Genomic DNA, 57671 nt, shown 5'->3' on the forward strand with positions numbered 1-57671 from the left:
GTTAATTGAATATTAACAGGCATCATATGGCTCGGTAGCTCAGTTGGTAGAGCAACGGATTGAAGCTCCGTGTGTCGGCGGTTCGATTCCGTCCCGCGCCATTATGGTTGGGTAGCGAAGTCTGGCTAAACGCGGCGGACTGTAAATCCGCTCCTTCGGGTTCGGTGGTTCGAATCCACTCCCAACCACCATAGGGATATAGTATAATGGTAGTACATCGGTCTCCAAAACCGCTAGTGCGGGTTCAACTCCTGCTATCCCTGTTTTAGTATGATGGCGGTATTGGTGAAGTTTGGTTAACACACCGGATTGTGGTTCCGGCACGCGTGGGTTCGAGTCCCACATACCGCCCTTGATGATTGGGTTATAGCCAAGTGGTAAGGCAACGGACTTTGACTTCGTCATGCGCTGGTTCGAATCCAGCTAACCCAGTTTGGGGAGCCCATTGCATCATGATTATGGCGGTATAGCCAAGTGGTAAGGCAGAGGTCTGCAAAACCTTCATCGTCGGTTCGAATCCGATTACCGCCTTTCCAGATACAGTGGAATGGTTTGGTTACTCATCATATAATATCATGCCGGAGTGGCGGAACTGGCAGACGCGCTGGACTCAAAATCCAGTGTCCGTTGAGGACGTGTGGGTTCGAACCCCACCTCCGGTATAACTTTGAACGAGCGGTAGCTTGTTCTTTTTTTTAGCCTTTTTTAATCATCTAGACCAATATCTATGCTACACTTTGTTTGCAATCTAATTGCAGGCGCGAGAAAGTGAAGCACGATTAGGAGGTTAAATTTTGCTGTTTAGAGAACCTACACTGACCGAATTAATTGCCACTTACACCAATTTATTACGGAATAGCCGATTATTTTTAAAGGACACGCACCAAATTGAAGTTGTTTTCCAACTGACTGATTTTGCCAATAACCACAAAATCGAAGTTCGTAATGGGCAACTTAAGCAGGCTAGCCAACTACGCATCCGAAAAGGCGTAGCCGCAATCAGCGTCACGTACCATGGCACACAACTGAAAACATATCATGGTTTTGATATCACCGACCAACGATTTAAGCCTAAGTACTTTGTGGGTTGGGTAGGTAATCAAAAAATGACTAAGGATCACTTTATTAATCACCTGGATGACGAATTAAAACACATTGTGCAACCAACTGCGAATTGTGTGATCTTTCCTGGATTATTCGTCTAAAAAAGACTTGGTACAAAGCTGAAAATGCTTTGATCAAGTCTTTTTAAGATTGTTCTTGTTGTGCAGCTTTGAAGTAATTGATGAGGGCCTGAAATAACTCAGCCGGATTGGCGTGTAACAGACTTTGATGTTTAATTGGCAGATAGTTGATTGGCTGTAAAGTGTGGTCACCCACATCAGCGATAATTTGACTATCAATAAGATAAAGCGTTGGGTTTGTGTCGGTGTGTTGCATACTGAAGTGATGATCAATATTGACCTCCACCTCTATTCGGTTGGTTGACAACCAGTCCATTAGGCGAGTTTTAAATTGATTTAAGAGAGCAGTATCAACAATTCGATTACCTGTTAACGTTGGTTGAAATTTGCCTGACCAAATATCGCCCACAATTCTAATCTGATCCAAAATGGTACCTCCCCAAAGATAAAAGTGCACTTTCATCATAGGTCATCTCAAATCAATTATTGGGATTCGGCGTGAGTCTTTAAAAACTTTTAAGAGTAGTTACCGACTGATTGAAAATAAGACGGTTTGAAGAATTGCTGCAAGTAGCAAACCGCGTGATAAAGAAGGGTGCCAAACGTGTTGAACAAGAAGCCACGCGCCCAGAATCACCACAGCGACGAGTGCCAATATGAGTGATCGTTGGGTGTAAAATAACCATATTACGGCAATGACTGCAAGGCTTGAAGGCAGAATCGTGTTTTGAAAATATCGAGTTGGTAAAAAGAAAAAGAAATAAGTTACCATTGGCAAAACCATCGTTGTTAAGTAGCCAGCTGAAAGATAGGCATGGGTCAACAAAAAGTTCCCACTAACTTGACTTGCCAATAATAGCGCCAACATGAACATTCCAAATTCATTTAAAAATAAATTGGGCAATACGTACAGTAGAATCAATACCAGAAGTAGTAGGAGATTGATGACGTTAACCAGAAGAGGTAATTTAATCGTCCCTAGGATTGCAGATAGAATTGTTGCACCAAAGATTAACCGGGTCGTCAAGTCAGTACGGTTGTTGGTTCGAATTAAGTAGAGTGTTGTAAACATAAGGGTCAAGATGAAACCGAGCAAACTCAATTGAAGTTGGTGTGGCTGTGAATACGCCTGAAACGAGTTAGCATTGGCGTACAGGAGTAAGCCGCTCATTTCAACAAAACCGAAGAATAGGGCTTGCAGAAGACGCCGGTGTTGGACAATTGTGGTTTCAATTTTTTCTAGCATAAGTTGTCGTCCTTTTTATGATATAAAACAATCCTACCATTTTTCACTCGTCGGTCAACACTTGAAAAGGTCAATGGATACTGGAAGAATCGCAGCTTAGCAATGGTGAAAGCTTTCTCCTTACTAAAAATTGTGTTAGAATGTTAAAGTTATGAGTCTTCATTCCCGATAGGATTCACTAGCTTGACTTAGTGAAGATGCCTTGTAACCGAAAAACGAATTGGGGGAATTTTTTATTATGCAAGAGAAACATTTGTTTACTTCAGAATCTGTTTCTGAAGGCCATCCGGATAAGATTGCTGATCAGATTAGTGATGCAATTTTAGACGCGATGTTAGCGCAAGATCCTGACGCCCGTGTCGCTTGTGAAACATCAGTGACGACTGGGTTGGTGTTAGTGTTTGGTGAGATTTCAACAACTGCTTACGTCGATATCCAACACGTCGTTCGTGAAACCATCAAAGAGATTGGTTACACAGACGGTAAGTACGGCTTCGATGGCGACAATTGTGCTGTCTTAGTTGCAATTGACGAACAATCACCTGACATTGCACAAGGGGTTGATGATGCGCTGGAGACACGCGAAGGCCAAACTGATCCGCTAGATCAGATTGGTGCTGGCGACCAAGGGCTGATGTTTGGCTATGCCATTGATGAGACGCCTGAACTAATGCCACTGGCAATTTCGCTTTCTCACCAGTTGATGAGACGCATCGCAAAGGTCCGTAAGGAAAACATTTTGGATTACCTTGGACCAGATGCCAAAGCTGAAGTGACGGTTGAATACGATGATGATGGTCAACCAGTTCGAGTTGATACCGTTGTTGTCAGCACACAACATGCCGAATCTGCAACACTTGATCAGATTCGTCATGATGTGATTGAACAAGTCATTAAGCCAGTTATTCCAGCTAAGTTCTTGGATGACAACACGCGTTATCTGATCAACCCAACTGGTCGGTTCGTTATCGGTGGACCTCAAGGTGATGCCGGTTTGACGGGTCGTAAGGTAATTGTCGACACTTACGGTGGTTATGCTCACCATGGTGGCGGTGCCTTTTCTGGTAAAGATGCTACCAAGGTTGACCGTTCAGCTAGCTACGCTGCCCGTTACATTGCCAAAAACATTGTGGCAGCGGGATTAGCTCACCAAGTTGAAGTTCAATTAGCGTATGCCATTGGTGTTGCACAACCAGTTTCTGTTTCAATTAACACCTTTGGAACGAGTGATGTGTCTGAAGCAGCCTTGACGCAAGCTGTTCGTCAAATCTTTGACTTACGGCCAGCTGGTATTATTCAGATGCTTGACTTGAAGCGACCAATTTATAAGCAAACAGCCGCTTATGGTCACTTTGGTCGGACTGATATTGACCTGCCTTGGGAACACACTGATAAGGTGGACGACTTGAAGCAAGCGTTAAACCATTAATTTAACCAATCATTGATTGAATTTTTAACGATAACGATCAACTTTCGGGCTGGTCGTTATTTTTGTGGCGAGAGTATTTGACTCTCAAATTGCGTATGGGGGTGCGGGCCAGCGCGAAATGAGGAATTTTTATGACAAAAGGACGTACAAATGTCCCATTAGTGACTGGTGCCATCTTTATTGCCACCTTTATGAGCGCAATTGAGGGGACAATCGTCTCAACTGCCATGCCGACCATTGTTGGTGACTTACGTGGTGTGGCGTTGATGAACTGGGTTTTTTCAATTTTTTTGTTGACTAACGCGATTGCCACGCCAATTTACGGCAAGCTTTCTGACATGTTTGGTCGCAAACGGCTATTTTTGTTTGGACTTGCGGTCTTCATCGTTGGTTCAACACTTTCTGGTATGTCGAACAGCATGGCCGAATTGATCCTGTGGCGGGCCGTTCAGGGAATCGGCGCAGGTTCAATTATGCCGATTTCATTTACCATCATTGCTGATATCTACCCGTTAGAAAAGCGAGCGAAGGTAATGGGGTTTAACGGTTCTGCGTGGGGGATTGCTTCGATTGTTGCGCCTCTATTAGGTGGTTTTATTGTCGATCAACTCACTTGGCATTGGATATTTTTCATCAACATCCCAGTTGGATTGCTTGCAATGGCTGGCATCTGGATTTTTTTGAAAGAAACACCGCGGCAAAGTAGTCAATCACTTGACTTATTAGGCAGTGTATTAATTTCAATAGCGCTATTAGCGCTGATGTATAGTTTCCAAATCTTGGGTGATACTCAAATTAATTGGCTGGCTTTTATTGTATGCCTGGTTTTGGCCGGTATTAGCTTTGCGGTATTTGTCCATCACGAAGGACAGGTCGAAAACCCGATTATTCCGTTAACGCTCTTTAAACAACGGACCTTTGTGACCCAAAACTTGGTGGCTGCGCTTATTAGCGGGTTTTTGATGGGGTTTGAAGTGTATCTGCCAACCTGGACACAAGGATTACTAGGGTTGCCCGCTTCTTTAGCAGGGTTTGCGATTACGCCCAGTTCACTGATGTGGATCGTTGGGTCGTTTATTGCCGGCAAATTATTGTTGAAACGAACACCAAAACAGATTATTACGTTTAGTTTGACGTTTATCCTGGTTGGTGGCCTAGCCATGGCTTTTGCACCACAAAGCACGCCGTTTGCGCTCTTCTTTTTGATTGCAGCGATTTGCGGGACGGGGTTTGGGATTACCATTACAACCACCACCGTGACGGTTCAAAACCAAGTTTCGGCTCAAGATGTTGGCGTGGCCACGTCACTCAATACCTTAGGACGAACATTAGGTCAAACACTGATGATTTCAGTGTTCGGGATTATCATGAACATCAGCATGGTGCATGGCGTTAAGACACATCCAGGCACTACCATGAACATGATGAATCAGTTGATCAATCCCGAGACAGCCAAGCACCTTGAACCAGCATTACTCAAGCCACTCCGTGAAATTTTATATAGTGGCTTGCACAGTATTTTCCTAGTGGCGTTAGGATTGATCATTTTGAGTTATCTGATTAACGGACTTGATCACCGTAAACGCAGACTCTGATATTTCCCGTCAAATGCAGTATACTGTTTAGTAAGATTAACAGGAAAGTGAGACGATCAATTTGTTTGAAAACAATCGTCCAAGATTTGCAAGTTATGGTGTTGTGAACTCACTACCAGGCGAGATTATCGATCAAGTTTGGTATATTATCGACAATAACTTACAGGGCATGTTCCAATTGAATGAAATGATTGGCTTTAATTTGACCAATCAAAAAAATCACCTGACGTTTGAGTTTTTGCAACAGGACAATGTCGTTGCCAGTTTTGACACGCCGTTTCCCTATGCAGAAAGTTTTCCAGAGGCGCTGTGGGTGTATGATGATGGCAGTAGCCAGATTATTTTGCTACCAAATGAACAGATGTAAACGTTAGTTCGATTAGATTTTAAGCGCTAGCTTCAATAAAAGAGTGGTTGCCAATTTGGCAACCACTCTTTTATAATTTTAATCACCACTTAACGCCGTTGAACAGCGATTAGAAACGGTGGTTGATGAACTTGGTTAATGAAACCATATTGGAGCACTTGAAATTCGTGTTGATCAAGTTGTTGTACTTCATTAAGGACGGCGGTTTTTTCTGCTTCGCCACCTTCATGACCATAATAAACGACCAAAGCCACAATGCCGCCACGGCGAAGGTGACTTAAACAACAGTCAAGAGCAGATAGGGTGGTCTGAGCGTGAGTGATAATGGTCTTATCACTACCTGGCAAGTAGCCAAGGTTAAAGATGGCGGCGCTAATTTGTTGGTCTGGCGCCAAATAATGATCCAAATTTTGATGGCCATCGTGAATGAGTTGGACTTGATGGGCTTGTCCAGTTAATTGTAATTGTAAGGCGGTTTCGTCAAGTGCCACCTGTTGAACGTCAAAACCGAGTACTTGTCCGGAGTGGCCGACTAACCCGGCTAAAAAAATGGTGTCATGGCCGTTGCCAACGGTTGCGTCGATCACGGTGTCGCCTGCTTGAATAATCGGTTTGAGGAGCGTGTGACTATACGATAAAGCAGATTCGAGGTTCACTTCAACACTTCCTTAAATAAGTTGTACCTTGAGTATAGTTGAAATGATTGGAAACCAAAAGTGTCACCTAGGATACCTTGCGTTTTACATGACTATCTGGTACGATGAAAGCACTTGAATCTATTAAAGACTGATGAGGACTATTAGGTTTAGTGAGCTGTTCAGAAAGCGGATGGTTGTTGTGAATTCGCCAGTTTATTAACCGAACTCGTCTCGGAGTTATTTCAACTGAACTGAAGTAAGTTGAAACGTGATTTTCACGTTACGAAATATTGAGCGCCCGTGCAATCGGGAATGTTAGGTGGTACCGCGGAAATTCCGTCCTACAAGAAACGTTGGTTTCTTGTAGGCTTTTTTAGTTTTCAAGACAGAAGCAATGGCTTTTTTAACTTTTGAGTGAATCATTCCACGACTAAAGGTCTGAAGAATCGATTAATTTTTAAGTTATCGGGCTAACGTTTCAGTGTGACCTAAATACCTGCTAGCTTACATAAGCGGGAACGTTGCGGTTTAATTGAATTTCAGCAGTTATCTAGGTAAAGCATGAATATCAGAAAGGGAGCGTGTTGGTTTGGCTTACAATCACAGCATAATTGAACGAAAATGGCAGCATTATTGGAAGGAACATAAGACTTTTAAGACATATGATGATACTTCAAAACCGAAGTATTATGCACTAGATATGTTCCCTTATCCGTCAGGTCAAGGGTTACACGTTGGTCACCCAGAAGGTTATACAGCAACTGACATTATTTCACGTATGAAGCGGATGCAAGGCTATAACGTGTTACACCCAATGGGTTGGGACGCCTTTGGTTTGCCTGCAGAACAATATGCTCTTAAAACAGGGCATAACCCAAAGGATTTTACTGCCCAAAACATTAAAACCTTCAAGCGCCAAATTCGGTCACTTGGTTTTTCATATGACTGGGATCGTGAGATTAACACTACCGATCCAAGCTATTACAAGTGGACCCAATGGATTTTTGAACAACTCTACAAAAAAGGTTTAGCCTATGAAGATAAAATTATGGTGAACTGGGCACCTGATTTCATGGGTGGTACCGTTGTGGCTAACGAAGAAGTGATCGATGGTAAAACTGAACGTGGCGGATACCCGGTTTACCGCGTGCCAATGCGCCAATGGGTTTTACGGATCACGAAGTATGCTGACCGGTTAATTGATGATTTGGATGATTTGGATTGGCCAGAAAGCATTAAGGAACAACAACGTAACTGGATTGGACGTTCTGAAGGGGCTAGTGTCTTCTTCAAAGTAGCTGGCCAAGATGACAAGCAAGTTGAAGTGTATACCACACGACCAGATACGCTGTTCGGCGCATCATACATGGTGCTGGCACCTGAGCATGAACTAGTCGACCAAATCACCACGCCCGACCATGCTGAAGAAGTTGCCGCTTACAAGAAGCAAATTGAAAGTCGCTCAGATCTTGAACGAACTGATTTAAATAAGAATAAGACTGGTGTCTTCACTGGTGCTTATGGCATCAACCCAATTAACGGTGAGCAACTGCCAATTTGGATCGGTGATTACGTCTTAGCATCCTATGGGACTGGTGCAATCATGGCCGTGCCTGCACACGATGATCGAGACTACGAATTTGCTAAGAAGTTCGATTTACCAATTAAACCAGTTATTGAAGGCGGCAACATCGAAGAAGCAGCCTTTACCGAAGATGGGCCCCACATCAACTCTGGTTTCTTGAATGGGATGGACAAGAAGACCGCCATCAAAGCTGCCATTGACTGGCTCGAAGAACATGATGCCGGTAAGAAGAAGGTTAATTACCGACTTCGCGACTGGATCTTCTCTCGTCAACGGTACTGGGGCGAACCAATTCCAGTTATTCATTGGGAAGATGGCGAAACCACACTTGTGCCAGAAGACGAATTACCACTGCGATTGCCAAAAGCCAAGCAGCTTGAACCTTCAGGCACTGGTGAAAGTCCATTAGCTAACTTGGATGACTGGGTAAACGTTGTCGATGAAAATGGCCGTAAAGGCAAGCGGGAAACCAACACCATGCCGCAATGGGCCGGCAGTTCTTGGTACTTCTTACGCTACGTTGATCCTACTAACGATAAGATGGTCGCTGATCCAGAAAAATTAAAGTACTGGATGCCAGTCGACTTGTATATTGGTGGTGCAGAACACGCGGTCCTTCATTTGCTTTATGCGCGGTTCTGGCACAAGTTCCTGTATGATTTAGGCGTTGTCCCAACTAAGGAACCATTCCAGAAACTGGTTAACCAAGGGATGATTTTGGGGACTAACCACGAAAAGATGTCTAAATCTAAAGGTAACGTGATTAACCCAGATGAGATCGTTGATGCTTATGGTGCAGATACGCTGCGGGTGTATGAAATGTTCATGGGACCACTTGATGCAGCTAAACCGTGGAGTACAGAAGGTATTGCCGGGGCACACCGTTGGCTCGATCGTGTATGGCGGTTAATTGTGGATGACAATAACCACCTTCGTGACCGCGTTACCACTTTTAATGACGGTTCGTTAGACTTGATTTATAACCAAACCGTTAAGACCGTTACTGAGGATATGGCTGCATTGCGCTTTAACGTGGCAATTTCTCAGATGATGGTGTTCGTTAACGAAGCGTTTAAGGCTGACAGTTTACCACTCGTCTACATGGAGGGCTTGGTCAAGATGCTGTCACCAATTGCACCACATATCACTGAAGAATTGTGGGCATTGATGGGTCATGACAAGACCATTACCTATGCAACTTGGCCAACTTATGATGAATCAAAATTGGTTGTGGATGAAGTTGAACTCGCTGTTCAAGTGAATGGTAAAGTTCGTGGCCACGTGGTGGTTGCTGCTAAAGCTACCAAAGATGAGATTCAAGACGCTGCGCTTGCGGATGAAACGGTTAAAGCTTATTTGGAAGGCCATGAAGTTAAGAAAGTCATCGTGGTACCAAACAAGATCGTTAACATCGTCGTTGCTGGTTAGGCTTTGCCAGCTCATCATTAATTAAGCCTATAAAACACAAACCAAAGTGAATTTCACTGAGGTTTGTGTTTTTTTGTTTAGCACGGAGATTAATACATTCCAGTTCAACTGAAACTGTTGAACGGTAGATGAAGCTGTTCTGCTGATTAGTGATGATGTTTGAAAGCTTTAAATGAAACTGGAATGATAATACAAAATTTAATTAACGTAAAACCGAACAATAAAAATATTATAGTGTCGATAGTTCGATTTTAATGTTGACAGTTCTACTTTCTGCTGTTAATCTATGGGTATCAAAGGCAAAGGAGATTTTGAAGATGCAAGTCGCACTTGTTATGGGATCAATTTCTGATTGGCCACAGGTCCAAGCCACGGCCGATTTACTTACTGAACTTCACGTTAGCTTTGACAAACATGTGATTTCAGCGCACCGTATGCCACAAACATTACAGCATTTTGGCGAAACAGCTAAAGCCGAACAATATCAGGTGATCATTGCCGCTGCCGGTGGGGCCGCCCACTTGCCAGGAATGTTGGCTGCTAACACGACGTTGCCAGTCATCGGGGTGCCAATCCAGTCAAAGGCGTTAAACGGAATGGATTCTTTACTGTCGATCGTTCAAATGCCTGCTGGTGTTCCGGTTGCAACAGTCGCAATCGGTAGTGCCGGTGCCAAGAATGCAGCCTTGCTCGCTGCCGAGATTATTGCACTTCAAGATTTAGATGTTGCCACACAATTGGACGCATTTAGACAACAACAAACAGCGGAGGCTACTAAAAGTAATGAACAATTACAATGAGCCCATTTTACCGCCAGCCAACATTGGCATAATTGGTGGCGGTCAACTCGGCCAGATGATGGCTTTAGCTGCGAAAGCCATGGGGTATCATGTGGGTGTCTTAGATCCAACGCCCCAGTCGCCAGCAGGACAAGTCGCTGATTTCCAGATCGTCGCCGAATATGACGACCAAGCAGCGTTGTCGAAGCTTGCAACCCATAGTGATGTGTTAACGTACGAGTTTGAAAACGTTGATCAAGAGAGTTTGAGTCAGGTTGAAGCGATGACACGGATTCCGCAAGGGATTAACTTACTCACCATTACTAGTCATCGATTACGAGAAAAGGACTTTTGTAAGCAACATCATTTACCAGTAACACCATATGCTTCCGTAAAGTCGATGGCCGATTTGGAACACGCTATTCAACACATTGGCCAACCCGGGTTACTTAAAACCGTCGAAGGTGGTTATGACGGCCATGGCCAGTTTGACATTAATGATCAAACTGATTGGCAGTTAATTGAAGCTGAGATTACAAAAACAGAATGGATCTATGAATTAAAACAAGCTTTCGTTCGCGAATTGTCAGTGATGGTAACGCGTGACGGTCGTGATGAAATTATCACTTTTCCGGTGAGTGAAAATCGTCATCAGCATCATATTTTGCATACCAGCATTGTACCAGCACAAATCAGTACGACGGTGGCAGCTAGTGCAACTGAGATTGCTCGCCAGACCGCAACAGCACTAGACCTACGTGGCGTCCTTGGCATCGAGTTGTTTGAACTGGACTCTGGAGAGCTAATGATTAACGAATTAGCACCGAGACCACATAATTCAGGTCACTACTCCATCGAAGCCTGCAACGTTTCGCAATTTGATGCGCACATTCGAAGTATATGTGGCCTACCGATTCCACCAATTCGTCAGTTCGAACCAGCGGTCATGGTCAATTTATTGGGTGACCACTTGACGGCAGCCCGTCAGGATTGGGTCCATCATCCAGAGTGGCATCTACACGATTATGGTAAAAAAGAGATTCGTGACGGTCGTAAAATGGGGCACATTACGGTGACCGGACCGTCACTTGAAAGATTGTTAGCATCTGTCAGTCAGTTTAGTTAAACCAGAAAGGATCTGTTGAACGTGGCAACATTGATTAGTGAAGGTAAAGCAAAGCAATTATTAACGACTGAAAATCCTGAGGAGATTCAAGTTCACTATTTGAATCAAGCAACGGCGCTGAATGGAAAGCGTAAGGAACACATTGATGATAAAGGCGTTGTGAATAATCAAATTGATAGCTTAATCTATACGTACCTCGGTCAACAGGGCATCACCACTCACTTCATCAAACAACTGTCACCCAGCGACCAACTGGTCAAAAAAATGACCATGATTCCACTTGAGGTGGTCATTCGAAACTACGCATCAGGTAGTTTTCAACGAAAATTCAACACTGACTACTTAATGGCTTTCGAACAACCAGTTCAAGAATTCTATTACAAAAGTGATGAACTGGACGACCCGTTCATCAATGATTCTCAGATTCACGCGTTAGCAATCGCAACGCCAGAACAACTGGCACAAATTCGCGATCAGGCCTTCAAGGTTAACGAGGCCTTAACCCGTTTATTTGCCGCCGCAGACATCACCTTAGTTGATTTTAAGCTCGAATTTGGTTTTGACGCCCAACAAAACTTGATTTTAGGTGATGAAATTTCACCGGATTCATGTCGGTTAGTTGACGCTACGACCCATGATTCACTTGATAAAGACGTCTTTCGAAAGCACACAGGTGACGTCATGGATGGCTATCGCACCGTCCTTTCTCGCTTGCAGGCAACAGTCAAATAGGAGGCCAACCATGTTCTTAGCTCAAGTTCACGTGACTTACAAACCCTCAATCTTAGATCCACAAGCTGTGGCCATTAAAAATGCCATGCACCGTTTGAACTTTACCACTGTTGACGCTGTGACTCAGGGCAAGTACTTTGAGTTGACCCTGGACGTCGATTCAGCTGAACAAGCGCAAGCCCAGGCTGAAGCAATTTGTGATCAACTGCTTGCCAATCCGAATATGGAAACCTACCGATATGACGTAAAGGAGTTGGCACAGTCATGATGAAGTTTGCGGTGATTAGTTTTCCAGGTTCCAATTGTGATGAGGATCTTTATTACGCAATTACGGACGCTTTACACGAAGATGCAACCATTGTGCCCCATACCGCGACTGATTTGGCTGGTTTTGATGCGGTCTTAATTCCTGGTGGCTTCTCGTACGGTGACTACCTACGAAGTGGTGCGATTGCCAAATTTGCGCCAGTAATGCCCGCAGTGAAGCAGTTTGCAGCAAGCGGTCGTCCCGTTTTAGGTATCTGTAATGGCTTTCAAATTCTAACCGAAGCCGGTCTCTTACCTGGTACACTCCAACATAACCGTGACATGCAGTTTATTTGCGAACCTGAACCGTTAACGGTGACCAATCATAAGACGATGTTTACCAGTCAGTTCGATGCCAATCAAGTTATTACACTCCCAATCGCCCACGGCGAGGGGAACTATTATTGCGATGAACAGACTTTGGCATCGCTCAAGGCCAACCATCAAATTGCCTTTACCTATCGTCATAATCCGAACGGAAGTGTGAATGACATCGCCGGGATTACCAATCAAGCAGGTAATGTGTTAGGCATGATGCCACATCCGGAGCGCGCTGTTGAAACCATTTTGGGTAGCCAAGATGGGCTGGCAATTTTTGAGTCACTTCGACAATCACAGTTAAGGACGGTGTAACCGATGCAACAAGTAAGAACAGAGCCAACGCCAGAAGAGATTCGCGAACAAAAGCCCTATGAAGCCTGGGGCCTTTCGGAACAAGAATATGACTATATCTCTCAAAAACTCATTGGTCGTTTACCAAACTACACGGAGACAGGCTTATTTGCGGTCATGTGGAGTGAACATTGTTCTTACAAAAACTCGAAGCCAATTTTACGTAAATTTTGGAATGACGGCTCACGGGTTATCCAAGGCCCCGGCGAAGGTGCTGGTGTTTTAGATATTGGTGATGGTCAAGCCGTTGTGTTTAAAGCTGAAAGCCACAATCATCCTAGTTTTGTCGAACCCTTTGAAGGGGCTGCAACTGGCGTCGGTGGTATCATTCGTGATATTTTCTCAATGGGTGCCAAGCCAATCGCTTCGTTGGATAGTCTTCGTTTCGGTGAGTTAACTGACCCTAAGAATCAGTACCTTCTCAACGAAATTGTTGCTGGAATTGCCTCATATGGTAACTGCATTGGCATCCCCACAGTTGGCGGTGAAATTGGCTTTGACAGTGTTTATCAAGGCAATCCGTTGGTCAACGTAATGTGTGTCGGTTTAATGAACCAAGCTGATTTGAAAAAGGGGCGCGCAACCGGTACGGGTAACAGTATCATCTACGTCGGTGCAAAAACCGGTCGGGACGGTATTCACGGTGCGACTTTTGCTTCTAACGAATTTAGCGAAGAAAAGGAAGCTGATCGTTCAGCGGTTCAAGTGGGTGATCCGTTCATGGAAAAATTATTGACAGATGCCTGTCTAGAAATCATTCATGATCACGCTGACATTTTGATGGGTATTCAAGATATGGGGGCCGCTGGGCTAGTATCATCTTCAGCAGAAATGGCTGCTAAAGCCAAAAGTGGCGTGACGATGAACTTGGACTTGATTCCACAACGAGAACTCGGTATGAGTGCTTACGAAATCATGTTGTCCGAATCGCAAGAACGGATGTTGTTATGCGTCAAAAAGGGTGAAGAGCAAACAGTGTTAGATATTTTTGCTCGCTATGACCTAGACGCCGTCGTGGTCGGTCACGTGACCGATGACCGCCAGTACCGACTCTACCAACACGGTGAACTTGTGACGGATGTACCCGTGACGACTTTAGTGGACGATGTGGTCGAACATGAGCAACCTAGTCAAAAACCAGCTCGTCTGGATGATCAAGCTGTTGCCGAGACACCAGTGGTGAACGACGTAACTGACACCCTTAAGCAGATGTTAGCTCAACCAACGATTGCCTCAAAAAAGGCCGTCTTTAAACAATATGATGCGCAAGTTCAAGCAAATACGGTGGTGACACCGGGGAGTGACGCCGCTGTCGTTCGCGTTCGTCACACTAAAAAGGCGCTCGCGATGACGACTGACTGCAATGGTCGTTACATTTATTTGAATCCGTTTGATGGTGGTCAAATTGCGGTAAGTGAGGCGGCTCGAAATATCGTTGCTAGTGGTGGCATTCCAATTGGTATCACTGATTGTCTTAATTTTGGTAGTCCTGACGATCCTGAAAGCTATTGGGAATTAGACCAGTCAGTCCAAGGCATCGCTCGCGCATGTGAACGATTTGATACACCAGTTATTTCCGGTAACGTGTCGATGTACAACGAAACTGATGGTCAAGCCATCTATCCAACACCAATGATCGGGATGGTTGGCCTGATTGAAGACACACAACTCATTACGACGCAGGACTTTAAACAAGCTGGCGATGCAGTGTACGTCATTGGCGAAACTTACAATGACTACGCCGGTTCTGAAATTCAGAAATTAAATGGTAGTTTACCGAAAGGGACGTTGCATTTTGATCTGGATACCGAAGCTGCTAATCAACAACTGATTCAAACAGCTATTCGAGAGGGACTCCTTCAAAGTGCACATGATTTGAGTGAAGGCGGTCTTGGCGTTGCACTTGTTGAAGCTTTAGTTGAGCATGAACTTGGGTTTGAGGGTCAAACACAATTGACTAACGCGCAATTATTTAGTGAGACTCAATCGCGCTTTGTGGTGAGTGTCAAGTCGCAGGACCGCGAAATTTTTGAACAATTGGCTGCCGGTCGGGCGAGTTACTTAGGTCAAACCACTTCGACTGATCACATCTCATTAAAAACTGCTGATGGTCAAGTGAACGCGTCAAACCGTGACTTAAAAGCCATTTATGGAGGTGCCTTGACATGCCTAATGAAGTAAAAGGACTCAACGAAGAGTGTGGCCTGTTTGGCATTTGGGGGTCAACGAACGCCGCTCAATTAACCTATGACGGCTTGCACAGTTTGCAACATCGAGGACAGGAAGGTGCTGGCATCGTGAGTAATAACCACGGTGAATTTAAGCGACATCGTGGTCTTGGGTTGCTAGCTGAAGTCTTTGCTGATCCAGCCAAAATGGCACACTTGACTGGTACTGCCGCCATTGGTCACGTTCGGTACGCAACTGCCGGTAATCATGGTGTTGAAAATATTCAACCCATGTTGTTTGATCACCCAGAAGTGACGCAGTTTGCGCTGGCTCATAACGGTAACTTAACCAACGCGGATCAGTGCCGCCAGGAATTAAGTGCTCTGGGCGTTGAATTTCAGGCTACTTCAGATAGCGAGTTACTTGGTGAATTAGTCCAAACCAGTCAGGCGCCTCAGTTTATTGATCAGTTAAAAGCATCGTTGAATCACGTGCGTGGCGGTTTTGCCTACTTAATGATGACGCCGACGATGATGATTGCAGCCCTTGATCCAAACGGTTTTCGGCCCTTAGTCATCGGTCGTATGGATGACGGTGCCATTGTGATTTGTAGCGAAACCTGTGCGTTAGATCAAGTTGGTGCGACGTTTGTGCGTGATGTTGAACCCGGTGAGTTAATTATTGTGAATGACGATGGGATTTCAGTTGATCACTTCACCACCGATACGCACCTGGCGATTTGTTCGATGGAGTACATCTACTTTGCCAGACCCGATTCGATCATTCGTGGTGTGAGTGTCCACGAAGCGAGAAAGAGAATGGGTGCCACCATCGCTAAGGAAGCACCGGTTGATGCCGACGTTGTGATTGGCGTGCCCAATTCGTCACTCTCAGCAGCGATTGGTTATGCGCAAGCGAGTGGCATTCACTATGACATGGGCATGATCAAAAACCAGTACGTTGCTCGAACCTTTATCGAACCGACTCAAGCCAAGCGAGCACGCGGTGTTTCCATGAAACTTTCAGTTGTAAAATCGGTTGTTGCCGGAAAGAATATCGTGCTGGTTGATGATTCAATTGTACGTGGTACGACGAGTCAATACATCGTACGTTTATTAAAACGCGCCGGGGCGAAGTCAGTGCACGTTCGCATTGCCTCACCAGTTTTGAAATTTCCTTGTTATTACGGCATTGACATCCAGACGACTAAAGAATTAATTGGTGCAAATTACACGGTTGATCAGATTCGTGACCAAATTGGGGCGGATTCATTAGCCTATTTGAGTGTTGATGGGTTAGTCAACGCGATTGGGCCACTGAATGATAGTGAGAATCATGGGTTATGTACGGCTTATTTTGATGGTCAGTATCCGACACCATTGTATGATTATCAAGCAGGATTTGATGCAGAAGTCGCACGATTGGGTTTGTACGAAGGAGCGAATTAAGGTGACGAGTCAATACGAACAGGCTGGCGTAAATATTCAGGCTGGAGAAACGGCCGTTAAAGATATTAAACAAATCGTGAACCAGACCCATGATGAGAACGTCTTGCACGGCTTAGGTGGCTTTGGTGCCGAATACGAACTGACGGGCTTACTGGGTGGTCTTGAGGCACCAGTTTTGATTTCTGGAACGGATGGCGTAGGGACTAAGTTATTATTAGCGATTGAGGCTAATCGACATGACACCATTGGGATTGATTTAGTGGCAATGTGTGCCAATGATGTTTTGGCTCAGGGTGCTAAACCACTGTTCTTTCTGGATTATTTAGGGCTTGGTCAGCTTGAACCTGAGCGCGTGACCACCATTGTTAAAGGCATTGCATCTGGTTGTCAGCAAGCCGGTTTATCATTAATTGGCGGTGAGATGGCTGAAATGCCAGGCATCTATCAGGGTGAAGACTATGATTTAAGCGGCTTTGCGGTGGGACTGGCAGATAAGACGAGTCTCTTAGGCGCTGACAAAGTCGAGGCCGGTGACATATTAATTGGTTTGAGTTCCAGTGGGGTGCATTCAAATGGTTACTCCTTAGTGCGTAAAATCATGAAGGATGCTAACCTTGATCTCATGCATGTGTATCCTGAACTTAACCAATCTCTCGCCGATGCTTTACTCGAACCGACTAAGCTTTATTACCAATCAGTTTATCCATTAGTTGCGGATAACCTGCTTCATGCAGCGGCCCACATTACTGGTGGTGGTTTGGCGGATAATTTAGCCAGAATGATTCCGGCAACTTTGACTGCCGAAATTGACGCAGCCAGTTGGACCGTACCGGCAATTTTTAAATTTCTCCAAACGGCCGGAGACGTGACCGTCGATGAAATGCGGCAAGTTTTTAACATGGGAATCGGTATGGTGCTCGTCGTATCGCCACGTAATGTTGCTGAGGTTCAGGCAAAATTGACGCAGCAACAAGCAGACTTCCAACTTATTGGTAAGGTGGTGAATCGACGTGATCGACCAGTCGAATACCGAAGTTAAACCACGCTTGGCCATCTTTGCTTCAGGCAACGGAACCAACTTTGAGGCGTTAATGACCGCTGACCTACCAGCTCAAATCTGCGTCGTTGTCTGTGATCAACCGAATGCTGGGGTAATTGAGCGTGCCAATCATCACCAAATTCCCGTGGTCATGTCAGTTGCCCAAAAAGGGGTTAGCAAAGTGGCGCGTGAACAGCAACTACTGAATGATCTGGCAGAATATCGTGTTGATGATTTAGTGTTAGCCGGTTACATGCGCATTATTGGCCGTACGCTTTTGGCTGCCTTTCCACGCCACATCATCAACATTCACCCGGCCTTATTACCGGCGTTTCCAGGTCGCCACGGAATCGAAGATGCTTATCAATACGGTGTGAAAGTCACCGGGGTTACCATTCACTACGTTGATGGTGGGGTCGATACCGGTGAGATTATTGCACAGGCACCAGTACTACGATCCGAGACCGACACCCTGGCCAGCTTAGAAACTAAAATTCATGAAGTAGAACATCAGCTTTATCCTGAAACGATTCGTCATTTAATTCAAAAAGGAGTGCTCTAATTGACTAAATTAGCGTTGTTAAGTGTTTCTGATAAAACAGGTATCGTTGAATTTGCTAAAGCTTTAGTAGAACGAGGTTACCAAGTGATTTCAACCGGTGGCACCTTAAAAACCATACTGGCCGGTCAGGTTGAGGCGACCCCAGTCGAAGAAATCACCGGATTTCCGGAGATGCTGGATGGTCGGGTGAAGACGTTGCACCCACGCATTCACGCTGGTATTTTAGCTAAACGGGACAATCCGGAGCACATGGCCAAATTAACTGAGAATCAAATTCAGCCCATTGATCTGATTTGCGTGAATCTATACCCGTTCAAAGAAACCATTCAAAAAGACGGCGTCACCGATGCTGAGGCAATTGAACAGATCGACATTGGTGGGCCATCCATGTTACGAGCAGCCGCTAAGAACTATCATGATGTGACGGTTATTACTGATCAGTCGGATTACGCGACGTTCTTACAACACTTCGATGATGAACAGCTGACAGATGATTTTAGACGTGAATTAGCGGCTAAGGTTTTCCGAGAAACGGCTGCCTACGACGCGCTGATTGCCGACTACATGACGACTGAAGAGTTTCCTGAGAAGTTAACATTAACCTATGAAAAGGTTGAAGATATGCGTTACGGTGAAAACAGTCATCAAAAAGCCGCCTATTATAAAGATCCAATTCCAGAACCGTACTCACTTGCTAATGCGACACAGCTTCACGGTAAAGCACTTTCGTATAATAATTTACGGGATGCCGATGCGGCATTGCGGATGATTGCAGACTTTAAGCAACCAGCTGTTGTTGCCTTGAAACATATGAATCCATGTGGCATTGGTGTAAGTGATTCGCTGTTGAACGCCTGGAATTTAGCTTATGAATCAGACCCAATCTCAATCTTTGGCGGCATCATCGCGTTGAATCGCAAGGTCGATTTAGCCACTGCTGAAAAGATGCACGCTTTGTTCTTGGAAATCATCATTGCGCCTGCTTTTGATGATGATGCCTATGCCATTTTGGCCAAGAAGAAGAATTTGCGGTTATTAACAGTAGATTTTGGTGATGTGAATCCAACCCACCATGATAGCGTAACGGTATTAGGTGGCGCACTGATGCAAGAAGCCGACACCGCTCATGAAGCTGCCAGTGACTTTAAAGTCGTTTCTAAAGTCCAGCCAACGCCAGATCAATTAGCAGCATTAGAATTTGGTCAAACGGTGGTGAAGCATGTCAAGAGTAATGCGATCGTTGTGACCACCGCCAACCAAACTCTGGGTGTTGGTGCCGGTCAAATGAACCGGATCGATTCCGTTAAAATTGCGATTGATAAAGCTAAGGACAAGCCTAACTATGCCGATGCCATTGTTGCTTCCGATGCCTTTTTCCCGATGGATGATTGCGTGGAATTTGCCGCTCAAAACGGTATTAAAGCAGTCGTTGAACCCGGTGGGAGCATCAAAGACCAGGCTTCTATCGATAAGGCCGATGAATATGGTATTGCGCTGGTCTTCACGGGCGTTCGTCACTTTAAACACTAAATCTATTGAGCATAAGGGAGGAAACACCGATGGAAAACTGGCTAGTAGTTGGTAGTGGCGGTCGCGAATACGTCATCGCTGAAACGTTGGCAAAAAATAAACAACGACACGTTTTTGTGGCACCTGGTAACCCAAAAATGGCTGATTTGCCTCGTGTTGAACCTATTTCAATTGATGAATTAGCGTTTTCAACCTTAGCCGATTTTGCGAACAGCCATCAAGTGACCTGCACTGTGGTGGGGCCTGAACAGCCTTTGTCTAAGGGCATCGTGGACTACTTTGAAGCACGTCAATTACCAATTTTTGGTCCAAATCAAGTGGCTGCCCAACTGGAATCCTCTAAAACCTTCGCGAAACAGATGATGGCCGTTAGCGGTGTGCCGACTGCGCAGTACCAGGAGTTTGATAATCAGACTGCCGCGTTACAATATGTGAGTCAGCAAGCATTACCATTGGTGATTAAGGCTGACGGACTTGCTTCTGGTAAGGGCGTGATTATTGCTGATACAAAGAACGCTGCTGAGCAGGCTGTAGCTCAGTTAATGGCAGGTCCGCAATCAAAATTATTGATTGAGGATTATCTGGTCGGCGAAGAATTTTCGTTGTTTGCATTGGTTGATGGGACACGGTTTATAACCATGCCAGTTGCTCAAGATCACAAGCGACTAGAGGATGGCGACTTGGGCCCAAACACCGGTGGTATGGGTGCGTATAGCCCGGTACCGCATATCACTGAGGCTTTAAAACAAGAAGCAGTTCAAGAAGTGGTGATGCCGATTCTCAAAACGATGGTTGATCAAAAGACACCTTTCCGAGGCTTTTTGTACGCGGGTTTAATTAAGACGACTAGTGGAATTAAAGTCATTGAGTTTAACGTGCGGATGGGCGATCCCGAAACCCAGGTTGTGTTGCCCCAGCTCCAAAGTGACTTGGGCGAACTCATTTTGCAACTTAAACGTGGTCAACAACCCGTTGCCAAGTGGCAAACCGATCAGTATTATTTGGGGACCGTTGTTGCCTCTCGAGACTATCCTCGACAAGCTGTGAACGGTCGACCATTACCCAACATCCAAGCGACTGACGTGCAAGTGAGTTTCGCGGGCGTAGTTGAGGAAAATGGTCAAGTTGTCAGTCATGGCGGCCGGGTATTGATGGTGACGGCGACAGCTGCCACCATCAGGGCTGCCCAACAGCGGGTCAATCAGGTTTTAGATGATAGCGTTGATCAAACTGCGTATACTTTCCGCCATGATATTGGCTTCCATGCGTTAACACCGTCTCCAAATTAATCTAAAATACTTAAGACATAAAACAACACCGTAAATTCCTCATTCACTGGAGTTTACGGTGTTGTTGTTTTGATTGGTTGGATTTAACGCTCGTTCAAATTATTTGAATTTTCCGTCCTTCCGCCATAGGTAGTCGATCAAAGCGTCATCGACGAACGGGTTGTTTTCGTGTAGCTTGCTGTGCTGAGCAGTTGGCCCCTGGACTTGATATTCTTGATAACTGGCGACTCGATTCTTTAATAAATAACCGAGTGATCGAGCTGAAGGCATGGTAATCACACCATCAGAATGCGACCCATCCTGCAAATTACCATAGATATTTAAAACGTGTGCTTGAGCAGGAAAATTATTTCGGAGTCGCCACAGTTTTTTAAACTCTGGCCGAATGATGGAGGGCTTGCCATTGGCAGCGGACTGCATGAGATTAGGTCCGTCATCCCATAGTCGACTAAGTGGAGGGGTGGTTGGCTGGTTGAGCTTATGGTTATTGATGATGCCATCATAGGGGCCTGCAATTAGGACCGCTTTTTGTAACGTTGGGTATGCCTTGTTGTTACCAACCAGTAAGTTATAGTACGTCCACGCATACGCACCCATTGAATGGCCAACCGCATTGTAATTTTTGATGTGGTAGGTGGTTTTTAAGCGACGCATGATGGTTTTTAACCACATCGCATCTTGGATTTCACCGGCCCGATTATTATTAAAGATTACTTCAACGATGGGATTTTTCATGTGTTTCGTTAAATGACCGTGGATTTTGAGGGTGCCGTTTGTGCGCACCCTAATCGTCATTTTGTGAGTTGCGATGTGAGATGATTCAGCAGCTTGGACCATCTTGACTTCCGATTTTTGCCCACCGGTCCAACCGTGCACGAAGATGGTGGGCGTACTATTGAACTGGTAGTTGGCTTTAAGGTAAGCTGCTCGTCTTTGACGAATGACGGCCGCGCTACCAACTAAAATTAATATGATAAAAAAGCCAATTAAGGCTGAAATCAACCATCTTCGCTTCACGGTGAACCTCCCAAATCAATTGATATCAAATTATTATAACAAATTGTCACTACGATGCGGCTAAAAGTCCAGAAGGAACCTGAATCTTATTAAATTTGCTACTAAATTAAGGTTCTGCTGCTTAAGATTCCGCAAATTTAATTGCTCTGTTGCACAAAACATATTAAAATAATAAGGAATTTATTGTTGGGTGAAACGAAAGCAGGTTATTAAATGACTGAGATGTCAAATCGTGATGGTGCACAAAACGTCACAAACGATTCAAAGGACCAAATGGTGAAAGGGTCCGCTTGGATGACAGCTGGGAGTATCTTTTCCCGGATTTTGGGTGCAATTTATATCATTCCATGGGGTATCTGGTTTGGCAGTTACTTCTTCCAAGGTAATGCGCTCTATGGGAAGGGGTATAACATCTACAGCTTCTTCCTGATTGCGGCGATTGCGGGGATCCCCTCAGCCATTGCCAAACAGGTAGCACACTATAACGCCATTAACGAATATGGCGTGGGGTTTCGGCTGTACAAGCATGGCTTTGTCCTGGCAGCACTGACCGGGATCGTGTGTGCTGGTATTTTGTTCTTCGGCGCACCACTTTTTGATGGTGGTGATGCTCGAGTCATTCCAGTCCTACATTCGCTGGCATGGGCTGTCTTGATTATTCCAGTGATGAGCCTATCACGAGGCTTTTTCCAGGGGTATCAACAAATGGCACCCTCAGCTATTTCACAGTTCGTGGAGCAGTTGGCCCGAGTGCTTTACATGCTGGGTTCGGCCTTTATCATCATGCGCGTTTTACATGGTAGTTGGATCACGGCCGTGTCGCAGTCAACTTTTGCGGCTTGCATCGGCGCAATTGCCGGGATTCTAACGTTAGTTTGGTACTATCTTAAAAACCGGTCAACTTTTGATGCGTTAGTTGCTGGTAGTGATAATCAAATTGTGGTGCCAGCTAAGCAACTTTATCAAGAAATCCTGCAACAGGCATTGCCGTTCATCGTGCTTGGTGCAGGCATCACGATTTTTCAATTGATTGACCAGTATACCTTCTTTAACTTTATGAAGGGTACTGGCATCACCTCAATGAGGACGTTAAACGATTTGTTTGCGATGTTCAGTGTGAATGCTAACAAGCTGATTATGATCACGGTGTCACTGTCCTCGGCGTTGGCCATTACAGCGGTACCACTGTTATCCGAAGCTTACACCCGTGGTGATAAGCGAGACATTAGTCAGCAATTAACTAACGCAATGCTACTGTTTGAATTTGTGATGATTCCGAGTGCCTTGGGGATGGCGGCGATTGCCCACCCGTTAAATATTTTATTTTATGGCACTTCACACAAAGACCTGGCAACCGCAGTGTTGGCCTTTTCTTCCTTTGTTTCCATCATGCTTGGCTTATTCAGTGTTACTTCAGCGATTATGCAAGGCGTCTCGCAAAATAAGCGAGCAGTACGTTACTTCGCGGTTGGAACCATCGTTAAGTTAGCCTTGCAATGGCCTTGTATTCACTACATGGGGGTTTTTGGACCGTTAGTCGCCACGACCATTGGATTCATTGTGGCCAACTACTTAATTTTGCGCTGGTTAAATCAAGCCTTTGGCGTTGATTTCCAGGGCATTGCCAAAAAAACAAACGGAATTCTAGGCTTTTCAATTGCCATGTGTATCATTGCTAATCTGGTCGTTGAGGTGTCAAGCAGTCTATTTGGTCACTTTATGGCGGTCGATTCACGGATGGGCAGCTTACTGATTGTGGTGCTGGCGGTTGGTATTGCCGGCTACCTATACGTCTATATGGTCTTGCACACAAGACTGGCAGACACGGTGATTGGGGAGCGAACTGCGCGATTACGACGGTTATTACGTATCAAATAAACCATATCTTAGTTAAATCAAAAACGGTGTTTGGCCAATTTAGCGCAAACACCGTTTTTTTGATCAATTATGAGAAGTGCGAATTTTTATCAGCTTATAAATGAGGATTATCATTTATTTGTGCTGATGATTGTACATATAGCTCGGTAGTTGTTGAATAATTTGAGTGGGTAGTACCACGTATTGGCGTTTTGCTAACAAGTCGGCAATATCACTGTGTGCGTAGACCGCCGCAAGAATGGCGTCTGTTTGGTTAGTGAACTGGGCCGTGAAACCGGCAATCATGCCAGCAAGCGTATCACCCATGCCGCCAGTAGCTTGGGCTGGTGTGCCAGTTGTATTTAAATAACTACCAGTTGGCGTATAAATTTTTGTTTGATGTGACTTTAAAACAACCGTCCCGTTCATCAATTGAGTTCGAGCCGTCTCATTGGCGTCATCTGTTTGATCCGCAATTTTGATACCGGTTAATCGCTGCCACTCCATTTGATGCGGGGTGAATACCAACTGTGCTGAAGGTAGTGCCAAGTCGTGTTTGGCAACTAGCGTAATGGCTGAGCCGTCAATAATCAACGTTTGCTTCGATGAAACCAGGCGAAATACCTTGGTCAAAATATCAAGACTGGTGGCATCGGTGCCCAATCCCGGTCCAATCACAACGGTGTTGGCAGCCGTTACTAATGCTGAAAGGGCTGACTGATCAGTAAAATCGGCAACCATTGCTTCTGGCAAACGGGCATGCAAGCTAACAAAGTTACTTGGATCAGTCAAAGTGGTGTTAAGCCCGGCGCCACTGTAAACACTAGCTTCGGTAGCCATTAAGATGGCACCACCAAATTGAGCGTTACCGCCAATGAGGCAGACACGCCCATAAGTACCTTTATGACTCTCCGCCGGTCGAACACGAATAGTTTGGGCCAAGATTGCTTCGGTAAGTTGTTTCAAAGTGATCGCCTTCCATTTCTTTGTTTAAGTTGAGTATAGCACAGCCCGAGTGATGGTGAGTGGGCGTTGAAGCCTTTGATAGGAAATGACTTCCTATGCATTAGGTGAGAAAATGGCGCCACCAGGCTAATGCTATGGCTATCAAAACGTCTTCTTCCGCACTTTGTTGTAAACCTATGCTAAAATGAAAGTGATACCAATATTGGAGGGAACTTGAATGTCAGTAGATTGGAAAGCAGCTGCCCAAGCACATCAAGCAGCTTATTTAGAAGATTTAAGTCAATTAATTGCAATTGAGAGTGTTCGTGACGATTCAAAGAAGACTGCAGAAGCGCCACTTGGCCCAGGCCCCGCACAAGCATTACAGGCTTTTTTGAAGATGGCTGAACGAGATGGTTTTAAGACCACCAACTTGGATAATTTGGCTGGGTTTGTTGAGTACGGTGAAGGTGACGAGACGGTGGCTATCTTGGCTCACGTTGACGTTATGCCCGCCGGTGAAGGTTGGTCCACTGATCCCTTTAAACTCACTCAGCGTGATGGTAACCTCTATGGCCGTGGTACCTCAGACGACAAGGGACCAGCGTTAGCTTGTTACTACGGTCTCAAAATTTTGAAGGAACAGGGCATTAAGCTCAATAAGAAAATTCGTTTTATCTTGGGAACTGATGAGGAAAGCGATTGGACTGGGATGACACATTACTTCAAGACCCAGCCAGAACCGACAATGGGTTTTTCACCAGACGCCGAATTTCCGTTGATCAATGGCGAGAAAGGTAACGTATCATTTACCTTGACAACTCAGGGGACCAACGGCGGTCAATTTAAGCTTAACCAGTTCAAGGCGGGCTTGCGTGAAAATATGGTGCCTCGTGACGCGACTGCAGTTGTCGAAACGGATGACAATGAAGCGCTAGTGACGGCCTTCACCGCATTCTTAGACGAAGCACCGGTAACCGGTGACGTTCACATTGAAGGTGACGGTGTTCACTTCCACGTGATTGGCAAAGCGGCTCACGGTATGGAACCTAAGAATGGTATCAACGGTGGAACGTTCCTGGCATCATTTTTAAGCCAATATGCCTTTGGCGGCGATGCAGAAGCCTTCTTACAGTTGCTCGCCAATGAGTTGCATGATGATTCTCGCGTCACTAAATTAGGGTTGGCATTCACTGATGATATCATGGGTGATTTAACCATGAACGTTGGTGTCATGGCGTTTGAAGCTGGTAAAACTGGCAAAATCGTGATGAACTTCCGTTATCCGAAGGGAATGACTGCAGATGATTTAGAGAACAAGCTCAATGATGTGGCAGCTACTCGTCATTTTGAACTTTCTAAGGGCCGAGAAATGGTACCTCACTACGTTGATCCTAAAGACCCAATCGTCACGACATTAATGGGGGCTTACCACGAATTGACCGGTGATCAAGCCGCGCAACCTGAAGTGGTTGGTGGTGGTACTTATGGTCGACTGATGAAACGTGGTGTCGCTTTTGGTGCTTTGTTTATCGATCGCACACCTGATACCATGCACCAAGTCGACGAATTTCAGCCACTGTCTGATTTGATGTTGGCAATGGCCATTTATGGTCGTTCCATTGAAGCGTTAGCAAACGAACTAGCGGACTAGTCAAACGTCAAATCCGACGAAAACGGTAAAGGAGTGATAGTGATGACGCAACTCAGCAACTATCAACGCATCATTGTGGGTATTGATGGTTCACGTCAATCGAAACGAGCGGTTCAAAAGGCAATTGCCGTCGCGAAACGAAATCAAGCGACGTTATATATCGTTAGCGTCCTAAACTTGGGTAAGCTTGTTGGACTGGGCACGACCCAATTTGGCTTTGGTGCCATTGACCAGGAAGCGTTAGACAGCGTGAAAGAAAAAATTACTAACCTGGCAGCTGGTTATCGAGAATCGGCATTATCTGCTGGGGTTAAAGACGTGGAAATTCACGTCACTTTCGGTAATCCTAAGTTAGAGTTAGCCAAGAACATGCCACAGCTTTTCAACGCGGACCTCATCGTGATTGGGGCCACCGGAGCCAATGTGGTTGAACGGATGATGCTTGGTTCTAATGCGAGTTACGTGGTCTCCAACGCTCAAATTGATGTCTTGATTGTGCGGACTGATTTATCGAATGAAGCACTGTCTGCTTTTTAAAGTGATTAACAGCAAAAAAGCATTTCCAATTTTGGAAATGCTTTTTTCGTATCATCTTATACTGATGGAAAAGTGACTAACATCATGACCTTCGACGCAGATGAGTTAATCGTTATTGTTATTTTAAGCACGCACAAAAGGCACTGGTCAATTGATCAGTGCCTTTGATATCGGAATTAAACTTAAATTGCGTTCGAAATTGAATCGGTTGGCCGAATCTGACTAAGTGCATCATCCACTTGGCCAAGCACGGTTTCAACGTTTTTGGGATCTTCAAGGTTATATTTTTGTAAGTCAATTTTGATTTTGGGGCTGACATCATATTCGTCAAACCACTTCTGATAAGCTGACCACATCTTATAGTAGTAAGATTCAAGTTCAGGGTGACTATCAATTTGTTCATAATCACGGCCACGCTTCTTGATTCGGTACAAAATTGTCTCGAAATCACTGTTGGCGTAGACTAACAAGTCGGGTGCCTTTTTTGGTAACTGGTCGAGTTCGCTCATCATGTTATCGAGTAACTTTAAGTAGACGGAAAGTTCAGTGTCTGAGATGTTACCTTCAGCATTGTTCTCTTTCGTGAATAAGGCATCTTCGTAGATTGAGCGGTCCAAGATATTGTTATCATCGGCCAATGCTTGCTTGATCATCGCAAACCGCTTGTTTAAGAAATAAATCTGCAGTAAAAAGCCGTATTGTTTAGGATCTGAATAGTATAAAGGTAGGACTGGGTTGTCACCAACAGGTTCAAAGAATGCCTTAGTCCCTAGATGGTCCGCAAGCATTCCTGTTAAAGTCGTTTTCCCAACACCAATCATTCCGGCTGTAATTATCACCATAATAGCCCCTCTTTTAATAAAATATGCGCAAGATATAGTGTACCACAATTTGTAGAGATACTACATGTTATTTTAAAACTGATTTAAGTGTTGTTTTGAGCAAGTGATAAAGCGGGTGTAAAAGCATTCGTGACGCCTGATATGCGGTCATCTGAAATGGGCAAGTCGCCCATCCAGTTTCGCCAAACTTCTCGTAGTATAATTGAGTCAAAGGAGTGAGGTTAGTTTATGTATGATGCGATTGTATTTTTTGATTTAGACGGCACGTTATTCGATGATCAAAAAAACGTGCTCCCGGCAAGTATTAATGCCATTAAGCAGATGTCACAACATAATATTCTCTCAGTCATTTCAACTGGTCGAAATATTTTTGAGATTCAAAACGTGTTGGATGAAACAGGTATCGATTCTGCCGTCAGCGCTAATGGTAGTTACGTTCAGTATCAAGGCCAAAAACTGCATCAGGAAGTGATTGATAAAACCGTTTTAGCTGATTTTACTGATTTTGCCAATCAAGAAGGTGATGCGGTAGGTTACTTTAACAACCGCGGCTTCCGACTGAGTGAAGCTAATGAATTGACGACCACCAACTTTAAACTGTTGCGGCTCGACGCCAGGGTAGATCCAACCTTTTATGAGCATGAACCAATCAATTTTATGAATGTGTTTAATACAGATAAAGAAGCGCAATATCAAGAAAAGTTTAAGGGGGTTTTATCATTAGTTCGTAATAATCCTCGTGCGCTTGATACCATGAAGGCGGGCGTTTCAAAACGAACCGGTATCGAAATTTTATTAGACGCAGCCCATTTAGCCAATATTCACACGTATGCGTTTGGTGATCAATTAAACGACCTCCAGATGTTTGAGATGGTGGATACGCCGATCGCAATGGCAAACGGTCATGACCTGGCCAAACAAAAAGCGGCTTATGTTACGACTTCCAATATGAATAATGGTATCGTGAACGGGCTGAAGCATTTCAATTTAATTAAGTAATCGAATTTCTAGACAGACGAGTGACGGATGACGTTGCTGGTCTGTTTTTGTCTGAATGGGGTGTTGAGTAATAGTGTGAATATTGGCCAATTGTGTTGATTAATAAATACGATGAGAACGGAGGGTTAGCGGGTCGTTTGGGTTGCAGTGATAAGTACCACTTAACGCTGTGCGTTTAGTGGTACTGGACGATATTGAGACCCACGGGGTTTGTGGGGCTCAGTATCGAGGTGTAAGACACGTGGTTATCGTGGCTGAAGCCGGTCCCACAGCAGCTCAAACGACCCGTTAACCCGTAGTGGCATTTGCAATACGTACCAATAGAAATTATTTTGGATTAAATTCACCAAACTGGAATAATATTCCACCACGAGTCAGCCAAAATATTCATATTCAATCTACATAAATTTAATAAAGATATATGCCATTGAAATCGGATTCAATCAGGCGTTATCCTAAGTGAGTAGTCACTATACTTAATAGAAAATGATATGAACGAATGAACAGAGAGATTGAGGTGAAGATGATGGGAAACACAACGTATTTTGGGGGCATCGACGTCGGGTCAACCACGGTTAAATTAGTCATTATGGATGAAGATAATCAAACGGTCTTTTCACGTTACGAGCGACACTACTCTGACGTGAAAGCAGCCAGTGAAAAAATTATCCGTGAGGCCATCGATGAACTTGGTAGCGATATTAAGTTAGCTTGCACGATTACTGGTTCTGGTGGTATCGGGTTAGCTAATTTATTGAAGCTTAAATTCGTGCAGGAAGTGATTGCTTGTACGAAGACGGTTGAAACCCTGATTCCAGAAACGGATGTTGCAATTGAACTTGGTGGGGAAGACGCCAAAATCACCTTCTTTGGTGATTCCTTGGAACAACGAATGAATGGGAGTTGTGCAGGTGGGACCGGTGCTTTTATTGACCAAATGGCCACGCTACTTAAAACGGATGCCAGCGGCTTGAACGTCATGGCAAAGGATGCGCAAACTATCTATCCCATCGCCAGTCGTTGTGGCGTGTTTGCGAAGACTGATGTACAACCATTGATCAATGATGGCGCCCACAAGGCTGATATTGCTGCTTCAATTTTCCAAGCCGTGGTTAATCAAACCATTTCAGGGTTGGCTGCTGGCCATAAAATTCGGGGGAACGTTGCCTTCTTAGGTGGACCGCTTTATTTCATGGACCAATTACGAGCTCGATTTATTGAAACGTTAGCTCTAGAGCCAGAACAAGTCATTTTTCCGGCTGACCCGCAGTTATTCGTTGCCAAGGGTGCGGCTTTGTATGCCAAAGACCAACCAGTAACGACTTTGGCTGACATCTTAGATTTACTACTTAATGGTGATGATGCTGGGATGCACCCAAGTCACAGCCTTGATCCGTTATTTAAAGATGACGACGAGTTACAAGAATTCCGCAAGCGACACGCAATGGCTAAAGTGGATACCCGTGATTTAGCGACTTATCAAGGGGTAGCCTTCTTAGGAATTGATGCTGGGTCAACGACCACTAAAGTCGCTTTGATGAGTGATGACCATAAGTTGTTATATACCTATTATGATAGCAACGACGGTGATCCCCTTGAAAAGACCAAGCAGATTTTACGTGATATGTATGCCAAAATGCCGGCTGGCGTAACCATTGGTAAAACAGCCGTAACCGGTTACGGTGAACATTTGATCAAAAACGCGTTGATGGTCGATATTGGTGAAGTCGAAACGGTGGCACATTACCGTGCAGCGCATTACTTTGAACCAGACGTGGACTTTATTTTAGATATCGGTGGTCAAGATATGAAGGCCATGACGATTAAGAATGACGCTTTATCGACAATCAAATTGAATGAAGCCTGTTCGTCTGGGTGTGGCTCGTTTCTTGAAACCTTTGCCACTTCCTTGAACTACAAGATTCAAGATTTTGCGCAAGCGGCCTTATTGGCTAAAAACCCATCAGATCTGGGGTCACGGTGTACCGTCTTCATGAATTCCAAGGTGAAGCAGGTTCAAAAAGAAGGGGCCACCATTGGTGATATTGCTGCCGGACTGTCAGTTTCAATTATTAAAAACGCGCTTTTCAAAGTGATCAAAATGCGCCGAATTGAAGACATGGGTCACCACATTGTTTGTCAGGGTGGGACCTTCTACAATGAAGCCGTTTTGCGGGCCTTTGAAAAAATTGCGGGTACCGAAGTCATTCGGCCCAACATCGCCGGTTTGATGGGTGCTTATGGCGCCGCCTTAATTGCTGAAGATGCGTATCAGACTGGTGATCAAACCACACTGTTATCAATTGATCAAATGGACAACCTAAGTTTTAAAAAAGAGTATATGCACTGTGGCGCCTGTGAGAATAACTGTGCACTGACCATCACCATCTTCAATGATGGCCGCCGGTTCGTAACGGGTAATCGTTGTGAACGTGGTGAAGCTCGTGGTATGAAGCAACGGGTGCCAAAGGATAACGGGAAGATCAACTTGGTGGCCGAAAAGTATAAACTGCTCTTTAGCTATCGACCACTACGAAAGAAGCAAGCTTATCGTGGGACAATCGGGATTCCTCGGGTTTTAAATATGTACGAAAATTACCCATTATGGCAAACTTTCTTCCGTCAACTGGGCATCCGGGCACAATTGTCACCCAAAGGGACTGAAGCACAGTATGAAAAAGGAATGGAAACCATTCCATCTGATACGGTTTGCTATCCAGCCAAGCAAGTTCACGGTCACATTCAGGCGTTAATTGACCGCGGGTACGAAACGATTTTTTATCCAGCTGTCGTCTACGAAGTTGGCGAAAACCAAGATGCTGATAATCACTTCAATTGTCCTATCGTACAGTCTTATCCCAATGTCATCCGCAACAACGTAGATGAGATTACATCCGGTCAAGTCCAACTGATTTCACCTTACCTCAACTTGGCTGATGAAAAGGGTACTGCCAATAACCTGTACGACGCCCTACGCAGTTTTGATATCAGTAAAGCCGAAATTAAGTCGGCGTTGGCGGCTGGCTATACCGAACTCGAACACTTCAAACAACAGATTCGTAATCGGGGCGAAGATACCATGCGGATGCTGATGACAACTGGCGAACACGGTATCGTGCTGGCTGGTCGGCCGTATCACTTGGATCCGCAAGTGAATCATGGTATCTCACAGTTGATGACAGCTGAAGGCTTCCACGTTTTGACCGAGGATTCGATTGCCCATTTAGGTGATGTGAAGGGCTTGCGGGTCGTCAATCAGTGGGTCTACCATTCACGGCTCTATGCAGCTGCACGAGTCGCAGCCAAGACGCCACAGTTGGAATTCGTTCAACTCAATTCGTTTGGATGTGGGATCGATGCAATCGATACCGACCAAGTCGAAGAGATTATGAGCCAATATAACCGGTTGTACACGTCACTTAAAATTGATGAGGGGACCAACATGGGTGCGGTTCGCATTCGGTTACGTTCGTTGAAAGCAGCCGTTAAAGAACGTCAAAATCGTAAAATTTTACCAGTTAAATTACATGAAAATGAAGCACCAGTTGATTTTACCCCTGAAATGCACGAGAAAGGGTACACGTTACTATTGCCAATGATGTCACCAATTCACCAACACGGGCTGGTTGACGTGGCTTTACAGGCATCTGGTTACAACGTGGTCAATTTACCCATGAATGACCGTGCATCAGTAGATGTGGGCCAGAAGTTCGTGAATAACGACGCCTGCTATCCAGCCATCATTTCAATCGGTCAAATGGTCGAAGCTTTTCAGAGTGGCAAGTACGACGTTGACCATACCGCAGTGATGATGACGCAGACTGGTGGTGGCTGTCGTGCCACTAATTACATTCCTTTGATTCGTAAGGCCCTCAAAGACGCCGGTTTTGGGCAAGTACCCGTTGTTTCCCTATCACTTGGTAATCAAGGGGTGGAAGAGACACCTGGGTTTAAGATGACGTTACCGTTGTTGCGTCGAGTCGCAATCGCGTTCCTATACGGCGATTTATTCGAGCAGGTCGTTTACCGGACCCGACCATATGAAAAAGAGGTCGGCCAAATCGATAAAATGCACGACGATTGGCTGAAACTGGTTAAACCTTCGATTGAAAAGGGTAGTTTTAAAGAATTCAAACACAATGTCGCTCAAATCGTGAAGGATTTTGATACGGTGCCATTGAATAACGTTGTGAAACCGAAAGTTGGTATCGTTGGCGAAATTTTAGTGAAGTATTCACCAATTGCAAACAATGACGTCGTTCGCCTGCTTGAAAAAGAGGGCGCCGAGGCGGTTGTGCCTGACATCGTTGGCTTCATGAATTATTCACTGTACAACCAAATTTATAAGTACCAACACTTAGGCTCTTCGGTGAAGGCAAAATGGTTCGCCGAGTTTGCCCTGCAAGTCATCAAATGGTGTGAACAACCGATGCAAAAGGCCTTGAATGCTTCAAACCGCTTTGAAGGCATTGAGGCAATTGAAGCAGTCGCAGACGACGCCAGCAAGATCTTGTCGTTGGGTAATCAAACCGGTGAAGGCTGGTTCCTAACGGGTGAAATGATCGAGTTGTTGAAGCGCGGTGTGCCAAACATCATCTGCATGCAACCATTCGGCTGTTTACCAAACCACATTGTCGGTAAGGGTATGATCAAAGAAATCCGACGTCAATTTAAGGGTGCCAACATTTCACCGATTGACTATGATCCAGGGACCTCAGTGGTTAACCAATTAAACCGAATTCGGTTAATGCTAGCGACTGCCAACAAAAATCTGGCAGCTCAAAATGCTAAAGTAACCGTTAAAGCTTAGTATTTATCGTCCAATTCCCGGAATTGTTTGGTACACTGAGAGTAACTAATGACGATTATTTGAGATGCGAACGGAGAAATGATCATGAAGCACACAAACGTTGAAACACTCTTTGCTAACGGAATCAAGGCGACCGATTTATCAAAGAAACAACAAAGCGTTTTGCAAGCTAGCCTAACGTTGTTTGCGCAACAGGGGTATGAAAATACCAGTACGCAAGATATCGCGCAGTTAGCTGGCGTTTCTGAAGGAACGGTGTTCAAGCATTTTAAAACTAAGGAGGGGTTGTTACAGGCAATTCTGACCCCCTTTATTCACGATATTTTCCCACAAGTTGCGGGCGAATTTTTAACGGCGCTGGCCGAAAACCCATTTGACGACTTTGAGACCTTCTTACGTTACGCGGTCCACGATCGTATTTCGTATGCCATGGACAATCGGCGAGAGATGAAGATTTTCATTCAAGAAATGGTCAAAAACCCAACGATTTTAACTAAGTTGACCGAGCGTTTGGGTGGCTTGCTCCAGAGTGGTATCAACCGCTTATTTGCAGACTACCAACAACGTGGACAACTGGTTGACTGGGATTCGATGCGCATTATCCGCTTGGTGTCAGGCGTGATGGTGGGTTATCTCATTCCGAACATTATCATGAGTGATCAACCGCTGGATTGCGAAGCCATCACAAATGAAATTTGCGAATTTTTGCTAAACGGATTACGACCTACCGCCGAAACCGCATCATAATCACAATTTAATCCGACCGTTACTTTCTAAAAATTGAAAGTAACGGTCGGTTTTTGTTATGCAGACTAAAGAGCACTTTCAGCGGGATATGATTTAGTTACTCCGGGATTCGAGGTGCTACAGAGTCTATCTGTTGGAAAGCCACTATCAGGATTATTTTGTACAACAATAAATAATTTGTACCCAAAACGGTAATCAGTATGGTAAAATTTAGACGAAGTCAAGTAATCGCTTTCATTGGTACTTGGCCAGGATTTTGACTAGGGGATAGGCTACTTTTGGACATCGATTGACGTTGGAAAGTTCGGGGGAATTAAAATGAATAAAAAAATTGTTAAAGCGGCTCGTAAATTAAAGGCTGATCAGGGGGAAATTACGGTCCGTAAGCGACTCTATAAGGCGGGAAAACTGTGGGTTACAGCTAGCATGACAACATTAGCGTTTGGCGTGGTCGTCTTGGGAAGTGAGCTCAGTGCTAGTGCGAGCGTCGACACGACAAATACGACGGAAACACCGACAGTGCAATTAGTGAATGAACCACCGAAAAGTGATGTGACAACTCGTCAGCAAACCGGGGATGTTAGCTCGGGTCAAACACCAGTGGTGCCAGCTGCGAAGACTAGTGCTACAACGGATGTGACTGGTGATGCATCTGCAACCACGTCGGTTTCGAATGAAGACGTTGATGCGAATCCAACTGCCGATGCATTAGGTGGTTCGAAAACCACAGATTCAAAAATATCACCGGCACTTGATGTTCAGTCATCTGCCGATACCACTGACCTAGGCGAAGTATCTGATACTGAATTTGAGACGGCTAAAGCTGCGGCGAAGGCTACTTATGATGCAACTAATCGTGCACAAAAGGTTACACGAGTAGCGGCTGCCGTAGTGGCCCAAAGTGGTACGTTTGGCACTGCTGCGTGGGACTTAGATGCTGATGGGTTATTAACGATTCACGCTGGCACCTTTGGCAAAACGAAGGCTCCTTGGACTGATTATAATGACCAAATTAAATCAATTGTGATCGAAGACGGTGCGATTGCGACGCCAGAATCTAACAACGACAACTACAACATTCATTTGCTGGGTGACTTGCCTAACGTGACCAGTATTGATGCGAGTGGGTTAGACACCAGTCAGATGACCAGCATGTCTCATATGTTTGTTTCCGACCCTCAGCTGACTACTTTAGTCATTGATAAGCAAAAATTTAATACGAGCCAAGTCACGGATATGAGTCGAATGTTTTACCATGATGATGCCCTGACCACCGTTGATGTCACTGGCTTTGATACCAGTATAGTTCAAACTTTTTATGGGATGTTTGAGTATGACGGTAGTTTGACGAACCTTGATGTCAGTGGGTTTAACACTTCAGCGGCTACTACCATGGATTTTATGTTTGACGGCTTAACGAGTGTGACTAACTTGGACTTGACTCACTTCGATACAAGTCATGTGACCTCCATGAACACGATGTTGCGTTACGTTGGCATGACAAGTCTTGATGTCAGTCATTTGGACGTGAGCCAAGTCACTAATTTTGAATCGCTATTTCTTGGTGCTAGTCTTCAAAAACTTGATTTGAGCAGTTGGCAGATGAACCCAACTGCGGATACAACCGCTATGCTAACGCAGATGCACGATTTGTGGTCGCTCACCGTTGGACCACATACGGTGATGACGAACAGTGGGTTAGATAGTGCGCCTTCAGCGAATACGGTTTTACCGGATGGCTCCAAGGATTCAAAGGGCGAAGATAATGTGGTTGCTTACGGTCAAGATACAGACGGAAACAAGGTGACTTTTTGGGAAGCAGTTGGAACTGGCACCGAACATGACCCTGAAGGTGAGTTATATGCGACCGGTGACGAATTAAGTGCGCTATATACTGGGGATGGTAGCGCCAAATTAGCGACCTACGTTTGGTCCCAAGACGTGATTAATCCGCTGGAGTACCGGGATGCAGCGACTGGGGAGGTCATTGATGATCATCATAACGTGAGTTACAACGGTATTTATCAATTTACCAAGGCAAAAACCAATCCGACTGCTTTGAATAAGGCAGGTTTGTTTCCAACCGGTTGGCACTTCGCAACTGGTGCGGAACTGGGTAGTTATATTCAACCAGAAGCACTAACACTAATTGACCGAAATGGCACGGTAATCACGATGTACCTTGCCAAGGATGCCCCGACATTTGAGTCCAAAACCATCACGAAAACCGTGCGTTATCAGGATGGTGATGGTCATCAACTGAGTGATGATTTCATCGATGCAGTGACGATGACTAAAGCCACCGATGCTGCAACTGGTGAGGTGACTTATTCGCCGGTAGACGCAACTTTTAAGGCACAAGCCAATCCAACCATTAAAGGTTATACCGTTGTCACCAATCCAGTTGGAGCTGAGGCCACGGATGCGGTGTCGTACGGTGAAGATGATGTTGATTATATCGTTATTTATCAGAAGAATGCCCCGACAATCACAGCCAAAACCATTACCAAAACAGTCCACTATCAAGATACTGACGCAACTGAGCTGGCGCCAGATTTTACCGACACGGCGGTGATTACCCAATCAGTCGATGCAGTGAGTGGTGAACCGACCTACACTGCAACGGATGATACATTAGCCGGGCAAGCGAACCCAGTGTTGACAGGATACACAGTGATCACGAACCCGGCCAATGCAACCACCAGCCAGACGGTAACCTTTGATGATAGTGATGCAGTTTACACCGTTGTTTACCAAAAGAAGGCACCTGAAACTGCAACCAAAACTATCACCAAAACGATTCATTACGTTGATTTTCAGGGACAAACACTCGCGCCTGATTTTGCTGATACGGCAGTCATCACTAAAACCATTGATGCAGTGACGGGAGAAGTGAGCTACACATCACGAGACGATGAGTTGGCGGGTAATCCCACTCCAACGTTTAAAGGGTATCAATTGACGATTAATCCAATCCAAGCGACAACCACCCAAACCGTGACATTTGATTCAGCTAATAGTAGCTATACGGTCGTGTATGCAAAACAGATTCCGGCCATGTCGACTGTGTTTGTCACCAAGACAGTCCATTATCAAGACGCTGATGGCAAAATGATAGCACCAGATTTCACGGATACAGCAGCTTTCAACCGTTCCGTTGACCCAGTTAACGACGCGGTTACTTACACGGTCATCGATGATGTGCTCGATGGCCAGGTTAATCCAGAAGTGACAGGTTACACGGTGACAACTAGTCCGACCAATGCAACCATGAGTCAAACGGTAACGGCGCAAACATCAGACGTGACCTATACCGTGATTTATTCGAAGGACGCGCCAACGACCACTTCTAAAGTCATCACCAAAACGGTTCATTACGTCAATGAGCAGGGCCAACAAATTGCCCCAGATTTTGTGGCTAGTGTCACCTTAACGAAATCAATTGATGCGGTGACTGGTATCGTCAGTTATTCGCCACAGTCAGCGATTTTGGACGCTCAGGCCAATCCAATGGTAAGTGGTTATCAAATCCTTACTAGCTCGACTGAAGCCACTCAGCAGCAAGTAGTGACGTTTGCTGATGACAATCAAAATTTCACGGTGATGTATCAAAAAATGACGCCACCTACTGACAGTCAAATTGACAAAGATATCGACACTGGTACGGCAACCAACACGGTAACCACGGTTGAGACAGGGACTGCAACCAGCACGACGCCAGTCATCATCGACAATGAAACACCACCAGCAACCCCAACGGATACAACCATCACAGAAACGGTCACTTCTGAACCAGCCACAGCTGTTTCAGAACCAGTTGGCCAGCCTACCATCAGTGTTAAAGAATCTCAAGACGATAACGCGGTCGTTGTTGCAGGCGTTGGTGATTCCACAACGGTAAAAACACCCGTTACGACCAAAGAGCAAGTCATAAACAATGGCCAACAACTTCCTCAGACGAGTGAGAAGCAATCATCGGCAGCTGTTGTTGGACTTGGTCTGATGACCACATTATTCGGATTCATTGGCTTGAAGTTGAAACGAAAAGAAGACTAATGCAAGATTAGAAAATGAATTAGAATCAGTAAACGAATTAAAAAGAACTGGGCAGTGACGATTACGTCAATTGCCCAGTTCTTTTCTTGTGCTATCTAAAGATTTCAGTTATCTTATCGATTTAGAACTATAACCACCACGTCGGCCGTAGCGCGGACGGTCAGGGGTAACCTGTAGTGAAACGACAGGGGGACCCAGTCGGGGACGAAGTTGAAACGTGCATGGGGTTTGGCACGGTTCAACTTCGAGGTCCGAGACCTAGGCTCGGACCGGCCCCACAGCAGGTTGCCCCTGACCGGGAGCCGAAGGCATCTTACGGCTGTATCAAAAAACGCCAGCAATAAAATTACTGACGTTCATTTCACAATTATAAAGAAGGTAACTCTAACCCATAGCCGCCTTAATATTAGCCAAAGTCATTTGGGCAGTATCATCAAAGCGAACATCCGCATCAGCAAGGGTTGTCGCGTCACCAACACCGACAGAAACTTCATTGGCAGCGTTGATGGCTTCAATCCCAGCTGCAGCATCTTCAACGCCAACGCAGGCTTCTGGTGCGAGGCCAAGTAATTCAGCACCTCTGATATAAATTTCAGGATCTGGCTTACCCTTTGACAAACTGGCAGGATCAACCACTTTAGGGAAGTAGTCAGTCAACTTCAACTGAGTTAAAACGGTTGGCCCATTTTTAGAGGCTGAAGCAAGCGCAATCAGGTAACCATTGGCACGCAAGTCATCCAAAAATGCTTTAATGCCTGGCAAAATGTTAGCCGGGGTCATTTTCTTGATTTCGTTCACATAGTTGGTGTTCTTTTCGGTGGCTAACGCAACTTTTTCATCCTGCGTGTACTTATCTTGAATGTTGCCAGCCTTCAAAATCATTTCAAGTGAATCCATCCGCGAAATGCCCTTGAGACCATCTTCCAAAGTTTTAGTCCAAGTCACGCCCAGCTTTTCGGCAAGTTGGCGCCAAGCCTTAGTATGATAAAGCGAGGTGTCAGTAATGACACCGTCTAAGTCGAACACGAAACCTTTAATTTGATCAAACGTTGTTGCCATGAAAACCACTCCTTCATAAATTCGTTTCGGTTACCGAGGAAGTTCGCTAATAATCAACAGTTTTAGTTTGGTTAGCCTTTAGTGCAACCGGTTGCCCTTCTACATTGACGGTCACATCCGTATCGGTGGTCATCTGAATCTGAGATTGGGTGATCTCAAATTCGTACCAATGTCCGCGAATGAGTTGTTTAAATTGTAGTTTTGACCACTGGGTTGGTAGGTTAGGGTGAATCGAGATTGTGCGCCCCAAACTATCGACACCACCGTAATTACGAGTTTCAATCATTAAAGTTGCACCCATGACGCCAAGGTGGATACCTTCTGCAGTTGTCCCGCCTTGAATGTCATAGTAATCCGAGAATAGGGCGGTACTAAACAGTGACCATGATTGGTCCATGTTATCGTCCATTTCGGTCAGGACTGAATAGACGATTCGAGACAGGGTTGACCCATGAGTCGTCCGGTTAAGGTAGTACTGAATGTTTTTAGTCAAGTATTCCTGTGGTAACTGATACCCTAATTGTCCCAGAATGTGGTCCACTTCGTCAATGTTTAAGACGTAATAAGCCATCAAAGTATCGGCTTGTTTTGCAACTTGATAGGCATCAGGTGTTTTACCTTCCGCTTTTAAAAGCCGGTCGATTCGTGAAATATCACCGTATTTGCGACGGTAAGCGTCAAAGTTTAACGCAGGCAAATCAAAGTAACCCTCAAATTGAGCCATAATACCATTTTTATTGATATCTAGCTTCAGCTTGTGGGCGATGTCAGTCATTTTTTCGAATAAGCTTTGGTCAAAATTGCTCGTTTCGGCGACTTTGGCAAAGGTCTTCTTTGGCACTTGTGGTTGTAATTCAATGAGGTAATTGAACAACCAAGCCACCATAATGTTAGTGTAGGTGTTGTTGGTTAAGCCTGGCTCGTCCGCGTTAGGGTAGTTTTCGTGAAATTCGTCTGGCCCCATTACGTGGGAAATGCTGTAACGCTTTTCTTTAGCGTTAAAGGTCGTGGCGCTGATCCAGAACTTCGCAATCGACAGCAACATTTCCAGGCCATATTGATTCATGAATTCGTGGTCGCCAGTTACTTGGGTGTAATTGATGATGTTAAAGGCGATGGCCAGTGACACATGGCGTTGGAGACGGCTGTTATCAGGATCCCACTGATGAGATGTTGGATTCAAGTGCAGGAACTGAGATTGTTCATCGCCAGTTTGACCTGACTGCCAAGGATACATCGCACCTTCATAGTGTTCTTGTTTGGCATAATCGCGGGCAGCATCGAGTCGACGGTACCGGTACATCAAAAGCTGTTTCGTCAATTCAGGATAGTGAAGTGTGTAGAATGGCAAAATAAACATTTCGTCCCAAAAAACGTGGCCACGGTAAGCTTCACCATGAAGACCACGGGCGCCAACTGAGGCATCAAGTTTGCCAGAGCCAACTGCTGCGGCCGAAACCATGGCATGAAAAAGGTTCACCCGGGTTAGTTTTTGGCTGGTGATGTCGGTACTGATTTGAATATCAAAATTATCCCAAGCCGCTTTCCAGTAGTTAGCGCTTTCTTTTGCAGTTTGGTTAAAGGACGCTTCGCTAATATCGTTGCCAGCCGCTTCAATCAAAGGTTGGTCGTGCGTTTCAAGTGACGTGTAAATGGATACATTTTTTTCAAAAACGTAGGTGTGACCAACTGAAACGTCAATGGACATCACTTGCTTAACGTGGTTTTCTTGGTTGCTGACTTCTAATTGTGGCGCTTTTTTTTGGCCAAGCAATTGCAAGCTGCTACCGATTGCGAATTCAATGTGAGAATTGCGCGTTTCGCCAGTCATGTAAATTTGGTTATCACGCGAGCTCATACCTGTGATGTGTAAGTGTTGCTGGTCAAAATCTTGATAGCGTTCAACGTTGCCATTAATAACCGATCCATCAATTTCGGAGTAAACCTGTAGTGTACCTGAGAAATTAATTGGAGTAATGGTGTACTGAATTGCATAATCGTGCCAATTTTTCATGTTAGCAATTTTAGTCGTCGTAACCGCTAAATCGTGACCAGTTGAAAGCTGAATGTGCATCGTGGTGGTCAGGGTGCCATGTTTGAGGTCCAAACTACGATAGATGTCTTGAATGTCATTGGGATTGATTGTGAACGGCGTCTGGTGATCAACACCAAAGGTTAAAAATTGTGCGTTAGGTAAGTTAACCAGGTCTTCATTAGTGACATCATGATCCCCAATCTTAGTGGTGAGTTGATTGTACACGCCGGCGACATAAGTCCCAGGGTAGTTGTCTTCATCAGCGCGCGATTCAACGTAAGCACCACGCAAACCGAAATAACCATTACCGATGGTCAACATCGCTTCTTGACCATAGTTGCGCTTTTTTTCGTATTCACCAAAGTAATCAAGGTGCCATTCGTTGTAGCGTTGCTTCTTCTTAATGGCCTTGGCCAAGCCGTGCTCTTCCACGTCGCGTTGGCAAACAACTGGAATGTTGAGCATGTTTGTGATGGCTAGTCCGATATCAATTCGGTTGTGGTTAATCCCGATAATGGTATCTGAAAATTCATACTCCAAGGAGTTCAGCAAAATGGCTGCGTCAATTTGTAGACCAGCTAGAACCACCTTGATTTTTTCTAAATTATCGCCAATTGTCTGCATTGGGTTATAGGTGATGACAAACCGTCTGTAGGGCGCTTGATTATCGTTGGTTGAGTAGGCGATTTCAATTGAGTCCTGCATGACCCGTAGTGCAATTGTTCTCATAATTAGCCTCTTTTCTATGAGTAGTGTCTCCCATAAGTTAATCATAAAGCGCAGTCCTACAATCCGCAATGATTGTGACTTGAGCCTATTAGAAGACTGAGCTTATAGTAATTGACTAATTAAACGATCACTTGTAAGGCTAACTGGCTGATGGTTGAGGTAGAAATGGAATGGTTCGCCACTGAGTAATTTCACTGAAATAGCACTTTGCGTGATGGTGATCGCTAACTGGCGATTTTGAAACCAGATATTAAAGCGTAAACTGGTCCATTCTGAGGGGAGTTCTGGTGAAAGGTTGAGGCTGTCCTTTTCCAATCCTAACCCCGCAAAGCCATAGATTAGGCTTAACCAACTGCCACCCATGTTGGCAGCATGGATGCCATCGCCCGTATTGCCTTGCGCATTAGTTAAATCCATCATGACGGTTTCCATGAAGTAGCGATAGGCCTCGTCTGACTGATGTAAGCGGTGTGCTAAGATGCCAAAAATTGCACGAGATAGGGATGAATCGTGCACCGTGATGGCCTCGTAATAATCAAAGTCGCGACGAAGTTGTTGCGCCGACTGATCATTTGGAAATAAAAAGTCAGTCATAACGGTGTCGGCCTGCTTATTGACCTGGTAGTGATAAATGGTCATTGGATGGAAGTGTAACAAGAGTGGAAATTGGTTCCGAGGTGTTGTTTTGATTGGCCAGAGGGGTTTAGTGGTCGAGACGTCATCTTGCATTTTAATTTGTCGTTGCGTATCAAATGGCAGGTACATGTTGTCGGCGGCCCGGTTAAATTGATCGATTTCTGCGGTCGTAACGTCCAAGGCAATTAATTTTTCGGGGTGAGTATGTCTGAGCTGTTTGCCATACTTCACAGCGATACTTAAATTGTTTTGCGCCATTCGATTGGTAAAGTAATTATTGTTGACCATTGCGGTGTATTCATCTGGACCGGTGACATCGTCGATCACAAACTTGCCAGCGTGAGCAGTATCTGTCGCCCAGTGACCATAAGCCAGCCAGAAACGTGCTGTTTGAACGATGATTTCGTAACCATACTGCAGTAAAAAGTCTTGGTCGTCAGTGACACGGACGTAAGTGTCTACGGCGTAAGCAATATCAGCGTTGATATGGACTTGCGCAGTTCCAGCCGGGTAATAGCTGCTGGCTTCTTCGCCATTGATGGTGCGCCACGGAAACAGGACGCCATTTTTGACGGCCAGTTCACGGGCCCGTTGACGAGCCTGTGGCAGTGTTTGATAGCGATACAACAAAAGCTGTTTGGCTAATTTGGGTTGGGTGTAGATGAAAAACGGTAACATAAACATCTCGGCGTCCCAGAAGAAGTGCCCTTCGTAGCCAGGCCCTGTGAGTCCCTTGGCAGCAATACTGGTTCGCCCGTCATTGCCAGCGGCTTGATAAAGGTGAAAGAGGTTAAAGCGGATGCCCTGGGCTAAGGTTGGATCACCCTGTAAGTCAATGTCACTACTTTGCCAAAATTGAGCAAGCTGTGCCGTTGACGCATTCAACAATTCATTGAACGACTGGTCGGTTAATCGCTGCTTGGCGGAATTGGCAAATTCAGCTTGAGTGAGGGTCGTATCGAGTAATTGGTGCGGGTAACTGATGGCATAGGCAAAGGCGAAACTTTGCGTGATGCCGGCCGTTAAATCAACAGTTTTGCTATAGCTTGGTAGGTCGTCGACAATGGTGGGCTGCATGGTGTTTTCGTTCAGCGCTTGTTGCGCAACAATCAGAGCAAGCTGACTTTTTCGAGTACTGATGAGCATCGTTGGAATCGGACTATCAATGAAGGTTCGATCAAGCGTTAGGTCCCGTTGCGCTGCCCGCATGTCATCAACGCTCGTTTGAATTTGTTGATCAATGTAGGGGTGTTGTTTAATGATGGTGATGGGGCCGGTAAAGTTCAGGGCACTGACACTATAATTGATCACAAATAAGTGGGCGTCTGCGTGTGAGGCAAACGACTGCATGGTTAATCGGAACTGTTTGTTGGAAGGGCTTTGAATATCAAAAATCTCAAAAAGGACTCCGGTTTTCATATCCAGGTTTTTATCAACAACCTTGATGTCAAAGGGTGTTTCGTCGGAGCGAATGCCATCGATTTCAAAAATAATGAAGCGTGGGTCTGGCAACTGACAAATTGTTTGAGAATGTTGCGCATACCCCGAATAGTTTTCACCGTAGGAAAGAGCGGTTAAATCATAAAAACCGTTCACAAACATCCCTGGCTGACCATGATAATGGCTGCTGTTACCTTGTAGCGGGTTGGAAGCTCGTACGCCAAAATGACCGTTTCCTAACGCGTAAATGGTCTCAATTGCAGTTTCATCTTGTCGTGGCAGTTTTTGTAAGTGAATTTGAAAAGCATCAGGTGTTACCATCTGAATCATCTCCGTTGTCTTATAACTTTTAAGCTATTATAGAACAGTTTTCGGGGGAGTTGGTACATTGTGATTGTAAACAATAAGGGCGTGAGACAATTCTGGGTTATCATTAAAAACAGTCGTGAATCCCAGATTCTGTTGGGATTCACGACTGTTTTTGCTGATATGGTCGGGACCTGAGTGTTGTCAGAGTTTTGGGCGTCATAACAGTTTTGAACTTAAGTCAAATTTTTATTGAATATAAGCTAAGCATCAAGCTTGATGCTTGCCGATATAGACCTTTCTTCGTCTCGAGTGTTCAGCTTAGTGGAACGGGATTATTTTTGTTGTTCCTTTAATAAATCGCGGATCTCAGCTAAGTAAGTTTCGCTGGCACTTGGTGTTTCTGGTTCTTCATCCGGTTCGCTGGACTTAGTGAATTTATTGATCGTCTTAACCATCAAGAAGACAACAAAAGCAATAATCAAAAAGTTGATGATCGCGTTAATAAACAGACCGTACTTAAAGTGTGCGCCACCAATGGTAAACATCAGCCCTGATAGGTCGATTTTACCGATAAATAAACCAATTAACGGATTGATCAGGTTGGTCGTCAGGGACTTAACGATGGCTGTAAAAGCCGCCCCAATAATGACCCCAACTGCCATATCAATTACATTACCTCGAGCGATAAACGTTTTGAATTCTTTTAACATGCTCCCACCTCGTTTGTTTGATACCCTTATTTTAGCTAATTCTGATGGTTAGTTGCAATAAAAATGCAAATTGACAACAATTAATTGTTAATGCAGTTAATAATAAGGTAGCAATAATTTGATGAAAATATTTGAGAAAGAGATAATTTGGCTTGAACTATTGTTTTAAAATTGCTACCTTTAAGATGAGTCACTAAAAGCAAAAGTTGAAATTAATTGAATCGGTCGTTTTTACGGAGGACTAACGTGATGGAAACAGTTCGAGAACAGTTGTCAGCAGCCCAGAAACAGGGTCGTTTAGTTGAGATTTTTCGGTACGGAGACGAACACCATTTTTTAACTGGTAACGTGATTGCAATTGATGAAAAGTTTGTGCTGATTAAGCGAATTAACACGAATGGTGCCACAGACGGCGCAATCGTGTTACGAATCAACACGGTATCTAAGGTTGTTGCAACCTCGGATTACTTGAAATCGCTAGTGGCCGTAATTGCACTGGCTAGGGAACGGCACTACAACGATATTTGGCACGTTGAAGACTTACTCAGTGAGCTTAACCTCGCCAAGCATTCAATCTTGAAGGCTGCGCTCAAGTGGGCGTTTAAAGCTGACCAAGTGGCGAGCTTGGGGATTCATCCAGGTAAGTCCGAGAAAACTTACACCGGATTTGTGGCTGAACTTAAGACGCACAAAGTCCACTTTAATGACGTTAATCCCAGCGACCTGACTGCACGTTGGCAGGTTAAGCTGGCTTACGCTGATTTAAATTACGTGGAGATTGGTAGTTTTAAGACTTATAGTACGACGGCCATCTTGGAACGTTACATGGCCGAAGATTTTCATTAAATGATCGGAGTTAAATTGTGAAAGGGCTAATCTACTTTATCCTTGGTCTGGTACCCACCATTATCATTGGGACCACAATGTATTTCGTACGCGATTGGCCGACTAATAGCGCCATCACGATCGTAACGTTATTTATCGTCATGACGGTGTCAATGCTGTTGGTGACTTACCTGTACGTTAAGTTGATGCCATTCGTCAAGACACTTGAGGATGAGGACCAGGACAACGACGATTCAGATTCGAATTCAAACAAACAAGCATAAGCGGTGATGACCGCTTTTTATTTTTGGAAGATTGAGGTGTTGATATGCAACCAGTGAATTTAGCCGGTCAGCCAGCTAAACCATCATTTTGGACGCGGGGATTACTATTTTTAACGTACTTTGTGGCGATTCAAATTGTGCCAATGGTGCTCGTGCTCATTCGTAAAACGGCGATGGATCAGATCTTGATCAGAAGCGGCCTAGCGATATTATATTTGCTCGGCTATATCGTGATTATTGTGGCGTTAGTATATAGTTTAAAACGGGTGATGAACCGATCGTTTTGGCACTGGTTATCAAGACGGGATGCGCTGATTCTCGTTGGTTCTTTCTTAGGCTTTTTAATTGCCGAAATTGGGCTGAATCTGCTTAATCAGCAGTTCTTTGGTCAATCCCAAACTGCCAATAATCAAGCGATTCTGTCTTTGTTAACCAGTGATCGATGGATTTTTTATTTGCTGATGTTTTCGGGCATTATTTTATCGCCGATTGTTGAAGAACTACTATTCCGCGGTTATTTGATCAATGCTTTCTTTAAACCCCAGCAAACTTGGCTACCGGTAATTTTCAGTGGGGTGGTTTTTTCACTTGCCCACCTCAGCACCAATATCGTGAGTTTTTTAATCTACGCGGTATTGGGAATGATTCTAGCCACGATTTATCGAGGGACCGATAACCTCTGTACCTCTATTGGCCTGCATATGCTGAATAATTTGCTGGCGATGTCGATGATGGCGGTTATGATTCATTGATCCTCAGTTGATGATGTGATGTCTTACACGAAAAAACCTAATTCCATCATGGAATTAGGTTTTTTTAGTGAATTTACATTTCAATTAAAAGCTTCAGATTTGAAACTAAGACATTTTTGCGCCAATCAAATGATCGTTACTGATGCCATCTAATTCAGTCATGACTTCACGAATCTGATCGAGAAATTGGTTATAATCAATGCCATCCAGGCTGAGCAAGTCAACGCAGTCGTTAACGCGGGCATAAACTTCATCGCGTTGAGCGGCAGCAAATGGTGTGACGTCAACGTTAACTTGACGTTCATCTTGATCACTACGAGTCCGAGTGATCCAGCCTTGCTTTTCCAGTCGCTTGAGCAATGGTGTTAAAGTACCGCTATCGAGGTTCAAGTGGTCACCGAGTTCACGAACGGTCATTGGTGACGTCTCCCACAGTGCTAACATCGTGATGTATTGCGGGTAGGTTAAGTGAAAAGGTTTAAGTGCATCTTGATAAAAATGGTTAAACTTTTTGCTGGCGCTATAAAAGGCAAAACATAGTTGGTTATCAAGTAACCGCGGGGTAGTATTTTCTGACATGAATAAGCCTTCTTTCGAATTAAATTTAATTAATAAATCGTGTACAACTCAATTGTCTCTGCAATACTCATTCTATCGGGTTAAATCACTTTTGTCTACTAACTGGCCGTGATTTTATACGATTAATGTTATTGAATTAGTCGCGTTGGCCAAGTGGTAAGGCAAGCCGCTGATTTACAATGCGCGCTAAGGCAACAACCATCACGATTTTAAAGATTGCAGGCAGTAAAAAAGGATAAAAGCCCGTTAAAAAGGCGGTACTGACACTCAGATGATTGCTGATAATCAACCAGACGCTCCCCATCGCAAGCTGCAACATGGCTCCAATAAAATTCGCAACGGTGAGGTTAAGGGGTGATTTGCGGCGACGTTGCAGCCACCAACTCGTGAAGCTTACATATGCGATAAAGCCCCAAAGATACCCGCCAGTTGGGCCAAAAATGACGGCAAAACTGGTGGCGCTGCCCGCAAATACTGGTAAACCAATTAAACCAAGGAGTAAATAAAGTAAAATAGCTAGATTACCGGCTACTGGCGTCAAAAGTGACGCAATCAAGCCCACGGCCAAAGTTTGACCGGTCAGGGGAATTGGACCAAGTGGAATTGTCAGTTTAGAGAAAATTACAAGAATTGCTGCGAACTGGCTAGCAAGCACCCAGTTCAATAATGGTTTATTTTGAGTCACAACAGACCTCCCAATATGTTTATTTTTTGAGAATAAACCATAAACTGGAAATTTTCAAGTAATAACTTTTAGACAATTAATGCAGGTGACGATGATTTTAGTTATAATGGCTCTAGAAGGGAATGGTGCGGTGTGTTTATGTCAACGGGGGCGTACAATCAAGCCCATGTCATTAAAGGAGTCGTTGCGGTGACGTGTTCTACGATGTTACGGTCAGAGCAACCGGACGAATTTTCAAAGTTTGACGGCTTGTTTGATGAAGCCAAGCAAAAGCTGTTCGAAAAGGCGGAAGAAAAGGGCGGTGACGGTATCGTCGACGTTGCTTTCAACACGGAAGTTGTGCGGATGAGTGTGGCACCGAAGTTTTTGGTGGTGCATGGGTATGGAACTGTGATTGCGTTGCCACGGTGATCATGTTGACTTTGATTGACTAAAAAAGCCTTTACAAATATAGTCGGAATAGTGTATGATTATTCCTGTTGTGATGCCCCGGTGGCGGAATTGGCAGACGCGCAGCGTTCAGGTCGCTGTTTGGGCAACCAAGTACAGGTTCGAATCCTGCTCGGGGCATAAAACTAGAATCGAATTTTTAATCAACAAAAACGCCTAGAAATAGGCGCTTTTTTATTGCAAAAAACTGTTACGCATACAATATAACGTAACAGTTTTTCAAATTATTGTGAGTTACAATAGTACCAGATTTACATGTAGTTTCTTATTTTGAATAATCGACGTACCAATTACCTTTTTTTGAAAGACGATAGTGAAGGTAATAACCATCGTAAGAACTACCGTAGTTATACAACCACTCTTGATTTTGATAAACGTGTGTTTTTGCTTTTAACATGATGTAACTGGGGTGAGTTGGTTTCGATAGCGAAATCAGCTTATGACCACTTCGCCAGGTATTGTAGCGACGAAGGTGGACATCTTTTAAGTTGATATAAAAAACGCGACTGTGGTATTTTAGGTTTGCTACACGCCCTTTATAGGTCGTATTCTTTTTTGCATAATAAGTTAAATTTCGGTTGGTATCTGACAAAATATTGACGGTATGAAATGGATCTTTTTCGTTTGCCCCTTTTGCAGTGTCGTACAGCCAGACAAAATCGTCATTATCACCGCCATACATAAACGCTCGTGAATAATGCGTTGTTGAAAACTGATTGGACTTCGTAACTTTGTAGTGCCAGGTTTTGGCCTGAGCTGTTGAAACGCTGGTTAATCCGCCTAAACTTAAACCAACTACGAGTGCACCCAAAACTGTTCTGATATGCATGTTATCATCCCCTAAACAGATAAACTGTAAATTAAAATTTGTACTCATACAAAACTATAGCAGAATTAGCTTTATATGTCTGTGGCGTGAATAAATTTTTGTGAGAGTAGTCAAAAACGACAAGTACTCAATAAAAGAGTATTTGTCGTTTTGTATTTTGTTTGAGTCATCATTTAAAGAATGTTAATACATCCCCAACAACTTCCACCAACCCAAACCAATCACCACGTAGACCAAAATTTCAAAAAGCGAAACTAAGAAGCCAATCCGCCACCATTCCCGTTGAGTTAAAAAGCCGGTTGAAAAATAAATTGAGGCGGTGCCGGTACCATAGTGGGTCGTAGCCGGGGATACACAGGTCAATAACGCAAGTAACATCGTCGTGACTAAGGGGGATGCACCCAGACCAACTAGGACTAAGGCAAATGGAATAAAGAAGGCTTGGATATGGACGAGGACACTGGTTAAGAAATAGTGAATGTAATAATAGGCCAAAATCAAAATTAAACCGGCTAGTAGTAGTCCAGCGCCATGGGTTAAGTTGGTTAAATTAAGCTGGATCCACTTGATGACGCCCGAAGTATTCAGGTATTCAGTGACTCCAATCAGTGGCGCTAGCCAAAGTAGAATGTTCCAACCTTGTTTTTCATTTAGAACATCATCCACGGAGATGACGTTAAATAAGAGCAGTAGTCCCAGCCCAATTAGGGCAATTAAGGTGTTGTCCAATTTTGTGATGGCACTGGTTGCCCATAATCCCACTGTGAGCACGAAACTGCCAATCATGAGCCATTCCTTGACTGACATGCGATCCAGGTCGTGTAGCTCCCTTTCGGCCGTGTCACGAATCAGTTGCATGTTCTTAACTGCGGGACGATGGCACTTTAGGACAATCACTGGAATCCCAAGTAGGGCCATCAATGTGGGAACACTCGCATAAAGAAACCACTGTGCCCAAGAGATTTGAATGTGAAAGGCGCTGTTAGCTAAACTGACCGCCAGTGGATTGGTGGCCATGGCGGTCAAGAAGAGGCCGCCGACCACCAAGTTTTGGTGAAAAGTAACTAACGTTAAGTATGAACTGAGCGTTGGCTTAGGTTCAGCTGATTTCTCGTCCAACACATCCGTAATTGATTTATTAATGGGAAATAAGATACCAGCGCCACGCGCATTGGTATTAGGAATAATTGGCGCTAGAATCAAGTCAACCAAACTCATGGTGTAGGCCAACGTGATTGGTGTTCGTCCAAAGTGGCTAATGAGCGTATAGGCAAGTCGTTTGCCAAGCGGGGTTCGCTTGAACCCAATGGCGATAAAAAACGCGAATAGTACTAGCCATACTGGACTTAAGCCTAAGAATGAAAAGAGTGTTGGCGCTGGTATGGCGCCAGTGACACCAAGTAAAGCGACCATAACGAGTGATAATGTCGCTAGTGGGGCGACGTTTAAAACACAACCCAGAATAAAAAATAAGACCAAGATGAAGCTGTGCCAACCGTTTAACGTAACCCCAGTTGGTACGTGTTGTAACCAAAGTAACCCTAAACCTAACAGGCCAATCGCAAATACAATCAAGTTGACGCGATTGGTGCGTTTGATTTGCATAACCCAAATCCTCCCGTGTCGATCAATTTGGCTTGGCGATGGCACTTAAAGTGACCGTGCTAATGCTGGTCAGTGCACCGTCAAGCGTCGTTTCAGTATACCATGTTTGAAGTGTTCGACCGAGGTGGATGGGCGTCGCTGTGGTTAAAATCGTGCCACTTGCCACCGATTTCAAATGATGGGTGTTAATATCGACCCCAACGGCCACGTGGGTATCATCTAAATTCTGATTTGCCCCAATCGAGGCGGCGGTCTCTGCCATAACGGCATTGACGCCACCGTGTAAAAATCCGTACGGCTGTTTGACGGCATCCGTGACGTCGAGTGATATAATAACTTTAGATTGATTAATTTGATTAACTTTTATTCCTAAAAGTTCAATGAGATTATTCATAAATTGAGACCTCCTAATTGGAAAGGATTGATTTGATTGACAAGTGTGACATGGGAACCAGTGAAAGACTATACCGAGATTATCTTTGAGCGGGCGGGTAAAATTGCTAAATTAACAATGAACCGGCCGAAAAAGTTGAACGCCTTTACACCAGTGACAATTCACGAACTGATCGATGCGTTTAACATCTGTCGTGATGATAGCACGATTGGCGTGATTATCCTAACTGGTGCTGGCGATAAAGCCTTTTCGTCTGGTGGTGATCAATCCGTGCGTGGTAACGGCGGATACGTTGGCCCGGATCACATTGCCCGGTTAAACGTGCTTGACCTACAACATTTGATCCGAATTATTCCCAAACCGGTCATTGCCATGGTCAAGGGCTGGTCGGTTGGTGGCGGTAATATCTTACAATTGGTATGTGATTTAACGATTGCGGCCGATAACGCGCAATTCGGTCAAACTGGGCCTAAGGTTGGTAGCTTTGATGCCGGTTATGGCTCAGGTTATCTTGCTCGTGTGATTGGTCATAAACGCGCTAAAGAAGTCTGGTTCTTAAACCATTTTTACACAGCGGATGAAGCATTGGCCATGAACTGGATCAATAAAGTCGTACCATTAGCTGACGTCGAGTCGGCAACACTAGATTGGTGTAACGAAATTTTGACGAAATCACCAACTGCGCTCCGGTTGATCAAAGCAGCCATGAACGCTGACACGGATGGCTTAGCCGGTTTGCAACAACTTGGCGGCGATGCCACTATGCTATTTTACACGACGGATGAGGGGAAGGAAGGTCGCGATGCGTTTAACGAAAAACGTGACCCTGACTTTGATCAGTTCCCGAAGTTCCCATAAACTGATTAATAGGAAGTAGGATACACTTGGATAATTGGATAAAAAAGCAGGCGGCCATCAATCCTCACCGGTTAGCGGTAGATGATGGCCAGACCCAGTATACGTTTGCACAATTAGCTGATGTGGTCGGCAAACTAGCTGGTAAACTGACACGAATTCCTACCAGCAAGACTGGGCGAATCGCCATTGAAACCACTAATTCTATGGCTGGCTACCTCATGGCGTTAGCCGTCTTGGCCAGTGGTCACACAATTGTCTGGCTGAATAGTCGGTTGGCGTTTGAAGAGCTCCAACGACAACTGGATGATGCACAAGTGGCTGCGTTGTTAGTGTCAGATGAGTTGTCAGTTGGCCAGTTCAGTGTACCGACTTATCAGTTTGCTACCATATTCGCCATGCCGGTTAGAGACAGTGTGATGGTGCCACGATTTAACGACGAGAGCGTTGCAAGCATTATGTATACGTCTGGTACGACTGGCGCACCTAAAGGGGTGTTGCAGACGTTCAAGAATCACTTTTCGTCTGCCGTCGCTTCGGCTTTGAATCTGGGTTTAACGCCCACTGACGAGTGGCTTTGTACCGTACCGATTTTTCATATCAGTGGCTTTTCAATCATGATGCGTGGCTTGATTTACGGCATGGCCGTGCGACTAGTACCAAGTTTTGATGCAGATAAAATTCACCAAATATTGGTGACAGAGCCAGTTACGATGATTTCTGTGGTGCCATATATGTTACGTCGACTTTTGAACGTTAGAGAAACCACCCAGCAGGCCTATAATCGTCAGTTTAGGGGTATGCTGCTTGGTGGCGGGCCAATCGACCGACCAACCCTGCAGCGTTGTACCAAGCTGCAGCTTGAAGTAGTTCAATCATACGGTATGACGGAGACCTGTTCACAGATTATTGCACTGAATAACGCCGATGCGGATGCAGAGATTGGGTCAGTCGGCAAGCCACTGTTTTTAACGGAGCTAAAGTTGGCTGTCGACGGGGAAGTGTTGCTTAAAACGCCGGCGCTAACCCCTGGCTATTTAAATCGGCCAGAAGCCCTTGCCAATAAAATGGTTGATGGTTGGTATCGAACGGGTGATATTGGCCATTTCGATCAGAACGATTTTTTGTTCATCGACGGTCGCAAAGACGACATGATCATTTCTGGTGGCGAAAATATTTTTCCAAACGAAGTTGAAGCCGCCTATGCAACTTTTGAGGGTTTGAGTGAAATTGCAGTGGTTAAGCAATTTGACCCTAAGTGGGATCAGGTTCCAGTTGCGTTTTACGTTGCGGCCAAGGCAATCCCCGAAGCCAAACTAATTGCGTATGGCCGTCAACATTTAGCACATTACAAAGTCCCAAAAGCGTTTCATCAGGTTGAAAAGTTACCGGTCAATGCTGGTGGAAAGGTTCAGCGCTATAAACTGATGGCGTTGCTGGAACAGAAGCCGTTAGATGATGGCTAGAAAGTACGGTTTAATTAATTCGTTCAATTCCACGTCGTTAACGGCATGAGTCCGTAGGCGTCAGATTATTTGGACATAAACAGATTTGTGAAGTGACAATCGGGAATTAAATTATAAATCCTCACTTTAAATCAAAACAGCTGTAGTTATGAACATCGAGTTCAATAACTGCAGCTGTTTTAAGTTGTGTTCAAATTTGGCTATCATCGGCCAGTTGTTGTAACATACCCATTAAACTAGCCTTAATGGCACCTTCGGGTAGGGCATTCGCATCTAAACGAGTTTGACTGATGAGTTCACCAGCCAAACTAGCAGCAGATTTTTCACCAGCTTGAATCGTAAGTTTTCGAGCCGTATAAAAGGCATCTGAGGTTGGTTTTTCTTGCGCACCAAAGAAGTGGGTGAACCACTCGGACTCTTCTTCAAACCCAAACAATAAAGATAGGGGATAATCGCCCATCAGCAATCGAGTTCGAAAATCCAAGCTATCGTGAGTCTGATTGATATCAGTTAAAATTCTTGCAATCACACCGAGGGTCTCACCAATAGTAGCAATGAGATCAATGATTGCCCGATCCGTCATGCCACCACTGATGGCCGCAAGTCGACTCGTAATTGAAGTTAGAGCGCCATCACGCACCTTGGCATCCTTTAAGTAATCAGCAACCCGCTCTCGTTGATTGAAATTCAGCTGCAGTCGCGTACTGTGTGACAGCCAGAAATTTTGGGCATCATCAAGTAAATTTTGCCGTTCTTCTGCTTGAATTGAACTACCCGCGATATTGATCACGAACTGGCCATAGAGGTATTGCGCATCATAACTCTGAGCTTTACTCATCGCAATATCACTTGGTGTAACCCGACTGGGCTTAAACGTTGCCGGAATCAGCGCACTAGCAAGGGCTAACAGTTCGGTTGACTGCGCGAAGTTAGCCGCATTTGACAGCGGTTGTTGAGCCGTTTGCTGAAAAATCGTCCACAAAGCCTGTCTGAACCGGCGATCATTATCTAACGCCAAGTTACTGATTGGTTCACGCACAGAATCTGGTAATTGCTGACACATGGCTTGGAAATCGTCTTCTAGTGCAACATCGGCAACATAATTATCAGGATCAAACCCCATTGTTAAGCCCCCAGTTAGTTTGCAAATTTGTCCAATTCCGTTGAAAACTGTTCAGCCACCGGAATGAAGACATCTGTGAAGTAGTGGTTGAGGTCGACAGCTTGTTTGGGTGTCTCTAACGCTTTTTGTGCACGCTGGAAGGCATCGTTGCGCATGTTGATAATCATCATCTTCTTTTGATGACGAAGATGTTTAATTGCCTTATCAGCATTATCCATGCCGCGAGCTTTTTCGATGAAGTAGTACATGATTTCATAAAACGTATTATCCAGCACCCAAAAGAGGGTATTGCGTAATACACGATCATTCATCACTTGGGCAAACAAGTTGTCGCCAACGATTTCATGTTGGGTGAAACTGGCAGCTGACATGACCACGGCCTGTACTTCGTGCATGTCGGCCATAAAGTGGCTAAAGTGGGTGAGATCCGTATCTTTTAGTGGATAGCCCAGATTCTTTTCACGTTCATCCGGTGTCATTGTCGAAAAGTTATTGTAGTATTCAGATTGAACGTCCGCAGCATCCGTTAACAAATCACGTTCAATTCCCAGTAAAATTGCCTGGTTTTGGTCTAAATATTGGTTAACTACGTCCCAAATTTTCGGGAATTGATCATTAAACTGGTCAAATAAGGCGTTGGTCGTACCGACAACCTCTTTTTGAACTTTCGCTTTTTCAACGTGAGGGGCAAATTGAACCACCATCGGAATGGCATCGTCATCATGATTTAAGCCGGCCTCTTGACGATGATTATTTTCGTAATCTTTTAATTCTTCCAAACTCAACAGTCCAAGTGGCATCACGTTAATTTCGCCATTGGTCGTCATAATTTGCAGCGAAAATGGGGTATCAGCATGTTGATTCATCGTTAAAGACTTTAAGGTCTCAAGTAATTTACTCCGGGTACCCAAAGCATCCTCCGGGTCGGCATAAAACCCAGAGGTATAAATGGCAATATTATCGTACTTAGATGCTAATTTCTGTTGAACATCCATCTCCATCAGTGTTTCCCCCTTATGCTTGTGAAGCTTCGATCAGCGCTTGCAATTTCTGCTGACCACTCTCGGTAAGTGTTGCTTGACTTAGATCAGCACTGGCCAGTGAACTACTGTAGCTGTTGTCTAATTTTGCATCGGCGAGATAGCCGGCTTGATAGGCTGCTTTAATGGTGGTGTAAAGCATTGAATCTGGGTTCAGTTGACGACCCTGATTGAAGCGATGTGCATTGACATCGTTTAAAACGCCCATTAGTTCTTCATCTTGACTTACATTGTGTGCCATTAGTGTTACTCCTTCCAGTCGCTGTATTTAGCTTTAATTTTACCTATAATTGCTGGGTTTAAACATAGGGGGATAGCCTAAACTTATAAGTTCTCCGTGCAAATACTATGGCAATGTTAGATAAGTTAATGGCGCCTTCGGCCGCCAGCAACTTGGTTTTGGGGTGGTGGCTGTGGGACCGGCTGCAACCGCTTCGCGTTTTCCGCCTCGGGTCCAAGCCTTGCTGAGGTGCACAAGTCTTTGACCCGTCCAATGATGTAAGGGTTAAGCAACACGAACTGAAAGTCACTGTTCGCATGACTTAACCCCAACATCATTTTTCACTGTCACCACCCCAAAACCAAGTTGCTTTTGGCACTACGGCTACTTTTAATGAATTGGCTATGTATGTTTGTTAAAAAGGATTAATGTAACTGTAGAAAACATCATATCATTAATAGATTCGAAGTTTTGATTAATTAAAAATTTAGAGATTTGTGTGATTGTAAGCCCAATTATGTTAACAAAAAGGAATTTTGATCATCTCTAGATTGATGTCTTTGCCAACCAAGTTTATTTTGCAGATGAGAATGATACAGAATTTTCTAAATTGCTACGACTCGGATTTATTGAGCTAGTAACGACTTCTTGGTAACGAAAACGGAGGGCTAGCGATCTGGGCTAGTTGCAGTGACAAGTCAATCTTTGCGCTTCAGCGCTTAGATTGACTGGACAGTTTTGAGACTCGACCTTGAGGCTCAAAACTGAGGTGGAGAACGCAAAGCGGTCGCAACCGGTCCCACAGCAACTAGCCCAGATCGCTAGCACGTAGTGGTAGTGGGCGTTAAAGCAATGTAAACTTTCCCAGAGGAAACACAATAAAAAAAGCGTACTAGCAAAATGCCAGTACGCAAACAAAATGATTGCAAGAATCTATAAATCAATTAATTTGTTATGAATCGCGTAACGAATCAGTTCGGCGCGATTTTTCAGATGCAATTTCTGCATAATATTAGCCTTGTGGGCCTCAACCGTTTTGGTCGAAATAAACAACTCAG

The 57671-nt window shown here is 44.7% G+C and carries 48 protein-coding genes, 8 tRNA genes, 1 riboswitch and 1 other annotated feature (1 of these 58 running past the window's edge); of the genes, 37 read left to right on the forward strand and 19 right to left on the reverse strand.

Annotation, left to right across the window (positions count from 1 at the left end):
• Nucleotides 1–28: 28 nt before the first annotated feature.
• The 8 genes from FD04_RS05045 (at nucleotide 29) to FD04_RS05080 (ending at nucleotide 1205) form a co-directional block, all read left to right on the forward strand.
• Nucleotides 29–101: transfer RNA gene (locus FD04_RS05045), tRNA-Phe, on the forward strand.
• 4 nt (nucleotides 102–105) lie between these two features.
• Nucleotides 106–191, forward strand: a tRNA-Tyr gene (locus FD04_RS05050).
• Between the two features lies 1 nt (nucleotide 192).
• Nucleotides 193–263 (forward strand) — tRNA-Trp (locus FD04_RS05055).
• A gap of 13 nt (nucleotides 264–276) precedes the next feature.
• Nucleotides 277–351 (forward strand) — tRNA-His (locus FD04_RS05060).
• 9 nt (nucleotides 352–360) lie between these two features.
• Nucleotides 361–432, forward strand: a tRNA-Gln gene (locus FD04_RS05065).
• Nucleotides 433–460: 28 nt separating this feature from the next.
• Nucleotides 461–531, forward strand: a tRNA-Cys gene (locus FD04_RS05070).
• 46 nt (nucleotides 532–577) lie between these two features.
• A tRNA-Leu gene (locus FD04_RS05075) sits at nucleotides 578–662 on the forward strand.
• 132 nt (nucleotides 663–794) lie between these two features.
• Nucleotides 795–1205 (forward strand): hypothetical protein, encoded by a 411-nt coding sequence (locus FD04_RS05080; protein ID WP_056947513.1) that lies wholly within the window; start codon nucleotides 795–797, stop codon nucleotides 1203–1205.
• A gap of 43 nt (nucleotides 1206–1248) precedes the next feature.
• On the opposite strand, the gene FD04_RS05085 is transcribed toward FD04_RS05080, so the two are convergent.
• Together FD04_RS05085 and FD04_RS05090 are read right to left on the reverse strand one after the other, a co-directional pair.
• The gene (locus FD04_RS05085; protein ID WP_056947515.1) at nucleotides 1249–1611 is read right to left on the reverse strand and encodes a hypothetical protein; all 363 of its coding nucleotides are present in this window, start codon (nucleotides 1609–1611) and stop codon (nucleotides 1249–1251) included.
• 99 nt (nucleotides 1612–1710) lie between these two features.
• Entirely contained in the window at nucleotides 1711–2430 is a 720-nt protein-coding gene (locus FD04_RS05090) for a hypothetical protein (RefSeq protein ID WP_056947517.1), read from the reverse strand.
• 144 nt (nucleotides 2431–2574) lie between these two features.
• Nucleotides 2575–2668: riboswitch (SMK box riboswitch) on the forward strand.
• Here FD04_RS05090 and metK point away from each other — a divergent pair.
• The 3 genes from metK to FD04_RS05105 all read left to right on the forward strand — a co-directional run bounded on the left by metK (nucleotide 2669) and on the right by FD04_RS05105 (nucleotide 5821).
• A complete protein-coding gene (gene metK / locus FD04_RS05095; protein WP_054699635.1) occupies nucleotides 2669–3859 on the forward strand; it encodes a methionine adenosyltransferase in 1191 nt (396 codons plus the stop codon). It begins immediately after the preceding riboswitch.
• Nucleotides 3860–3990: 131 nt separating this feature from the next.
• Nucleotides 3991–5454 carry an MDR family MFS transporter gene (locus FD04_RS05100; protein WP_054699637.1) on the forward strand — a complete coding sequence of 488 codons (1464 nt, stop codon included), beginning with the start codon at nucleotides 3991–3993 and terminating at the stop codon, nucleotides 5452–5454.
• Nucleotides 5455–5515: 61 nt separating this feature from the next.
• Nucleotides 5516–5821 carry a DUF960 domain-containing protein gene (locus FD04_RS05105; RefSeq protein WP_054699639.1) on the forward strand — a complete coding sequence of 102 codons (306 nt, stop codon included), beginning with the start codon at nucleotides 5516–5518 and terminating at the stop codon, nucleotides 5819–5821.
• Between the two features lie 89 nt (nucleotides 5822–5910).
• On the opposite strand, the gene mnmM is transcribed toward FD04_RS05105, so the two are convergent.
• On the reverse strand, nucleotides 5911–6477 hold the full coding sequence (gene mnmM / locus FD04_RS05110; protein ID WP_056947519.1) for a tRNA 5-(aminomethyl)-2-thiouridylate-methyltransferase MnmM: 567 nt from the start codon (nucleotides 6475–6477) through the stop codon (nucleotides 5911–5913).
• Nucleotides 6478–6600: 123 nt separating this feature from the next.
• Nucleotides 6601–6806, forward strand: a binding site (T-box leader).
• 242 nt (nucleotides 6807–7048) lie between these two features.
• Between mnmM and leuS the strand changes: the two genes are divergently transcribed.
• The 12 genes from leuS to purD all read left to right on the forward strand — a co-directional run bounded on the left by leuS (nucleotide 7049) and on the right by purD (nucleotide 21124).
• Nucleotides 7049–9472, forward strand: a complete 2424-nt coding sequence (leuS, locus tag FD04_RS05115) for a leucine--tRNA ligase (RefSeq protein WP_056947520.1) — start codon at nucleotides 7049–7051, stop codon at nucleotides 9470–9472.
• Nucleotides 9473–9789: 317 nt separating this feature from the next.
• Nucleotides 9790–10272: a 5-(carboxyamino)imidazole ribonucleotide mutase gene (gene purE / locus FD04_RS05120; protein ID WP_054699641.1), complete on the forward strand. Its 483-nt coding sequence runs from the start codon at nucleotides 9790–9792 to the stop codon at nucleotides 10270–10272.
• A complete protein-coding gene (gene purK / locus FD04_RS05125) occupies nucleotides 10256–11377 on the forward strand; it encodes a 5-(carboxyamino)imidazole ribonucleotide synthase (RefSeq protein WP_056947522.1) in 1122 nt (373 codons plus the stop codon). The genes purE and purK overlap by 17 nt, the downstream gene beginning before the upstream one ends.
• A 15-nt stretch (nucleotides 11378–11392) precedes the next feature.
• Nucleotides 11393–12109 carry a phosphoribosylaminoimidazolesuccinocarboxamide synthase gene (purC, locus tag FD04_RS05130; protein ID WP_056947524.1) on the forward strand — a complete coding sequence of 239 codons (717 nt, stop codon included), beginning with the start codon at nucleotides 11393–11395 and terminating at the stop codon, nucleotides 12107–12109.
• Between the two features lie 10 nt (nucleotides 12110–12119).
• Nucleotides 12120–12377, forward strand: a complete 258-nt coding sequence (purS, locus tag FD04_RS05135; protein WP_054699643.1) for a phosphoribosylformylglycinamidine synthase subunit PurS — start codon at nucleotides 12120–12122, stop codon at nucleotides 12375–12377.
• Entirely contained in the window at nucleotides 12374–13048 is a 675-nt protein-coding gene (purQ, locus tag FD04_RS05140) for a phosphoribosylformylglycinamidine synthase subunit PurQ (RefSeq protein ID WP_275452929.1), read from the forward strand. Before purS ends, purQ begins: the two co-directional genes overlap by 4 nt.
• 3 nt (nucleotides 13049–13051) lie before the next feature.
• Nucleotides 13052–15268 carry a phosphoribosylformylglycinamidine synthase subunit PurL gene (gene purL, locus FD04_RS05145; protein WP_056947526.1) on the forward strand — a complete coding sequence of 739 codons (2217 nt, stop codon included), beginning with the start codon at nucleotides 13052–13054 and terminating at the stop codon, nucleotides 15266–15268.
• On the forward strand, nucleotides 15253–16704 hold the full coding sequence (gene purF / locus FD04_RS05150; RefSeq protein WP_054699644.1) for an amidophosphoribosyltransferase: 1452 nt from the start codon (nucleotides 15253–15255) through the stop codon (nucleotides 16702–16704). Before purL ends, purF begins: the two co-directional genes overlap by 16 nt.
• A 1-nt stretch (nucleotide 16705) precedes the next feature.
• The gene (purM, locus tag FD04_RS05155) at nucleotides 16706–17743 is read left to right on the forward strand and encodes a phosphoribosylformylglycinamidine cyclo-ligase (RefSeq protein WP_235805654.1); all 1038 of its coding nucleotides are present in this window, start codon (nucleotides 16706–16708) and stop codon (nucleotides 17741–17743) included.
• Entirely contained in the window at nucleotides 17715–18305 is a 591-nt protein-coding gene (purN, locus tag FD04_RS05160) for a phosphoribosylglycinamide formyltransferase (protein WP_268873321.1), read from the forward strand. The genes purM and purN overlap by 29 nt, the downstream gene beginning before the upstream one ends.
• A complete protein-coding gene (gene purH, locus FD04_RS05165) occupies nucleotides 18306–19835 on the forward strand; it encodes a bifunctional phosphoribosylaminoimidazolecarboxamide formyltransferase/IMP cyclohydrolase (protein ID WP_054699649.1) in 1530 nt (509 codons plus the stop codon).
• A gap of 29 nt (nucleotides 19836–19864) precedes the next feature.
• Nucleotides 19865–21124, forward strand: coding sequence for a phosphoribosylamine--glycine ligase (gene purD, locus FD04_RS05170; protein WP_056947527.1), 1260 nt, complete (start codon nucleotides 19865–19867; stop codon nucleotides 21122–21124).
• A gap of 99 nt (nucleotides 21125–21223) precedes the next feature.
• On the opposite strand, the gene FD04_RS05175 is transcribed toward purD, so the two are convergent.
• Nucleotides 21224–22141: an alpha/beta hydrolase gene (locus FD04_RS05175; protein ID WP_056947529.1), complete on the reverse strand. Its 918-nt coding sequence runs from the start codon at nucleotides 22139–22141 to the stop codon at nucleotides 21224–21226.
• 213 nt (nucleotides 22142–22354) lie between these two features.
• Between FD04_RS05175 and FD04_RS05180 the strand changes: the two genes are divergently transcribed.
• Complete coding sequence (locus FD04_RS05180) at nucleotides 22355–24019, forward strand: putative polysaccharide biosynthesis protein (protein WP_082603138.1); 1665 nt, start codon at nucleotides 22355–22357, stop codon at nucleotides 24017–24019.
• Between the two features lie 114 nt (nucleotides 24020–24133).
• On the opposite strand, the gene FD04_RS05185 is transcribed toward FD04_RS05180, so the two are convergent.
• Nucleotides 24134–24964: an NAD(P)H-hydrate dehydratase gene (locus FD04_RS05185; RefSeq protein WP_056947531.1), complete on the reverse strand. Its 831-nt coding sequence runs from the start codon at nucleotides 24962–24964 to the stop codon at nucleotides 24134–24136.
• Nucleotides 24965–25181: 217 nt separating this feature from the next.
• Between FD04_RS05185 and pepV the strand changes: the two genes are divergently transcribed.
• Complete coding sequence (pepV, locus tag FD04_RS05190; protein ID WP_056947533.1) at nucleotides 25182–26597, forward strand: dipeptidase PepV; 1416 nt, start codon at nucleotides 25182–25184, stop codon at nucleotides 26595–26597.
• 42 nt (nucleotides 26598–26639) lie between these two features.
• Nucleotides 26640–27134 (forward strand): universal stress protein, encoded by a 495-nt coding sequence (locus FD04_RS05195; protein ID WP_054699653.1) that lies wholly within the window; start codon nucleotides 26640–26642, stop codon nucleotides 27132–27134.
• A 182-nt stretch (nucleotides 27135–27316) separates the two neighbouring features.
• On the opposite strand, the gene FD04_RS05200 is transcribed toward FD04_RS05195, so the two are convergent.
• On the reverse strand, nucleotides 27317–27976 hold the full coding sequence (locus FD04_RS05200; RefSeq protein WP_054699655.1) for a deoxynucleoside kinase: 660 nt from the start codon (nucleotides 27974–27976) through the stop codon (nucleotides 27317–27319).
• 228 nt (nucleotides 27977–28204) lie between these two features.
• On the opposite strand from FD04_RS05200, the gene FD04_RS05205 reads away from it, so the two are divergent.
• The 4 genes from FD04_RS05205 (at nucleotide 28205) to FD04_RS05220 (ending at nucleotide 38588) form a co-directional block, all read left to right on the forward strand.
• Complete coding sequence (locus FD04_RS05205) at nucleotides 28205–28975, forward strand: Cof-type HAD-IIB family hydrolase (RefSeq protein ID WP_056947535.1); 771 nt, start codon at nucleotides 28205–28207, stop codon at nucleotides 28973–28975.
• 499 nt (nucleotides 28976–29474) lie between these two features.
• Complete coding sequence (locus tag FD04_RS05210) at nucleotides 29475–33785, forward strand: 2-hydroxyacyl-CoA dehydratase (protein ID WP_235805655.1); 4311 nt, start codon at nucleotides 29475–29477, stop codon at nucleotides 33783–33785.
• Between the two features lie 84 nt (nucleotides 33786–33869).
• Nucleotides 33870–34532: a TetR/AcrR family transcriptional regulator gene (locus FD04_RS05215; RefSeq protein ID WP_054699657.1), complete on the forward strand. Its 663-nt coding sequence runs from the start codon at nucleotides 33870–33872 to the stop codon at nucleotides 34530–34532.
• 318 nt (nucleotides 34533–34850) lie between these two features.
• Entirely contained in the window at nucleotides 34851–38588 is a 3738-nt protein-coding gene (locus FD04_RS05220) for a mucin-binding protein (RefSeq protein ID WP_056947539.1), read from the forward strand.
• 384 nt (nucleotides 38589–38972) lie between these two features.
• Here the strand turns inward: FD04_RS05220 and pgmB are convergent, their stop codons facing one another.
• The 4 genes from pgmB to mscL form a co-directional block, all read right to left on the reverse strand.
• Nucleotides 38973–39647, reverse strand: coding sequence for a beta-phosphoglucomutase (gene pgmB, locus FD04_RS05225; protein WP_054699663.1), 675 nt, complete (start codon nucleotides 39645–39647; stop codon nucleotides 38973–38975).
• A gap of 46 nt (nucleotides 39648–39693) precedes the next feature.
• A complete protein-coding gene (locus FD04_RS05230; protein WP_056947541.1) occupies nucleotides 39694–42411 on the reverse strand; it encodes a glycoside hydrolase family 65 protein in 2718 nt (905 codons plus the stop codon).
• 102 nt (nucleotides 42412–42513) lie between these two features.
• Nucleotides 42514–44808: a glycoside hydrolase family 65 protein gene (locus FD04_RS05235; RefSeq protein ID WP_156660404.1), complete on the reverse strand. Its 2295-nt coding sequence runs from the start codon at nucleotides 44806–44808 to the stop codon at nucleotides 42514–42516.
• Nucleotides 44809–45128: 320 nt separating this feature from the next.
• Nucleotides 45129–45506 carry a large-conductance mechanosensitive channel protein MscL gene (mscL, locus tag FD04_RS05240; RefSeq protein ID WP_056947544.1) on the reverse strand — a complete coding sequence of 126 codons (378 nt, stop codon included), beginning with the start codon at nucleotides 45504–45506 and terminating at the stop codon, nucleotides 45129–45131.
• 249 nt (nucleotides 45507–45755) lie between these two features.
• On the opposite strand from mscL, the gene FD04_RS05245 reads away from it, so the two are divergent.
• The 3 genes from FD04_RS05245 to FD04_RS05255 are packed head-to-tail and all read left to right on the forward strand — an operon-like array spanning nucleotide 45756 to nucleotide 47367.
• The gene (locus FD04_RS05245; RefSeq protein ID WP_056947546.1) at nucleotides 45756–46352 is read left to right on the forward strand and encodes a hypothetical protein; all 597 of its coding nucleotides are present in this window, start codon (nucleotides 45756–45758) and stop codon (nucleotides 46350–46352) included.
• Nucleotides 46353–46369: 17 nt separating this feature from the next.
• Nucleotides 46370–46615 (forward strand): hypothetical protein, encoded by a 246-nt coding sequence (locus FD04_RS05250; RefSeq protein ID WP_054699673.1) that lies wholly within the window; start codon nucleotides 46370–46372, stop codon nucleotides 46613–46615.
• A gap of 44 nt (nucleotides 46616–46659) precedes the next feature.
• On the forward strand, nucleotides 46660–47367 hold the full coding sequence (locus tag FD04_RS05255; protein WP_056947548.1) for a CPBP family intramembrane glutamic endopeptidase: 708 nt from the start codon (nucleotides 46660–46662) through the stop codon (nucleotides 47365–47367).
• A 105-nt stretch (nucleotides 47368–47472) separates the two neighbouring features.
• Here the strand turns inward: FD04_RS05255 and FD04_RS05260 are convergent, their stop codons facing one another.
• Both FD04_RS05260 and FD04_RS05265 read right to left on the reverse strand, forming a co-directional pair.
• Entirely contained in the window at nucleotides 47473–47946 is a 474-nt protein-coding gene (locus FD04_RS05260; protein WP_054699676.1) for a MarR family winged helix-turn-helix transcriptional regulator, read from the reverse strand.
• Nucleotides 47947–48082: 136 nt separating this feature from the next.
• Nucleotides 48083–48631 carry a biotin transporter BioY gene (locus FD04_RS05265; RefSeq protein WP_056947550.1) on the reverse strand — a complete coding sequence of 183 codons (549 nt, stop codon included), beginning with the start codon at nucleotides 48629–48631 and terminating at the stop codon, nucleotides 48083–48085.
• 132 nt (nucleotides 48632–48763) lie between these two features.
• Between FD04_RS05265 and FD04_RS05270 the strand changes: the two genes are divergently transcribed.
• Nucleotides 48764–49042, forward strand: a complete 279-nt coding sequence (locus FD04_RS05270; RefSeq protein WP_054699681.1) for a hypothetical protein — start codon at nucleotides 48764–48766, stop codon at nucleotides 49040–49042.
• 75 nt (nucleotides 49043–49117) lie between these two features.
• Nucleotides 49118–49201, forward strand: a tRNA-Leu gene (locus FD04_RS05275).
• A gap of 145 nt (nucleotides 49202–49346) precedes the next feature.
• On the opposite strand, the gene FD04_RS05280 is transcribed toward FD04_RS05275, so the two are convergent.
• The 3 genes from FD04_RS05280 to FD04_RS05290 form a co-directional block, all read right to left on the reverse strand.
• Nucleotides 49347–49910 (reverse strand): hypothetical protein, encoded by a 564-nt coding sequence (locus tag FD04_RS05280; RefSeq protein WP_056947552.1) that lies wholly within the window; start codon nucleotides 49908–49910, stop codon nucleotides 49347–49349.
• A 183-nt stretch (nucleotides 49911–50093) separates the two neighbouring features.
• A complete protein-coding gene (locus FD04_RS05285) occupies nucleotides 50094–51515 on the reverse strand; it encodes a DASS family sodium-coupled anion symporter (protein ID WP_056947554.1) in 1422 nt (473 codons plus the stop codon).
• A gap of 22 nt (nucleotides 51516–51537) precedes the next feature.
• The gene (locus tag FD04_RS05290; RefSeq protein WP_054699686.1) at nucleotides 51538–51909 is read right to left on the reverse strand and encodes a PaaI family thioesterase; all 372 of its coding nucleotides are present in this window, start codon (nucleotides 51907–51909) and stop codon (nucleotides 51538–51540) included.
• A gap of 36 nt (nucleotides 51910–51945) precedes the next feature.
• Here FD04_RS05290 and menB point away from each other — a divergent pair, with 36 nt between their 5' ends.
• Together menB and FD04_RS05300 are read left to right on the forward strand one after the other, a co-directional pair.
• Nucleotides 51946–52767: a 1,4-dihydroxy-2-naphthoyl-CoA synthase gene (gene menB / locus FD04_RS05295; RefSeq protein WP_054699689.1), complete on the forward strand. Its 822-nt coding sequence runs from the start codon at nucleotides 51946–51948 to the stop codon at nucleotides 52765–52767.
• A gap of 26 nt (nucleotides 52768–52793) precedes the next feature.
• Complete coding sequence (locus tag FD04_RS05300) at nucleotides 52794–54230, forward strand: o-succinylbenzoate--CoA ligase (protein WP_056947556.1); 1437 nt, start codon at nucleotides 52794–52796, stop codon at nucleotides 54228–54230.
• 190 nt (nucleotides 54231–54420) lie between these two features.
• On the opposite strand, the gene FD04_RS05305 is transcribed toward FD04_RS05300, so the two are convergent.
• From FD04_RS05305 to FD04_RS05320, 4 genes are all read right to left on the reverse strand, one after another.
• Nucleotides 54421–55353, reverse strand: coding sequence for a hypothetical protein (locus tag FD04_RS05305; protein ID WP_054699691.1), 933 nt, complete (start codon nucleotides 55351–55353; stop codon nucleotides 54421–54423).
• Nucleotides 55354–55367: 14 nt separating this feature from the next.
• The gene (locus FD04_RS05310; RefSeq protein ID WP_056948194.1) at nucleotides 55368–56348 is read right to left on the reverse strand and encodes a hypothetical protein; all 981 of its coding nucleotides are present in this window, start codon (nucleotides 56346–56348) and stop codon (nucleotides 55368–55370) included.
• A 19-nt stretch (nucleotides 56349–56367) separates the two neighbouring features.
• Nucleotides 56368–56634, reverse strand: coding sequence for a hypothetical protein (locus tag FD04_RS05315; protein WP_054699693.1), 267 nt, complete (start codon nucleotides 56632–56634; stop codon nucleotides 56368–56370).
• Nucleotides 56635–57546: 912 nt separating this feature from the next.
• Nucleotides 57547–57671, reverse strand: partial view of a response regulator gene (locus tag FD04_RS05320; RefSeq protein ID WP_054699697.1) — the 3' portion only. It continues 529 nt past the right edge of the window; the window shows 125 of its 654 coding nt (coding positions 530–654); its start codon lies beyond the right edge, outside the window; it ends in the stop codon at nucleotides 57547–57549.

Source organism: Secundilactobacillus odoratitofui DSM 19909 = JCM 15043 (assembly GCF_001434895.1).
In the GTDB taxonomy this organism is placed as follows: Bacteria; Bacillota; Bacilli; order Lactobacillales; family Lactobacillaceae; genus Secundilactobacillus; species Secundilactobacillus odoratitofui.

Excerpts from the sequence above, each read along its gene's own strand:
- FD04_RS05090 (WP_056947517.1), bottom strand. The coding sequence starts at position 2,430 with ATGCTAGAAAAAATTGAAACCACAATTGTCCAACACCGGCGTCTTCTG.
- purE (WP_054699641.1), top strand. The coding sequence starts at position 9,790 with ATGCAAGTCGCACTTGTTATGGGATCAATTTCTGATTGGCCACAGGTC.
- FD04_RS05255 (WP_056947548.1), top strand. The coding sequence starts at position 46,660 with ATGCAACCAGTGAATTTAGCCGGTCAGCCAGCTAAACCATCATTTTGG.
- metK (WP_054699635.1), top strand. The coding sequence starts at position 2,669 with ATGCAAGAGAAACATTTGTTTACTTCAGAATCTGTTTCTGAAGGCCAT.
- FD04_RS05290 (WP_054699686.1), bottom strand. The coding sequence starts at position 51,909 with ATGAATAATCTCATTGAACTTTTAGGAATAAAAGTTAATCAAATTAAT.
- FD04_RS05230 (WP_056947541.1), bottom strand. The coding sequence starts at position 42,411 with ATGAGAACAATTGCACTACGGGTCATGCAGGACTCAATTGAAATCGCC.
- FD04_RS05310 (WP_056948194.1), bottom strand. The coding sequence starts at position 56,348 with ATGGATGTTCAACAGAAATTAGCATCTAAGTACGATAATATTGCCATT.
- purK (WP_056947522.1), top strand. The coding sequence starts at position 10,256 with ATGAACAATTACAATGAGCCCATTTTACCGCCAGCCAACATTGGCATA.
- FD04_RS05205 (WP_056947535.1), top strand. The coding sequence starts at position 28,205 with ATGTATGATGCGATTGTATTTTTTGATTTAGACGGCACGTTATTCGAT.
- purS (WP_054699643.1), top strand. The coding sequence starts at position 12,120 with ATGTTCTTAGCTCAAGTTCACGTGACTTACAAACCCTCAATCTTAGAT.
- FD04_RS05285 (WP_056947554.1), bottom strand. The coding sequence starts at position 51,515 with ATGCAAATCAAACGCACCAATCGCGTCAACTTGATTGTATTTGCGATT.
- FD04_RS05100 (WP_054699637.1), top strand. The coding sequence starts at position 3,991 with ATGACAAAAGGACGTACAAATGTCCCATTAGTGACTGGTGCCATCTTT.
- FD04_RS05260 (WP_054699676.1), bottom strand. The coding sequence starts at position 47,946 with ATGTCAGAAAATACTACCCCGCGGTTACTTGATAACCAACTATGTTTT.
- FD04_RS05280 (WP_056947552.1), bottom strand. The coding sequence starts at position 49,910 with ATGCATATCAGAACAGTTTTGGGTGCACTCGTAGTTGGTTTAAGTTTA.
- FD04_RS05195 (WP_054699653.1), top strand. The coding sequence starts at position 26,640 with ATGACGCAACTCAGCAACTATCAACGCATCATTGTGGGTATTGATGGT.
- FD04_RS05220 (WP_056947539.1), top strand. The coding sequence starts at position 34,851 with ATGAATAAAAAAATTGTTAAAGCGGCTCGTAAATTAAAGGCTGATCAG.
- FD04_RS05215 (WP_054699657.1), top strand. The coding sequence starts at position 33,870 with ATGAAGCACACAAACGTTGAAACACTCTTTGCTAACGGAATCAAGGCG.
- FD04_RS05235 (WP_156660404.1), bottom strand. The coding sequence starts at position 44,808 with ATGGTAACACCTGATGCTTTTCAAATTCACTTACAAAAACTGCCACGA.
- purL (WP_056947526.1), top strand. The coding sequence starts at position 13,052 with ATGCAACAAGTAAGAACAGAGCCAACGCCAGAAGAGATTCGCGAACAA.
- pgmB (WP_054699663.1), bottom strand. The coding sequence starts at position 39,647 with ATGGCAACAACGTTTGATCAAATTAAAGGTTTCGTGTTCGACTTAGAC.
- FD04_RS05200 (WP_054699655.1), bottom strand. The coding sequence starts at position 27,976 with ATGGTGATAATTACAGCCGGAATGATTGGTGTTGGGAAAACGACTTTA.
- FD04_RS05180 (WP_082603138.1), top strand. The coding sequence starts at position 22,355 with ATGACTGAGATGTCAAATCGTGATGGTGCACAAAACGTCACAAACGAT.
- FD04_RS05245 (WP_056947546.1), top strand. The coding sequence starts at position 45,756 with ATGGAAACAGTTCGAGAACAGTTGTCAGCAGCCCAGAAACAGGGTCGT.
- purQ (WP_275452929.1), top strand. The coding sequence starts at position 12,374 with ATGATGAAGTTTGCGGTGATTAGTTTTCCAGGTTCCAATTGTGATGAG.
- FD04_RS05305 (WP_054699691.1), bottom strand. The coding sequence starts at position 55,353 with ATGGGGTTTGATCCTGATAATTATGTTGCCGATGTTGCACTAGAAGAC.
- FD04_RS05315 (WP_054699693.1), bottom strand. The coding sequence starts at position 56,634 with ATGGCACACAATGTAAGTCAAGATGAAGAACTAATGGGCGTTTTAAAC.
- purF (WP_054699644.1), top strand. The coding sequence starts at position 15,253 with ATGCCTAATGAAGTAAAAGGACTCAACGAAGAGTGTGGCCTGTTTGGC.
- pepV (WP_056947533.1), top strand. The coding sequence starts at position 25,182 with ATGTCAGTAGATTGGAAAGCAGCTGCCCAAGCACATCAAGCAGCTTAT.
- purD (WP_056947527.1), top strand. The coding sequence starts at position 19,865 with ATGGAAAACTGGCTAGTAGTTGGTAGTGGCGGTCGCGAATACGTCATC.
- mscL (WP_056947544.1), bottom strand. The coding sequence starts at position 45,506 with ATGTTAAAAGAATTCAAAACGTTTATCGCTCGAGGTAATGTAATTGAT.
- FD04_RS05210 (WP_235805655.1), top strand. The coding sequence starts at position 29,475 with ATGAACAGAGAGATTGAGGTGAAGATGATGGGAAACACAACGTATTTT.